Annotated in this window: 52 protein-coding genes and 1 riboswitch; of the genes, 38 read left to right on the plus strand and 14 right to left on the minus strand. The window is 70.0% G+C overall.

Features of this window, described 5'->3' with window-relative positions; genetic code table 11:
• The first annotated feature begins 204 nt into the window (after positions 1-204).
• Entirely contained in the window at positions 205-417 is a 213-nt protein-coding gene (locus tag HLK59_RS14500; protein ID WP_171141819.1) for a hypothetical protein, read from the plus strand.
• An 80-nt stretch (positions 418-497) separates the two neighbouring features.
• On the opposite strand, the gene HLK59_RS14505 is transcribed toward HLK59_RS14500, so the two are convergent.
• Both HLK59_RS14505 and HLK59_RS14510 read right to left on the minus strand, forming a co-directional pair.
• Positions 498-1,199 (minus strand): methyltransferase domain-containing protein, encoded by a 702-nt coding sequence (locus tag HLK59_RS14505; protein WP_171141820.1) that lies wholly within the window; start codon positions 1,197-1,199, stop codon positions 498-500.
• Positions 1,200-1,282: 83 nt separating this feature from the next.
• A complete protein-coding gene (locus HLK59_RS14510; RefSeq protein WP_171141821.1) occupies positions 1,283-1,960 on the minus strand; it encodes a DUF3043 domain-containing protein in 678 nt (225 codons plus the stop codon).
• A 232-nt stretch (positions 1,961-2,192) separates the two neighbouring features.
• Here HLK59_RS14510 and HLK59_RS14515 point away from each other — a divergent pair, with 232 nt between their 5' ends.
• The 6 genes from HLK59_RS14515 (at position 2,193) to HLK59_RS14540 (ending at position 10,985) form a co-directional block, all read left to right on the plus strand.
• A complete protein-coding gene (locus HLK59_RS14515) occupies positions 2,193-2,960 on the plus strand; it encodes a PspA/IM30 family protein (RefSeq protein WP_240982413.1) in 768 nt (255 codons plus the stop codon).
• A 22-nt stretch (positions 2,961-2,982) separates the two neighbouring features.
• Entirely contained in the window at positions 2,983-3,261 is a 279-nt protein-coding gene (locus HLK59_RS14520; protein ID WP_171141823.1) for a hypothetical protein, read from the plus strand.
• A gap of 98 nt (positions 3,262-3,359) precedes the next feature.
• The gene (locus HLK59_RS14525) at positions 3,360-4,580 is read left to right on the plus strand and encodes a sensor histidine kinase (protein WP_171141824.1); all 1,221 of its coding nucleotides are present in this window, start codon (positions 3,360-3,362) and stop codon (positions 4,578-4,580) included.
• Between the two features lie 112 nt (positions 4,581-4,692).
• The gene (locus tag HLK59_RS14530) at positions 4,693-5,376 is read left to right on the plus strand and encodes a response regulator transcription factor (RefSeq protein ID WP_171141825.1); all 684 of its coding nucleotides are present in this window, start codon (positions 4,693-4,695) and stop codon (positions 5,374-5,376) included.
• 134 nt (positions 5,377-5,510) lie between these two features.
• Positions 5,511-8,627, plus strand: a complete 3,117-nt coding sequence (locus HLK59_RS14535) for an efflux RND transporter permease subunit (protein ID WP_171141826.1) — start codon at positions 5,511-5,513, stop codon at positions 8,625-8,627.
• 111 nt (positions 8,628-8,738) lie between these two features.
• Positions 8,739-10,985 (plus strand): serine/threonine-protein kinase, encoded by a 2,247-nt coding sequence (locus tag HLK59_RS14540; RefSeq protein ID WP_171141827.1) that lies wholly within the window; start codon positions 8,739-8,741, stop codon positions 10,983-10,985.
• Positions 10,986-11,003: 18 nt separating this feature from the next.
• Here the strand turns inward: HLK59_RS14540 and nadA are convergent, their stop codons facing one another.
• Positions 11,004-12,188: a quinolinate synthase NadA gene (gene nadA, locus HLK59_RS14545; protein WP_171141828.1), complete on the minus strand. Its 1,185-nt coding sequence runs from the start codon at positions 12,186-12,188 to the stop codon at positions 11,004-11,006.
• A 267-nt stretch (positions 12,189-12,455) separates the two neighbouring features.
• Between nadA and HLK59_RS14550 the strand changes: the two genes are divergently transcribed.
• Positions 12,456-12,812, plus strand: coding sequence for an iron-sulfur cluster assembly accessory protein (locus tag HLK59_RS14550; RefSeq protein ID WP_019885637.1), 357 nt, complete (start codon positions 12,456-12,458; stop codon positions 12,810-12,812).
• A gap of 100 nt (positions 12,813-12,912) precedes the next feature.
• On the opposite strand, the gene HLK59_RS14555 is transcribed toward HLK59_RS14550, so the two are convergent.
• Positions 12,913-14,748, minus strand: coding sequence for a PT domain-containing protein (locus HLK59_RS14555; protein WP_171141829.1), 1,836 nt, complete (start codon positions 14,746-14,748; stop codon positions 12,913-12,915).
• Between the two features lie 151 nt (positions 14,749-14,899).
• Positions 14,900-15,109, minus strand: coding sequence for a hypothetical protein (locus tag HLK59_RS14560; protein ID WP_171141830.1), 210 nt, complete (start codon positions 15,107-15,109; stop codon positions 14,900-14,902).
• Between the two features lie 131 nt (positions 15,110-15,240).
• Here HLK59_RS14560 and HLK59_RS14565 point away from each other — a divergent pair, with 131 nt between their 5' ends.
• Positions 15,241-16,215, plus strand: a complete 975-nt coding sequence (locus tag HLK59_RS14565) for a carbohydrate kinase family protein (protein ID WP_171141831.1) — start codon at positions 15,241-15,243, stop codon at positions 16,213-16,215.
• A gap of 22 nt (positions 16,216-16,237) precedes the next feature.
• On the opposite strand, the gene HLK59_RS14570 is transcribed toward HLK59_RS14565, so the two are convergent.
• Positions 16,238-17,602, minus strand: coding sequence for a cysteine desulfurase/sulfurtransferase TusA family protein (locus HLK59_RS14570; protein ID WP_171141832.1), 1,365 nt, complete (start codon positions 17,600-17,602; stop codon positions 16,238-16,240).
• Between the two features lie 244 nt (positions 17,603-17,846).
• Here HLK59_RS14570 and coxB point away from each other — a divergent pair, with 244 nt between their 5' ends.
• From coxB to HLK59_RS14590, 4 genes are all read left to right on the plus strand, one after another.
• A complete protein-coding gene (gene coxB, locus HLK59_RS14575) occupies positions 17,847-18,806 on the plus strand; it encodes a cytochrome c oxidase subunit II (protein ID WP_171141833.1) in 960 nt (319 codons plus the stop codon).
• On the plus strand, positions 18,803-20,536 hold the full coding sequence (gene ctaD, locus HLK59_RS14580; RefSeq protein WP_171141834.1) for a cytochrome c oxidase subunit I: 1,734 nt from the start codon (positions 18,803-18,805) through the stop codon (positions 20,534-20,536). The genes coxB and ctaD overlap by 4 nt, the downstream gene beginning before the upstream one ends.
• Entirely contained in the window at positions 20,533-20,931 is a 399-nt protein-coding gene (locus tag HLK59_RS14585) for a cytochrome c oxidase subunit 4 (RefSeq protein WP_171141835.1), read from the plus strand. The genes ctaD and HLK59_RS14585 overlap by 4 nt, the downstream gene beginning before the upstream one ends.
• Before the next feature lie 131 nt (positions 20,932-21,062).
• A complete protein-coding gene (locus HLK59_RS14590; RefSeq protein WP_171141836.1) occupies positions 21,063-22,325 on the plus strand; it encodes an Ig-like domain-containing protein in 1,263 nt (420 codons plus the stop codon).
• Between the two features lie 9 nt (positions 22,326-22,334).
• Here the strand turns inward: HLK59_RS14590 and HLK59_RS14595 are convergent, their stop codons facing one another.
• Positions 22,335-22,736, minus strand: a complete 402-nt coding sequence (locus HLK59_RS14595) for a hypothetical protein (protein WP_171141837.1) — start codon at positions 22,734-22,736, stop codon at positions 22,335-22,337.
• Positions 22,737-22,925: 189 nt separating this feature from the next.
• Here HLK59_RS14595 and HLK59_RS14600 point away from each other — a divergent pair, with 189 nt between their 5' ends.
• From HLK59_RS14600 to HLK59_RS51955, 7 genes are all read left to right on the plus strand, one after another.
• The gene (locus tag HLK59_RS14600; RefSeq protein ID WP_171141838.1) at positions 22,926-23,546 is read left to right on the plus strand and encodes a heme-copper oxidase subunit III; all 621 of its coding nucleotides are present in this window, start codon (positions 22,926-22,928) and stop codon (positions 23,544-23,546) included.
• A gap of 63 nt (positions 23,547-23,609) precedes the next feature.
• The gene (locus HLK59_RS14605; protein ID WP_171141839.1) at positions 23,610-24,419 is read left to right on the plus strand and encodes a c-type cytochrome; all 810 of its coding nucleotides are present in this window, start codon (positions 23,610-23,612) and stop codon (positions 24,417-24,419) included.
• Positions 24,416-25,477 carry a Rieske 2Fe-2S domain-containing protein gene (locus HLK59_RS14610; protein WP_171141840.1) on the plus strand — a complete coding sequence of 354 codons (1,062 nt, stop codon included), beginning with the start codon at positions 24,416-24,418 and terminating at the stop codon, positions 25,475-25,477. Before HLK59_RS14605 ends, HLK59_RS14610 begins: the two co-directional genes overlap by 4 nt.
• On the plus strand, positions 25,474-27,114 hold the full coding sequence (locus HLK59_RS14615; protein WP_171141841.1) for a cytochrome bc complex cytochrome b subunit: 1,641 nt from the start codon (positions 25,474-25,476) through the stop codon (positions 27,112-27,114). Before HLK59_RS14610 ends, HLK59_RS14615 begins: the two co-directional genes overlap by 4 nt.
• Before the next feature lie 120 nt (positions 27,115-27,234).
• On the plus strand, positions 27,235-28,299 hold the full coding sequence (gene trpD / locus HLK59_RS14620) for an anthranilate phosphoribosyltransferase (RefSeq protein WP_171141842.1): 1,065 nt from the start codon (positions 27,235-27,237) through the stop codon (positions 28,297-28,299).
• 75 nt (positions 28,300-28,374) lie between these two features.
• Positions 28,375-28,491, plus strand: a riboswitch (SAM riboswitch).
• Positions 28,492-28,637: 146 nt separating this feature from the next.
• A complete protein-coding gene (locus tag HLK59_RS14625) occupies positions 28,638-29,999 on the plus strand; it encodes an aminotransferase class V-fold PLP-dependent enzyme (RefSeq protein ID WP_171141843.1) in 1,362 nt (453 codons plus the stop codon).
• A gap of 64 nt (positions 30,000-30,063) precedes the next feature.
• Complete coding sequence (locus tag HLK59_RS51955) at positions 30,064-32,265, plus strand: serine/threonine-protein kinase (RefSeq protein ID WP_171141844.1); 2,202 nt, start codon at positions 30,064-30,066, stop codon at positions 32,263-32,265.
• Here HLK59_RS51955 and HLK59_RS14635 read toward each other — a convergent pair.
• Both HLK59_RS14635 and HLK59_RS14640 read right to left on the minus strand, forming a co-directional pair.
• Positions 32,262-32,543 (minus strand): Lrp/AsnC ligand binding domain-containing protein, encoded by a 282-nt coding sequence (locus tag HLK59_RS14635; protein WP_171141845.1) that lies wholly within the window; start codon positions 32,541-32,543, stop codon positions 32,262-32,264. The two genes, HLK59_RS51955 and HLK59_RS14635, sit on opposite strands and share 4 nt — an antisense overlap.
• Complete coding sequence (locus tag HLK59_RS14640; protein WP_171141846.1) at positions 32,540-33,280, minus strand: rhomboid family intramembrane serine protease; 741 nt, start codon at positions 33,278-33,280, stop codon at positions 32,540-32,542. The genes HLK59_RS14635 and HLK59_RS14640 overlap by 4 nt, the downstream gene beginning before the upstream one ends.
• A gap of 163 nt (positions 33,281-33,443) precedes the next feature.
• Between HLK59_RS14640 and HLK59_RS14645 the strand changes: the two genes are divergently transcribed.
• From HLK59_RS14645 to HLK59_RS14665, 5 genes are all read left to right on the plus strand, one after another.
• The gene (locus HLK59_RS14645) at positions 33,444-33,683 is read left to right on the plus strand and encodes a hypothetical protein (protein WP_171141847.1); all 240 of its coding nucleotides are present in this window, start codon (positions 33,444-33,446) and stop codon (positions 33,681-33,683) included.
• Positions 33,684-33,720: 37 nt separating this feature from the next.
• Positions 33,721-35,064, plus strand: coding sequence for an NYN domain-containing protein (locus HLK59_RS14650; protein ID WP_171141848.1), 1,344 nt, complete (start codon positions 33,721-33,723; stop codon positions 35,062-35,064).
• Positions 35,065-35,274: 210 nt separating this feature from the next.
• Positions 35,275-36,309: an NlpC/P60 family protein gene (locus HLK59_RS14655; protein WP_171141867.1), complete on the plus strand. Its 1,035-nt coding sequence runs from the start codon at positions 35,275-35,277 to the stop codon at positions 36,307-36,309.
• 199 nt (positions 36,310-36,508) lie between these two features.
• Positions 36,509-37,522, plus strand: coding sequence for an NlpC/P60 family protein (locus HLK59_RS14660; RefSeq protein ID WP_171141849.1), 1,014 nt, complete (start codon positions 36,509-36,511; stop codon positions 37,520-37,522).
• Positions 37,523-37,554: 32 nt separating this feature from the next.
• Positions 37,555-38,745 (plus strand): hypothetical protein, encoded by a 1,191-nt coding sequence (locus HLK59_RS14665; protein WP_171141850.1) that lies wholly within the window; start codon positions 37,555-37,557, stop codon positions 38,743-38,745.
• Here HLK59_RS14665 and HLK59_RS14670 read toward each other — a convergent pair.
• Positions 38,702-39,259: a PadR family transcriptional regulator gene (locus tag HLK59_RS14670; RefSeq protein ID WP_171141851.1), complete on the minus strand. Its 558-nt coding sequence runs from the start codon at positions 39,257-39,259 to the stop codon at positions 38,702-38,704. The two genes, HLK59_RS14665 and HLK59_RS14670, sit on opposite strands and share 44 nt — an antisense overlap.
• A 106-nt stretch (positions 39,260-39,365) precedes the next feature.
• Here HLK59_RS14670 and HLK59_RS14675 point away from each other — a divergent pair, with 106 nt between their 5' ends.
• Positions 39,366-40,661, plus strand: coding sequence for an MATE family efflux transporter (locus HLK59_RS14675; protein ID WP_171141852.1), 1,296 nt, complete (start codon positions 39,366-39,368; stop codon positions 40,659-40,661).
• Between the two features lie 142 nt (positions 40,662-40,803).
• Here HLK59_RS14675 and HLK59_RS14680 read toward each other — a convergent pair whose 3' ends face one another.
• Positions 40,804-42,042 (minus strand): glycosyltransferase family 87 protein, encoded by a 1,239-nt coding sequence (locus HLK59_RS14680; protein WP_346779729.1) that lies wholly within the window; start codon positions 42,040-42,042, stop codon positions 40,804-40,806.
• A gap of 159 nt (positions 42,043-42,201) precedes the next feature.
• Between HLK59_RS14680 and HLK59_RS14685 the strand changes: the two genes are divergently transcribed.
• Positions 42,202-43,344 carry a glycosyltransferase family 4 protein gene (locus tag HLK59_RS14685; RefSeq protein WP_171141854.1) on the plus strand — a complete coding sequence of 381 codons (1,143 nt, stop codon included), beginning with the start codon at positions 42,202-42,204 and terminating at the stop codon, positions 43,342-43,344.
• A gap of 83 nt (positions 43,345-43,427) precedes the next feature.
• Positions 43,428-45,014 (plus strand): GMC oxidoreductase, encoded by a 1,587-nt coding sequence (locus HLK59_RS14690; RefSeq protein WP_171141868.1) that lies wholly within the window; start codon positions 43,428-43,430, stop codon positions 45,012-45,014.
• A gap of 19 nt (positions 45,015-45,033) precedes the next feature.
• On the opposite strand, the gene HLK59_RS14695 is transcribed toward HLK59_RS14690, so the two are convergent.
• Entirely contained in the window at positions 45,034-46,830 is a 1,797-nt protein-coding gene (locus HLK59_RS14695) for an AMP-dependent synthetase/ligase (RefSeq protein ID WP_171141855.1), read from the minus strand.
• A 310-nt stretch (positions 46,831-47,140) separates the two neighbouring features.
• On the opposite strand from HLK59_RS14695, the gene HLK59_RS14700 reads away from it, so the two are divergent.
• The 6 genes from HLK59_RS14700 to HLK59_RS14725 all read left to right on the plus strand — a co-directional run bounded on the left by HLK59_RS14700 (position 47,141) and on the right by HLK59_RS14725 (position 52,154).
• The gene (locus tag HLK59_RS14700; RefSeq protein ID WP_171141856.1) at positions 47,141-47,938 is read left to right on the plus strand and encodes a metallophosphoesterase; all 798 of its coding nucleotides are present in this window, start codon (positions 47,141-47,143) and stop codon (positions 47,936-47,938) included.
• Positions 47,939-48,054: 116 nt separating this feature from the next.
• Positions 48,055-48,498: an SRPBCC family protein gene (locus HLK59_RS14705; RefSeq protein WP_171141857.1), complete on the plus strand. Its 444-nt coding sequence runs from the start codon at positions 48,055-48,057 to the stop codon at positions 48,496-48,498.
• A gap of 20 nt (positions 48,499-48,518) precedes the next feature.
• Positions 48,519-49,697: an ArsA-related P-loop ATPase gene (locus tag HLK59_RS14710; RefSeq protein WP_171141858.1), complete on the plus strand. Its 1,179-nt coding sequence runs from the start codon at positions 48,519-48,521 to the stop codon at positions 49,695-49,697.
• A 57-nt stretch (positions 49,698-49,754) separates the two neighbouring features.
• Positions 49,755-50,240, plus strand: coding sequence for a DUF5304 domain-containing protein (locus HLK59_RS14715; protein ID WP_171141859.1), 486 nt, complete (start codon positions 49,755-49,757; stop codon positions 50,238-50,240).
• A gap of 133 nt (positions 50,241-50,373) precedes the next feature.
• Complete coding sequence (locus HLK59_RS14720; protein WP_171141860.1) at positions 50,374-51,327, plus strand: ROK family glucokinase; 954 nt, start codon at positions 50,374-50,376, stop codon at positions 51,325-51,327.
• 113 nt (positions 51,328-51,440) lie between these two features.
• Complete coding sequence (locus HLK59_RS14725) at positions 51,441-52,154, plus strand: endonuclease/exonuclease/phosphatase family protein (protein ID WP_171141861.1); 714 nt, start codon at positions 51,441-51,443, stop codon at positions 52,152-52,154.
• A gap of 3 nt (positions 52,155-52,157) precedes the next feature.
• Here the strand turns inward: HLK59_RS14725 and HLK59_RS14730 are convergent, their stop codons facing one another.
• Positions 52,158-52,724 (minus strand): hypothetical protein, encoded by a 567-nt coding sequence (locus tag HLK59_RS14730; protein WP_171141862.1) that lies wholly within the window; start codon positions 52,722-52,724, stop codon positions 52,158-52,160.
• Positions 52,717-53,496 (minus strand): alpha/beta fold hydrolase, encoded by a 780-nt coding sequence (locus HLK59_RS14735; protein ID WP_171141869.1) that lies wholly within the window; start codon positions 53,494-53,496, stop codon positions 52,717-52,719. Before HLK59_RS14735 ends, HLK59_RS14730 begins: the two co-directional genes overlap by 8 nt.
• 160 nt (positions 53,497-53,656) lie before the next feature.
• Between HLK59_RS14735 and HLK59_RS14740 the strand changes: the two genes are divergently transcribed.
• The 4 genes from HLK59_RS14740 (at position 53,657) to HLK59_RS14755 (ending at position 57,502) form a co-directional block, all read left to right on the plus strand.
• Positions 53,657-54,403: a lysophospholipid acyltransferase family protein gene (locus tag HLK59_RS14740; protein WP_171141870.1), complete on the plus strand. Its 747-nt coding sequence runs from the start codon at positions 53,657-53,659 to the stop codon at positions 54,401-54,403.
• A gap of 28 nt (positions 54,404-54,431) precedes the next feature.
• Positions 54,432-55,646, plus strand: coding sequence for a DUF5931 domain-containing protein (locus HLK59_RS14745; protein ID WP_171141863.1), 1,215 nt, complete (start codon positions 54,432-54,434; stop codon positions 55,644-55,646).
• On the plus strand, positions 55,643-56,317 hold the full coding sequence (locus tag HLK59_RS14750; RefSeq protein WP_171141864.1) for a response regulator transcription factor: 675 nt from the start codon (positions 55,643-55,645) through the stop codon (positions 56,315-56,317). Before HLK59_RS14745 ends, HLK59_RS14750 begins: the two co-directional genes overlap by 4 nt.
• Before the next feature lie 156 nt (positions 56,318-56,473).
• A complete protein-coding gene (locus HLK59_RS14755; protein ID WP_171141865.1) occupies positions 56,474-57,502 on the plus strand; it encodes a 6-phosphofructokinase in 1,029 nt (342 codons plus the stop codon).
• Positions 57,503-57,551 lie beyond the last annotated feature (49 nt).

Here is a 57,551-nt window from a genome sequence, read left to right on the forward strand (position 1 = left end):
GCGCACAGCTGCGAGGTTGTACGGCGACTGCGGGCGGGGGAGACCGGCGGGGGCGCCGGTGCCGAGAAGAGTCAGTTCCACGCCTAGATTTTCGCCGGTCACTCATGATCTTGCGCGCTCAACCCCCGCCCGCCCGCAGTCGCCGTACAACCTCCCAGCTGAGCGCATAGGCTCAGGTCACCGTGTTCACAGAGGGAGGCCTGTATGGCGGCATGGACGTGGCGATTCGAGAAGGCCGACGGGACGGAGGTTCAGCCCGCGGTGCAGCCCGAGGAGTTCACCACGCAAGGGGATGCCGAATCCTGGGTCGGTGAGTACTGGAAGGACCTCGCGGAGGGCGGCGCGGACCAGGTGCACCTGTTCGAGGACAGTACGAAGATCTACGGGCCGATGAGCCTGCACGCCGAAGGGGCGTAAGCCCGAGGAAAGGGGCGGCCGACTCCCGGCCGCCCCTTCTCACTGCTCACCCGAACGAGCGCACTCTCGGCCCGGCACTCTCAGCCCCGCACTCCGCACAGGTGCAGCAGCGCCGCGACCCGGCGGTACGGATCGGTCCGCCCGGCCCGCTCCTCGGCGGCCAGCAGCGTCGCCACGTCGTCGGGGATCTCCGCCCCGTCCGCGGCCGTGTCCGTGAACACCCGCACCCCGAACCAGGCGTGCAGCGGTGCCGCGATCCCGGCCAGCGTCGCGGTCAGCGTCTCCAGCCGGTCCGCCCGGACATCGAGCCCGAGCCGGTTGGTGTACGACACGGTGTCGAAGGCCCCGAGCGCGTCGGCCCAGTCGCCCGACAGCCCCGGCCGCATCGCCAGCGCGTCCGCGTTCCGCACGAGCAGCGACAGCAGCCCGCCCGGTGCGAGCATCCGCGCCAGCCCCGCCAGCAGCGGATCAGGCTCCTCGACGTACATGAGCACGCCGTGGCACAGCACGACGTCGAAACTGCCCGGCAGGAAGTGGACCCCGGTGTCCCGGCCGTCCCCCTCGATGATCCGCACCCGCTCCCGGATGCCCTCGGGCTCGGCGCACAGGGACTCCCGGGCCACCGCGACCATCGTGGCGTCCTGTTCGAGGCCGGTCACCTGATGCCCGGCCCGGGCCAGCCGCAGCGCCTGGGTGCCCTGGCCCATCCCGACGTCCAGCACGCGCAGCCGCTGCCCGACCGGGAAGCGCCCGGCTATCTGCTCGTCGAGCTGGCGGGCCACCAGCTCCTGTCGTACGACATCCCGCAGCCCGCCCAGCCTGCTCAGCCAGGCATCCGCCGCGCCCCCGGTGAACGGCGTAGCGCTCAGGGCCGCTCTCCGCGCTTGACCTGCGGCTTGGGCAGCCGGAGCCGGCGCATCTGGAGGGAACGCATGAGGGCGTAGGCGACCGCGCCCTTGCGGGACTGGTCCGGGAAGCGCTCGGCGAGCCGCTTCTTCAGACGGACGCCCGTGAGGATCGAGTCGAGCACGATCAGCACGATCACGACGAGCCACAGCAGCAGCGCGATGCTCTGGAGCGCGCCCACCTGCACCATGCTCAGCACGAGGATGATCACGGCCATCGGCAGGAAGAACTCCGCCACGTTGAACCGCGAGTCGATGAAGTCGCGCGCGAACTTGCGGACCGGGCCCTTGTCACGGGCCGGCAGGTACCGCTCGTCGCCGCCGGCCAGCGCCTGGCGCTGCCTCTCCAGCTGCGCACGACGCTCCTCGCGCTGCCGCTTGGAGGCGTCCTTGCGCGTCATCGACGTATTGGCCACGCTGCGACGCGTCGACTGGGCCTCGCTCCGCTTGGGAGTGGGGCGGCCCTTCTTCGCCTCGGGGTGGCGGATCTGACTGGAGTCGGTCACCTGCGCCTTGTCGGCGGGGGCGGCCTTCTCGTCCTTGGTGGAACGGCTACGGAACACAAAACCCAAGGGTAAGGGGTGCCCGGGGTTGGACCCCAGCCCGCTGGGGAACGATCCGGCAACACCAGACGTCATGGAGGGTGACAGAGGGGACACCCGGTGACCGACTGCTCACCCTGAAGGTCACCTACTCCCTACGCCGGAGCAAGGCCTTGGTCAGTCGTCCTTGGGGAGGAGCGCATCCGTCCCCGAACAGTGCGTCAATGGATGCAGGGCCCGTACTGTGGGTTCTGTCGCAGAGCTGAAGCTGGACTCGGTCAGAAGGGGGCGCGCGAAGCCCATGAGCGGTGTCATGAAGCGTATGGGGATGATCTTCCGCGCGAAGGCGAACAAGGCCCTTGACCGGGCCGAGGACCCTCGCGAGACCCTCGATTACTCGTACCAGAAGCAGCTGGAGCTGCTCCAGAAGGTGCGCCGAGGCGTGGCGGACGTCGCCACGTCCCGCAAGCGCCTGGAGCTTCAGCTCAACCAGCTGCAGTCGCAGTCGTCCAAGCTGGAGGACCAGGGCCGCAAGGCGCTCGCGCTGGGCCGTGAGGACCTGGCCCGCGAGGCGCTCTCCCGCCGTGCCGCCCTCCAGCAGCAGGTGACGGACCTGGAGACACAGCACGCGACGCTCCAGGGCGAGGAGGAGAAGCTCACCCTGGCGGCCCAGCGGCTCCAGGCCAAGGTCGACGCCTTCCGTACGAAGAAGGAGACGATCAAGGCGACGTACACCGCGGCCCAGGCGCAGACCCGCATCGGCGAGGCCTTCTCCGGTATCTCCGAGGAGATGGGCGACGTCGGCATGGCGATCCAGCGTGCCGAGGACAAGACGGCACAGCTCCAGGCGCGGGCCGGCGCGATCGACGAGCTCCTGGCCTCCGGCGCCCTCGACGACCAGTCCGGCATGCACAAGGACGACATCCAGGCCGAGCTGGACCGGCTCTCCGGTGGTACGGATGTAGAGCTGGAACTACAGCGGATGAAGGCCGAGCTCGCCGGAGGGTCGTCCTCCCAGCAGGCGATCGAGGGCGGCACCGGCCAGTCCCAGTCCCAGCAGCAGCCGCAGGACACCCCACGCTTCGACAAGCAGTAGGGCCCACGCCTAGGAGGGCGACATGATCGTCAGGATCATGGGGGAGGGGCAGGTGAGGCTGGCCGACAGCCACCTCACCGAGCTGAACAAACTGGACGACGAACTGCTGGCGGAGATGGAGACCGGCGACGGCCCCGGCTTCCGCCGCACCTTCGAAGCCCTGCTGTCCAAGGTCCGGGAACTGGGCGAGCCACTGCCGGACGACGCCCTGGAACCCTCGGACCTGATCCTCCCGTCCCCGGACGCGACCCTCCAGGAGGTCCGGGATCTGCTCAGCGACGACGGCCTGATCCCGGGCTGAGCCGGCGCCACCGCACCGGCGGCGCCCGGCAACCGCACAGGAAACCTACAGCTGACCCCCGTTCCAAGCCCCGCGGGGCACCCGTACCGTTGGCAGACGTGAGCACCCTCGAGCGCGTCCGGCACCAGCTGACGGCGCATCCCATGGCGCTGGACGCCGTACTCGCGGCCGGCGTCCTCGGCTGCATGGTCGCCGGCTCGTTCGTGGACCCGCACGGACCGGACGGCGTCACCTGGGGCTTCCGCACCCCGGACCCGCTCAGCCTGGTCCTCATCGGCCTCAGTGCCGCGGCCCTCGTCTTCCGCCGCCGCGCCCCGATGACGGTGCTGGCCCTCACCGGCGGCTTCTCGATCGTCGAGTGCGTCACCGGCGACCCCCGCGCCCCCGTCGCCATGTCCGCGGTGATCGCCCTGTTCACCGTCGCCTCCGCCACCGACCGCCCCACCACCTGGCGGGTCGGCCTGCTCACGATGACCGTCCTCACCGCCGCCGCCATGCTCGGCGGCCCCCTGCCGTGGTACGCCCAGGAGAACCTCGGCATCTTCGCCTGGACGGGCATCGGCGCCACCGCCGGCGACGCCGTCCGCAGCCGCCGCGCCTTCGTCCAGGCCATCCGGGACCGCGCCGAGAAGGCGGAACGCACCCGTGAGGAGGAGGCCCGCCGCCGCGTCGCCGAGGAACGCCTGCGGATCGCCCGCGACCTGCACGACGTCGTCGCCCACCACATCGCCCTGGTCAACGTGCAGGCGGGCGTCGCCGCGCACGTCATGGACAAGCGCCCCGACCAGGCCAAGGAAGCCCTGGCCCATGTACGCGAGGCCAGCCGCTCGGCGCTCAACGAACTCCGGGCCACCGTCGGCCTGCTCCGGCAGTCCGGCGACCCCGAGGCACCGACCGAGCCCGCCCCCGGCCTGGACCGCCTCGACGAACTCGTCGGCACCTTCCGCAGCGCCGGCCAGCATGTCGAGGTCGCCCGCGCCGACGGCGACACCAAACTCCCCGCGGCCGTCGACCTGGCCGCCTACCGGGTCATCCAGGAAGCCCTCACCAACGTCCAGAAGCACGCCGGCACGGAGGCGAAGGCCGAGGTCAGCGTCGTCCGGGTAGGGCCGAACATCGAGATCACCGTCCTCGACAACGGTGCCGGGGACGACGAGGACCCGGCCGACGGCGGCGGCCACGGACTCCTCGGCATGCGCGAGCGGGTCACCGCCCTGCGCGGCACCCTCACCACCGGTCCCCGCTACGGCGGCGGCTTCCGCGTCCATGCGATCCTGCCGGTCAAGACCCGCGGCCGCGCCGCCGACGACGCCGTATGACCGACTCGCGGAACTCAGGGGCACCCCGCGGAAGTTGTCGTAACGCCAAGGCTCGGCAACCAGCCGCGGCAACCGATCGTGGCACCGAGCCCCCAGCCGCAGAGGACCCCGAATGACCATCCGCGTCCTGCTCGCCGACGACCAGGCACTGCTGCGCAGCGCCTTCCGTGTGCTCGTCGACTCCGAGCCCGACATGGAGGTCGTCGGCGAGGCGTCCGACGGGGCGGAGGCGGTGCGCCTCGCCAGGGAGGAGCGGGCCGACGTCGTGCTGATGGACATCCGGATGCCCGGCACCGACGGCCTCGCCGCCACCCGCATGATCAGCGAGGACCCCTCCCTCGCCCAGGTCCGGGTGGTCATCCTGACGACCTTCGAGGTCGACGACTACGTCGTGCAGTCGCTGCGGGCCGGCGCCTCCGGGTTCCTCGGCAAGGGCAGCGAACCCGAGGAGCTGCTCAGTGCCATCCGGATCGCGGCGGGCGGCGAGGCCCTGCTCTCCCCGGCCGCCACCAAGGGCCTGATCGCCCGCTTCCTCGCCCAGGGCGACGCGGCGGACGACGCCTCCGACCCCGCCCGCGCGGCCCGCCTCGACGCGCTCACCGTCCGCGAGCGCGAGGTCCTCGTCCAGGTCGCCGGCGGCCACTCCAACGACGAGATCGCCGAGCGCCTCGAAGTCAGCCCGCTCACCGTGAAGACGCACGTCAACCGGGCCATGGCCAAGCTGGGCGCGCGGGACCGGGCACAGCTCGTGGTGATCGCGTACGAGTCCGGGCTGGTACGTCCGAGGGTGGAGTGACCGTCACCCGCCGTACTGCGGCCGGAGTATGCGCCGCATAAGGAAATGGACCTGGGAGCTACGAAACACCGGCCCCACAGGGCACAGGGTGTAGGGGCCACTTCTGCCGCTCACAGAATCGAGACCCCCGACCCATGTCCTGGCTGTCGAGATTCAGCCTCGCGCAACGTGCCCTCATAGGCCTGATGTCGATCATCGTGCTCGCCTTCGGGGCGATCGCGATACCCCAGCTCAAGCAGCAGCTGCTGCCCTCCATCGAACTGCCGATGGTGTCCGTGCTCGCCCCCTACCAGGGCGCCTCCCCGGACGTCGTCGAGAAGCAGGTCGTCGAACCCATCGAGAACAGCCTCGAAGCGGTCGACGGCATCGAGGGAGTCACCTCCACGGCCAGTGAGGGCAACGCCGTCATCATGGCGTCCTTCGACTACGGAAGCGGCACCAAGCAGCTCGTCGCCGACGTCCAGCAGGCCGTCAACCGGGCCCGTGCCCAGCTCCCGGACGACGTCGACCCGCAGGTCGTCGCCGGCTCCACGGACGACATGCCCACCGTCGTCCTCGCCGTCACCTCCGACAAGGACCAGCAGGCCCTCGCCGACCAGCTCGACCGGACCGTCGTGCCGGACCTGAAGTCCATCGACGGCGTCGGCCAGGTCACCGTCGACGGCGTCCGCGACCTCCAGGTCACCGTCACGCCGAACGACACCAAGCTCGCGAAGGCGGGCCTCACCTCGCTCTCCCTCGCCCAGGCCCTCCAGGCGGGCGGCGCGACCGTCCCGGCCAGCTCCTTCGACGAGGACGGCGCCAACCGCACCGTCCAGGTCGGCGGCGGCTTCACCTCGGTCGAGCAGATCGAGGAGCTGATGGTCACCGGCGCGGCCGGCAAGAAGCCCGTACGCATCGGTGACGTGGCCATCGTCGAGCAGGAGCAGGCCCCGGCCGACTCCCTCACCCGCACCGACGGCAGGCCCAGCCTCGCCGTCATGGTGACGATGGACCAGGACGGCAGCGCGGTCTCCATCTCCGACGCGGTCGAGGACAAGCTCGCCGACATGCGTAAGGACCTCGGCTCGGACGCGACGGTCACCGTCGTCAGCGACCAGGGCCCCGCGGTCGCGAAGGCCATCGACGGTCTGACCACCGAGGGCGCGCTCGGCCTGCTCTTCGCGGTCCTCGTCATCCTGGTCTTCCTGGCGTCGGTCCGCTCGACCCTGGTCACGGCGGTGTCCATCCCGCTGTCGGTGGTCCTGGCCCTGATCGTGCTCTGGACCCGCGACCTCTCGCTCAACATGCTGACGCTGGGCGCGCTGACCATCGCCATCGGCCGGGTCGTCGACGACTCGATCGTGGTCCTGGAGAACATCAAGCGCCACCTCGGCTACGGCGAGGAGCGCGAGCCGGCGATCCTGAACGCGGTGCGTGAGGTTGCCGGAGCGGTCACCTCCTCCACCCTCACGACGGTCGCCGTCTTCCTGCCGATCGGCCTGGTCGGCGGCATGGTGGGCGAACTGTTCGGCTCCTTCAGTCTGACGGTGACGGCGGCCCTGCTGGCGTCCCTGCTCGTGTCCCTGACGGTCGTCCCGGTCCTGTCGTACTGGTTCCTGCGCGCCCCCAAGGGCACCCCGGCCGACGCCGAGGAAGCCCGCCGGCTCGCGGAGGAGAAGGAGGCGAGGAGCAGGCTCCAGCGCCTCTACGTCCCCGTCCTGCGGTTCGCGACCCGGCGCCGTCTGACCAGCGTGCTCATCGCCGTGGTGATCCTCATCGGCACGTTCGGCATGTCCGGACTACTGAAGACCAACTTCTTCGACCAGGGCGAGCAGGAAGTCCTCACCGTCAAGCAGGAGTTGAAGCCCGGCACCAGCCTGGCGGCCACCGACGAGCAGGCCAAGAAGGTCGAGAAGCTGCTCGCCGGCACCAAGGGCGTCAAGGACTACCAGGTCACCATCGGCTCGTCCGGCTTCATGGCGGCCTTCGGCGGCGGCACCGACACCAACCAGGCCTCGTACCAGGTGATGCTGGACGACTCGGCCTCCCACGAGGATGTGCAGGACCGTATCGAGGCCGGTCTGAAGAAGCTCGACGGCATCGGTACGACGACCATCGCGGCCGGCGACGGCTTCGGCAGCCAGGACCTCAGCGTGGTCGTGAAGGCGGCCGACGCGGACGTCCTGCGCGAGGCGTCGGAGGAGGTCCGCAGGACGGTCGCGGACCTGGACGACGTCACCGACGTGACGAGCGACCTGGCGCAGAGCGTGCCGCGCATCTCGGTGAAGGCCAACGACAAGGCCGCCGTGGCGGGCTTCAACGACCAGACCCTGGGCGCGGCCGTCGCCGAGGCGGTCAAGGGCACCACGGCCGCCAAGGCGATCCTGGACGACACCGAGCGCGATGTCATCATCAGGTCGGCGAAGCCCGCGCAGACCCTGGAGGAGCTGAGGAACCTGAAGCTCGGCCCGGTGAAGCTGGGAGACATCGCCACGGTGACGCTGGCGGACGGCCCGGTCTCGATGACGAGGATCGACGGCCAGCGCGCGGCGACCATCACCGCCAAGCCGACGGGCGACAACACGGGCGCGGTGAGCCAGGACCTCACCTCGAAGCTCGACGCCCTGAAGCTCCCGGCGGGTGCCACGGCCTCGATCGGCGGCGTCACCTCGGACCAGGACAGCGCGTTCAAGAACCTCGGCCTGGCGATGCTCGCGGCGATCGCGATCGTCTTCATGCTGCTGGTGGCGACGTTCCGTTCGCTGGCCCAGCCGCTGATCCTGCTGGTCTCCATCCCGTTCGCCGCGACGGGTGCCATCGGCCTCCTGATCATCACGGACACTCCGATGGGCGTCCCCGCGATGATCGGCATGCTGATGCTCATCGGCATCGTGGTGACGAACGCGATCGTGCTGATCGACCTCATCAACCAGTACCGCAAGCAGGGTTACCCGACGGTGGACGCCGTCATCGAGGGCGGCCGCCACCGGCTCCGCCCGATCCTGATGACGGCCCTGGCGACGATCTTCGCCCTGCTCCCGATGGCCCTCGGGGTCACCGGCGAGGGCGGCTTCATCGCCCAGCCGCTGGCGGTGGTCGTGATCGGCGGCCTGATCACGTCGACGCTGCTGACGCTCCTCCTGGTCCCGACGCTCTACACGATGCTGGAGCTCCGCAAGGAGCGCCGGGCGAAGAAGCGGGCGGCCAAGAAGGCGAAGAAGGCCGAGAAGACGGAGGTGTCGGCCCAGCCGGAGCCCGCGGGCGTGTGACGGCTGTGACGGCCGGGTTCTGGACGACGACGGTCCGGAGCCCGGCCGTCGGCGTTTCGGCGTTCTGTATCTTGTGGCTCGAACTGCTTTACGGAGAAGGGGATCCCGGTCGTGCCACTGCACAAGGACGACCCGAAATCGGTCGGCGGGTACAAGCTGGTCGACCGGCTCGGCTCCGGAGGCATGGGTGTCGTCTACTGGGGCAGATCGCGCTCGGGCCGTGACGTCGCCGTCAAGGTGGTGCACGCCCAGTACGCGGAGGACAAGGTCTTCCGCGCCCGCTTCCGGCAGGAGATCGAGTCCGTCCGCAAGGTCAGCGGCGCCTTCACCGCGCCCGTGGTGGACGCCGACCCGGACGCGATACGGCCCTGGATGGCGACCCAGTACGTCCCCGGCAGCTCCCTCGCCGAACGGATCCGCGACCAGGGAGCCCTCCGGAGCACCGAACTGCGGCGGCTGGCCCTGGGGTTGGTGGAGGCGCTGGAGGACATCCACCGGGCCGGAGTGGTGCACCGGGACCTCAAGCCCGCCAACGTGCTGATGGCCGAGGACGGCCCCCGCGTCATCGACTTCGGCATCTCCCGCGCCGCCGAGAACCACCACACCCTCACCGAGACCGGCCAGATGATCGGCACCCCGCCCTTCATGTCACCGGAGCAGTTCACCGACGCCCGCACGGTCGGACCCGCCTCGGACGTCTTCTCGCTCGCCGCGCTCCTGGTCTTCTCGGCCACCGGACGCGGCCCCTTCGACGCCGACAGTCCGTACCTGACCGCCTTCCGGGTCGTCCACGAGGCGCCAGGACTGGACGGAGTGCCGCAGCCGTTGCGCGCGGTCCTGGAGCGCTGCCTGGTCAAGGAGGCCGCCGACCGGCCCCAACTGGACGTACTGGCCAAGGAGTTCGCCCAGGCCCTGCCCGAGCCCGACCCCATGGACCCGGACACCACGACCCTGCGGCTGGCCGACCTGAGGACCGTGGAGGAGACCTACGCCGGGACCGGCCACGCCCCGCCCGGAAGGGTCACCCGGCCCGGGGGCGCGGGGCGCCGCAGGGGCCGCCGCCCCTTGCTGGCGGTGGTCTGCACGCTGGGCGTCCTGGTGCTGGGGACGGGGTGGTACATGCGGTTCGGGCCGGGCTTCTCGGACGATGAACCGGCGGCGAGCTCCGCCACCCCCGGGGACTCCCGCTGGGCGGCCGTCCCCACCGGCTGGCAGGCCTGGCAGACGACGATGTTCGAGACCGCGCCGGCGGGCGAGATCAACCCGCTGGCGAAGGCCGGCGAGGACACGAGCGACGCCACCTGCCAGATGTACGAGAGCGCGGTCTACTGCGCGGGCAACACCGTCCTCCCGGTCCGCCTGGACGGCCGTACCGGCGCCACCGTCTGGCGCTCCGCCCTCGCGACCTCCGCCGAGGGCGCGGACTCCTCGGGGAACAACTTCGAGCTCCTCGGTGTGCGGGACGGCGCGATGATCCTTCAGCACGACGTCTACGCGGCCGACGGGAGCACCAGGTCGAGCATCGTCGCCCTCGACACCGGGACCGGCGACCAGCTGTGGACCCGTGACCGGGGAGGGCCGAGCGCCGACCAGCTCATGGTCGGGGACTTCGTCATGACCCCCGACGCCAGTGGCCGGCTGGTGACCGCCCGTTCCCCGCGCACCGGCACCGATCACTGGACCGCACAGCTGCCGGCCGGCGACTACTGCACCTTCGAGACGGCGGACTCCCGCCTGTACGCGCACTGCTTCCCGGACGACGAGTCCAAGGACGCCGTACTTCTGGAACTGGACAAGACCGACGGAACAGTGCGCCGACGTCTGAGCACCCCGAACGGGAGCGGCCTGCTCGGCACCGTCGACGGCCGCCTCGCCGTCGCCGTCGCGGTCGACGGCGGCTCCGGCCCGGCCCGCCTCCAGGACAACGCCTTCGACGAGATCCGGCTCCTCGACCCGGCCACCGGCGCCACCACCACGACCAGACTCACGCGGAGCCACACGAGCTCGATCCGCCTGGCCGCCGGCACCGTCTGGATCACCGGGGTCAACGGCCAGGTCACCGCGGTCTCCCCGCTGACCGGCAAACAGCTCTGGCAGACCCGGACCAGCGTCGAGGACTCGGGGCCGCCCACCTACGACCCCACCACCCACACGCTCTACCTGGCCAGCATCAGCGGCCGGGTCGCCGCCCTCGACTCCCGCAAGGGCACGCTGCTCTGGGAGACCGGCGCCCAGGCCGACCAGCTCGCCAGCGGCGACACGGTCAAGTCCAAGGTGTCGCTGGACGGCGGGGCGGTGGTCGTGAACACGCCGAACGGAACGGTCTTCAGCCTGGACCCCGCTCACCCCTCGGGGTGAGCGGGCGCCGCGGGAGTCCTACGGCAGCGCCAGCATCCGCTCCAGCGCCAGCTTCGCGAACGCCTCGGTCTCCTTGTCGACCTCGATGCGGTTGACGAGGTTGCCCTCGGCGAGGGACTCCAGGGTCCAGACGAGGTGCGGGAGGTCGATGCGGTTCATCGTCGAGCAGAAGCAGACCGTCCTGTCGAGGAAGACGATCTCCTTGCCCTCGGGCGCGAAACGGTTCGCGAGCCGTCGTACGAGATTCAGCTCGGTCCCGATGGCCCACTTGGAACCGGCGGGGGCGGCCTCCAGGGCCTTGATGATGTACTCGGTCGAGCCGACGTAGTCGGCCGCGGCCACGACCTCGTGCCTGCACTCGGGGTGCACCAGCACGTTGACGCCCGGGATCCGCTCCCGCACGTCCCGCACCGACTCCAGGCTGAAGCGGCCGTGCACCGAGCAGTGCCCGCGCCACAGGATCATCTTCGCGTCGCGCAGCTGCTCGGCGGTCAGCCCGCCGTTCGGCTTGTGCGGGTTGTAGAGGACGCAGTCCTCCAGCGTCATCCCCATGTCGCGGACCGCGGTGTTGCGCCCCAGGTGCTGGTCGGGCAGGAACAGCACCTTCTCACCCTGCTCGAAGGCCCACTCCAGCGCCCGCTGGGCATTGGAGGAGGTGCAGATCGTGCCGCCGTGCTTGCCCGTGAACGCCTTGATGTCCGCGGAGGAGTTCATGTACGAGACGGGCACGACCTGCTCGGCTATCCCGGCCTCGGTCAGCACGTCCCAGCACTCGGCGACCTGCTCGGCGGTGGCCATGTCGGCCATCGAGCATCCGGCGGCCAGGTCCGGCAGCACGACCTTCTGGTCGTCGCCGGTCAGGATGTCCGCGGACTCGGCCATGAAGTGCACACCGCAGAACACGATGTACTCGGCCTCCGGGCGCGCGGCCGCGTCCCGGGCCAGCTTGAAGGAGTCACCCGTGACATCGGCGAACTGGATGACCTCGTCGCGCTGGTAGTGGTGGCCGAGCACGAAGACCTTGTCCCCGAGCTTCTCCTTGGCCGCGCGGGCCCGCTCCACCAGGTCCGGGTCGGACGGCGAGGGCAGGTCACCGGGGCACTCCACACCCCGCTCGCTCTTCGGGTCGGCCTCACGGCCGAGGAGCAGCAGGGCGAGAGGGCTCGGCTGTACGTCGAGCTCCGTGGTCTGGGCGGTGGTCACGACACGCACCCTTTCTACTTTTCGTCGATCTGACGTTATCTATCATAACCCGGTTCACGTCACTTTGACGATGGTCATAACGTCGATGTGACATGAATCCCGGTGCCGTACCGGCGGGTGATCTTCGGGCCGCTGTTCGCTTCGTCGCGGGTGTGCGAGCATGAAAGGACAGGCGAAAAGACAAGTCGCTCGGCCCGGAATGAATCCGCGGCCCTGACGGTTGCAACCGTCGGCAAGCAGTCTCCGTACAACCCGGGAGAGATGTAGATGTCCGTATCGGACGAGAAGACCACTGTCAGCGACGGCATCCTCCTGTCCGACGCCGCCGCGGCGAAGGTCAAGGCCCTGCTCGACCAGGAAGGCCGTGACGACCTGGCCCTGCGCGTGGCCGTTCAGCCCGGTGGCTGCTCCGGCCTGCGCTACCAGCTCTTCTTCGACGAGCGCTCCCTCGACGGCGATGTCGTCAAGGACTTCGGCGGCGTCAAGGTCGTCACCGACCGTATGAGCGCCCCCTACCTGGGCGGCGCCTCGATCGACTTCGTCGACACGATCGAGAAGCAGGGCTTCACGATCGACAACCCGAACGCGACGGGCTCCTGCGCCTGCGGCGACTCGTTCAGCTAAATCCCGTAGGACACAGTCCGTTCGCAGGACACAGTCCCTACGTCCGTGAAGGCGGCGGCCCCCTCCGACAGGGCCGCCGCCTTCACGCGTTCCAGGGCGGTCAGCGCGCCCCGGACGTCTCCGGCAGCCGTGCCCCCGCCTTCTCCAGCGGGATCCCGGTGCCGTCCGTGCCCACGACCTTCCGGTCGCCCAGCGGTGCGTCCAGCCGCACGGTCTCGTGGTAGATCTTCGCGATCATGATGCAGATCTTGTCCGGCCAGGGCGTCTCGGTGACCTGGACGGTGACCGTGTCGAGACCCTCGACGACGGACGCCTTGTAGTCGGCGCAGACCCCACCGGTGTAGGTGACCGACAACTCGTCACCCTCGGCGGTGTAGCCCTCCACCGTCACGTCCCGCTCGGCCGGCGCCGCGGTCGGCTGGTCGGGGTCGGGACCCGTCGGCCGCGGGCTCGGCTGCCCCGTCGGCTCGTCGGTCGGCTCCGCGGACGGCGTGGCCGAGGCCAGGAACTTCGGGTCGATCGCGGGATACGTCACGGTGAAACCGTCCTGCCCGCCCGACGCCCGCACCTCGAACAGCCACGACGGCACCAGCGCCTGCCGGGCGTCCACGGAGTGCGAGGCCAGCCCGAACACTGCCTTCTCGACCGTGATCGTCTCCTGCTCCGGCGTGGTGGTCGTCCCCTCCGAGCCGCAGGGCGCCTCCAGGCGGTCCTTCAGCGGTACGGGGGTGGCGCAGCCGCCGATGCCCATGCGGTGGTCGGTCGCCGGTGCCGCGTTCAGCAGGTCCAGCGCCTCCCCGGCACTCACGACGGGGTAGGTGTCGCTCTTCGCCGGCGTCTTCAACTGGCCGTTGCCGCCGACCACTTCGCCCTGCGCGTTGACGGTGACCCCGGTCGTCCAGCCGTGCGTCGGCAGCCCGCCGACCACCGGATCGGCGTTCACCACCCGCTGGGCGCCCATGACCTGGCTCGCGTCGACCTTCGCGTCGTCCTGCCCCACGGCCTTGAGAACGGGCGCCGCCGCCTTCTTCGCGGCCTCCTCGCTCACCGGGTCGCCGGCCGGTGCGGCGGGGTCGCTCGCACACACGGTCTCGCTCTCGCAGGCGTCGGTGCCCGGCGCGTACCGGTGGAACGTCCACGCCCCCGGCGCCTGCTGGTTCACCTGGAGACTCGGCCCGGCCGCCTCCTGCCCGCCGACCTTCCAGGCCTTGCCCTCCAGGACCGGCGTCCCGTCCACCCCGAGCGCCTTCGCCAGCCGGGCCACGTCGTCCTTGGTGACCTCGCCGCTCGCCCGGTACACGGGGGCCTCACCGGGGCCGTCCGGCAGCGTGCCGGTGGCCTGGTAGGTGACGCCGTACGGGTTGGGCTCACCCGGCGCGATGCCGCTCGTGCCGCCCTCGCCCCCGGTGTACCCGTCGAGCCGGAGCAGCGGGGGAGTGTCGTCGCCGTTCGCCCCGGATGTCGTACCGCCATCGCCCGAGCCGCCGGAGGCCGAGGTGGCGAGATACGCCCCGCCGCCCCCGACGAGCAGCACGGCGGCCGCGACGGAGGCGACGAGCACGGGGGAGCGGCGCCGGGAGGAGCGCGGGACCTCGGGCTCACCGTCCCGGGGCACCTCGTGCTGCTCGTTGGAGAGCTCGGACGCGCCGGAGACCTCGGACGCGTGAGAGACCTCGGACGCGTCGGAAGCCTCGGAGGCGTCAGCAGCTTCGGCGGGTTCGGTGGGCTCGGAAGGCTCATCGGCCTCGGAAGCCGCAGTGGCTTCGACGGCCTCGGGAGTCTCGGTGTCCTCAGCACCCTCGGCCGCCTCCGGGGCCCCCTCCGTCGCCGTACCGCCCTCGTCGTCGGCGAGTTCGGTGGCCCCGGCACCCTCATCGGCGCTCGTGGCCTTGCCGACCTCGGCGTCGTCGTCGTTCTCGGGTCGCTCGGTGTTCACCGCATCGCTCCTTCGGCCGCGCGTCTGTCCCTATGACCCTGACCCGACCCTGTCAAAACGGTCGGCTGGAGGGTCGTATCCCACATCCCCTTTACGGGGGACAGCGATGGGACGCGGCGGGGGAGCGCATGGTTCCCCGAAAGGCGCTGTTTCAGTCGCCGTAGTCCGACATCGCGTCCAGCAGCCGGGCGGACTTCGTCGGAACGGTCACCCCGTGGATGAGTGAGGGGGAGACGGGAAGGGCAGTGACCCGGTCGGGAGCCACCCAGTGCGGGGCCATCCGGGCACAGTCGCCGAGCAGCGCCGCGAGATCGCCGTCCGGGTCGGCCGGAACGGGGGCGTGGACCTTGAGGTTCGTCATGACGGCACCGTATGCAGGTCGGAGCCCGCGAAGAAAGATCTACTATCGGGTAGTTTTGGCTGCTTCAGAGGCTCGTGCCGACCGGGTAGCGTGAACTGTCAATAAACCCTCCCCTCAGGAGAGTCCTCGCCGTGCGCATCGCAGTCACCGGCTCCATCGCCACCGACCACCTCATGACCTTCCCCGGCCGCTTCGCCGACCAGCTCGTCGCGGACCAGTTGCACACGGTCTCGCTCTCCTTCCTGGTCGACAACCTGGACGTACGCCGGGGCGGCGTCGGCGCGAACATCGCCTTCGGTATGGGCCAGCTCGGCACCGCGCCGATCCTGGTCGGCGCCGCGGGTTTCGACTTCGACGAGTACCGGGCCTGGCTGGACCGCCATGGCGTCGACACCGCGTCCGTCCGTATCTCCGAGACGCTGCACACCGCGCGCTTCGTCTGCACCACCGACGCCGACCACAACCAGATCGGCTCCTTCTACACCGGTGCGATGAGCGAGGCCCGCCTCATCGAGCTGAAGACCGTCGCCGACCGCGTCGACGGCCTCGACCTGGTCCTCATCGGCGCCGACGACCCCGAGGCGATGCTCCGGCACACGGAGGAGTGCCGCTCGCGCGGCATTCCGTTCGCCGCGGACTTCTCCCAGCAGATCGCCCGTATGAACGGCGACGAGATCCGGGTCCTGCTGGAGGGCGCGACGTACCTGTTCTCCAACGAGTACGAGAAGGGCCTCATCGAGTCGAAGACCGGCTGGACGGACGAGGAGATCCTCGCCAAGGTCGGCCACCGGGTCACGACGCTGGGCTCGCACGGTGTCCGTATCGAGCGGGTCGGCCAGGACCCGATCGAGGTCGGCTGCGCGGAGGAGGAGCGCAAGGCCGACCCCACGGGCGTGGGCGACGCGTTCCGCGCGGGGTTCCTGTCGGGTCTTGTCTGGGGCGTCTCCCTGGAGCGCGCGGCGCAGGTCGGGTGCATGCTGGCGACGCTGGTCATCGAGACGGTGGGTACGCAGGAGTACCAGTTGAAGCGGGCCCACTTCATGGATCGCTTCACCAAGGCGTACGGGCACGAGGCCGCGGGTGAGGTCAAGGGGTATCTGGGCTAGTCCGCCGTAGAAGACGGACAGATCAGCTCGACCGGCGGACCAGGAAAGCCGTTCCCTGTTCCGCCGGTTCCTCTCCTACGTACTCCTGCTCCCGCATCTCGCACCATGCCGGGATGTCCAGCTTCGCCGCCTCGTCGTCCGACAGGACCCGGATCAGGCCGCCCACCGGCACATCGCCGATGACCTTCGCCAGCTCGATGACGGGGATCGGGCAGCGCTTGCCGAGGGAGTCCACGACCAGGACGTCATCGCGTACGGCGGTCTCCATGACCGGCGCGCCCAGCGTCTCCCGTACCCCCGACACCGCCCCCGGCAGCACGGCGAGGAACCTCTCCACGTCCTCCGCGGCCGCCCCCCGCGGCAACGAGACCCGCACATTCCCCTCACTCAGCACCCCCATCGCCTTCAGCACATGGCTGGGCGTCAGCGTGCTGCTGGTGCAGGACGAGCCGGACGAAACGGAGAAACCCTCGCGGTCCAGCTCGTGCAGCAGTGTCTCCCCGTCGACATAGAGACAGGAGAAGGTGACGATCCCGGGCAGCCGCCGCTCCGGATCCCCCACCACCTCCACATCCGGCACCAGCCGCGGCACCCGCGTCCGGATCCGCTCCGTCAGCTCCCGCAGCCGCGGAGCCTCTTGGGCCGCCTCGGCCCGCACGGCCCGCAGCGAGGCCGCCGCCGCGACGATCGCCGGGAGGTTCTCGAAGCCGTACCCCCTTTCGTCCGTGGGTCCTTGAGCGGCGAACCGCACCCCCTTGCGGACGACGAGCAGCCCGACGCCCGCCGGGCCGCCCCATTTGTGCGCACTCCCGGTGAGCAGCGACCACTCACCCTCGACCGGCCCCCAGGCCAGCGATTGCGCCGCGTCCACCAGCAGCGGCACGTCGGCGGCCCGGCAGACCTCGGCGACCTCCGCGACCGGCTGCACGGTCCCCACCTCATGGTTGGCGGACTGGAGACAGGCCAGCGCGGTGTCCGGCCGAAGCGCGGAGGCGTACGCGGCGGGGTCCACCCGCCCCGTGCGGCCGACACTCACCCGAGTGACCGAACCGCCCTCCTTCTCCTGTGCTTCGGCCGAATGGAGCACGGAGGAATGTTCAACCGCTGACACGATCAGGTGACGTCCGACGCGCCGCCGCCCGCCCAACGCCCCAGCTGCACCGGCATGCACGGCAGCGGTCCCGGACGGCGTGAACCCGAGCTCGTCCGGCCGACACCCCACGGCTTCGGCAGCGGCTTCCCGCGCGGCATCGAGCAACATCCGAGCCCGCCGCCCTTCCCGGTACAGCCGTGCGGGGTCAGCCCACCCCTCGTCCAGCGAGGCCAACAGCGCCTGACGAGCGACGGGATGGAGGGGAACACTGGAAGCAGCGTCGAAATAGGACACACGGCAACGCTAACCCCCTAGGGGCGCGGGGAACTGCGCGACCAGCCCCAACGCACCCGCAGCCGCCAATCCAGCGAACCCCCGACTCGGTAGGCCCCCCTCCCCGCGAACCCTCGGAGAGCGTCGGCTAGGGTTTGGTCCGCATAAACATCCAAACCCCTGCCCGACGCAGGGCGGCGACCGACCACCGAGTAAGGCAGGCCGCAGCCAATACGCGCGGGCGAGACTCTCGGGAAGGCGCTACGTGAGTCCCAACGGCTCCGACCGCTCGCCGCGGCGCCCGATGCGGCGGAAGCTGCTGCAGGCAATGACCGCGGGCCTGGTCCTGGCGACCGCGACCGGTTGCACATACAAGGACTTCCCCCGCCTTGGTATGCCCACCCCCACCACCGAAGAGGCTCCGCGGATCCTCTCCCTGTGGCAGGGCTCGTGGGCGGCCGCGCTCGCCACCGGCGTGCTGGTCTGGGGCCTGATCCTGTGGAGCGCCATGTTCCACCGGCGCAGCCGCACCAAGGTCGAGGTTCCTCCGCAGACCCGGTACAACATGCCCATCGAGGCGCTGTACACGGTGGTCCCCCTCATCATCGTCTCGGTGCTCTTCTACTTCACGGCTCGTGACGAGTCGAAGCTCCTGAGCCTCGACAAGAAGCCCGATGTCACCGTCAACGTCGTCGGCTTCCAGTGGAGCTGGGGCTTCAACTACGTCGAGGACGTCGACGGTTCCACCGGTGACGCGAAGACCGACAAGAACCTGGACGCGATTCCGCAGCGCTTCAAGGACCAGTTCCCGGCGAACGCCGGCGGTGTCTACGACGTCGGTACGCCCGGCACGCGGAACCCGCAGACCAACAACCCGGGTCCGACCCTCTGGCTCCCCAAGGGCAAGACGGTCCGCTTCATCCTCACCTCGCGTGACGTCATCCACTCCTTCTGGGTGGTGCCGTTCCTGATGAAGCAGGACGTCATCCCGGGGCACACCAACTCCTTCCAGGTGACCCCCAACAAGGAGGGCACCTTCCTGGGCAAGTGTGCCGAGCTCTGCGGCGTCGACCACTCCCGAATGCTGTTCAACGTGAAGGTCGTCTCTCCCGAGCGCTACGAGCAGCACCTCAAGGAACTCGCCGAGAAGGGGCAGACCGGTTACGTTCCCGCGGGCATCGAGCAGACCGCCCACGAGAAGAACCGGGAGACGAACAACCTGTGAGCATCCTCAACGAACCCCAGGGTGCCGCGGCAGAGTCCCACTACGCGGACGAACTGCCGGTCCGGCGCAAGCAGCCCGGTAACGTCGTGATCAAGTGGCTCACCACCACTGACCACAAGACGATCGGCACGCTGTATCTGGTCACGTCGTTCGCGTTCTTCTGCATCGGTGGTCTGCTGGCGCTGTTCATGCGCGCCGAGCTGGCCCGGCCCGGTCTGCAGATCATGTCGAACGAGCAGTTCAACCAGGCGTTCACGATGCACGGCACGATCATGCTGCTGATGTTCGCGACGCCGCTGTTCGCCGGCTTCGCGAACTGGATCATGCCGCTCCAGATCGGCGCCCCCGACGTGGCGTTCCCGCGGCTGAACATGTTCGCCTACTGGCTGTACCTGTTCGGCTCGCTCATCGCGGTCGGTGGCTTCCTCACCCCGCAGGGCGCGGCCGACTTCGGCTGGTTCGCCTACAGCCCGCTGTCCGACGCGGTCCGCTCCCCGGGCATCGGCGCCGACCTGTGGATCATGGGCCTGGCCTTCTCCGGCTTCGGCACCATCCTCGGCTCGGTCAACTTCATCACCACCATCATCTGCATGCGCGCGCCCGGCATGACCATGTTCCGCATGCCGATCTTCGTGTGGAACGTGCTGCTGACCGCGGTGCTGGTCCTGCTGGCCTTCCCGGTCCTCGCGGCCGCGCTGTTCGCCCTGGAGGCGGACCGCAAGTTCGGCGCCCATGTCTTCGACTCCGCCAACGGCGGGGCCTTGCTATGGCAACACCTCTTCTGGTTCTTCGGCCATCCAGAGGTGTACATCATCGCCCTACCGTTCTTCGGCATCATCTCCGAAGTGATCCCGGTCTTCTCCCGTAAGCCGATGTTCGGCTACATGGGCCTGGTGGCCGCGACCATCTCCATCGCCGGTCTGTCCGTGACGGTGTGGGCGCACCACATGTACGTCACCGGCGGAGTGCTCCTGCCGTTCTTCTCCTTCATGACGTTCCTCATCGCCGTACCGACCGGCGTGAAGTTCTTCAACTGGATCGGAACGATGTGGAAGGGCTCGTTGTCCTTCGAGACACCGATGCTCTGGGCCACCGGCTTCCTGATCACCTTCACCTTCGGTGGTCTGACCGGTGTCATCCTGGCCTCGCCGCCGATGGACTTCCACGTCTCGGACTCCTACTTCGTGGTGGCGCACTTCCACTACGTGGTGTTCGGCACCGTGGTGTTCGCGATGTTCTCCGGCTTCCACTTCTGGTGGCCGAAGATGACCGGCAAGATGCTCGACGAGCGCCTCGGCAAGATCACCTTCTGGACGCTGTTCATCGGCTTCCACGGCACCTTCCTGGTCCAGCACTGGCTGGGTGCCGAGGGCATGCCCCGTCGTTACGCGGACTACCTCGCGGCCGACGGCTTCACCGCCCTGAACACGATCTCGACGATCAGCTCGTTCGTCCTCGGCGCGTCGATCCTGCCCTTCTTCTACAACGTGTGGAAGACGGCCAAGTACGGCAAGAAGGTCGAGGTCGACGACCCGTGGGGCTACGGCCGCTCGCTGGAGTGGGCGACGTCCTGCCCGCCCCCGCGGCACAACTTCCTCACCCTGCCGCGGATTCGCAGCGAATCCCCGGCGTTCGACCTGCATCACCCGGAGATCGCGGCTCTCGACCAGCTCGAGAACGCGCCTCACGGTGAGAAGGCCCTGGCTGGTGGCAAGGAGGCCGGCAAGTGAAGGTCCAAGGCTGGATGTTCATGTGGCTGAGCGTCTTCGTGCTCGCCATGGCGGTCGTCTACGGCGTGTGGTCGAAGGAGCCCGCCGGTACCACGGCGCTCTTCCTGGCCTTCGGCCTGTGCATCATGATCGGCTTCTACCTGGGCTTCACGGCCAAGCGGGTCGACGTCGGCGCACAGGACAACAAGGAAGCGGACGTCGCGGACGACGCCGGCGAGATCGGGTTCTTCAGCCCGCACAGCTGGCAGCCGCTGTCCCTCGCCATCGGCGGCGCCCTGGCGTTCCTGTCGATCGCGATCGGCTGGTGGCTGATGTACTTCTCGGCGCCGCTGATCCTGATCGGCCTGTGGGGCTGGGTCTTCGAGTACTACCGCGGTGAGAACCGCACCCAGTAGCACGAGCTGAGCGCGAAGAAGCCCGGACACTCCGTACGGAGTGTCCGGGCTTCCCGCTTTTGCAGCAGTGCCGTTCCCTCGTACGAGTCACCCACCGCGCCGCCGCCGACGAAGCTTCCTAGCGTGAAGTCATGAGCCAGACTCCGCGTACGCGCACCGTCATCTCCTGCACCCTGCTGGTGGTCGCCCTGACCGCGAGCGCCACCGCCTGTGGCGGCGACGGCAATCCGCTGTCGGCGGCGCCGTACGACGCGGCGGACCAGATCTCCTTCAACGGCCCCTCGGGCGACGGCAAGAAGGCCGACCCGGACAAGCCCCTCGAGGTCACCGCCGAGGACGACGACGGGCGCATCACGGACGTCACGGCCCTGGACGCGACAGGTCGCTATGTGGTGGGCGAACTCTCCGCCGACGGCACCCGCTGGCACAGCACCAGCCCGCTGGCCGCCAGCGCCCACTACACGGTGCGGGTGAGCACCGAGGACGAGGACGGGGCGCCCGGCCGCAAGGTCCTCGCCTTCGACACCGGCAAGCCCCTCACCAAGAAGCGCCTGAAGGTCACCTTCGGTCCCCGGGCGGGCAAGTACGGCGTCGGCCAGCCCATCACGGCCGAACTCAGCAAGCCCGTCAAGGACAAGGCACAACGAGCCATAGTCGAGCGCGCCCTCAAGGTCGACTCGATGCCGGCCGTGGAAGGCGCCTGGCACTGGGTGGACGACAAGGAACTCCACTACCGCCCCAAGGAGTACTGGCCCAGCAAGGCCACCATCCAGGTTCGAAGCAACCTGGACGGCGTCAAGATCAGCGACCGGCTGTGGGGCGGCAAGGTCAAGCCCCTCAAGCTGACCACGGGCGACCGGGTCATCGCCGTCACGGACGCGTCCTCGCACTCCATGACGGTCTACAGGAACGGCAAGGCGATCAACGAGATCCCGGTCACCACCGGGAAGCCCGGCTTCGAGACCCGCAATGGCGTCAAGGTCGTCCTCGGCAAGGAGTACTTCGTACGGATGCGCGGCACCAGCATCGGTATCTCCGAGGGCTCCTCGGAGTCGTACGACCTGCCCGTCTACTACGCCACCCGCGTCACCTGGAGCGGCGAGTACGTGCACGCCGCCCCCTGGTCGGTGGGGTCACAGGGCTACGCCAACGTCAGCCACGGCTGCACGGGCATGAGCACCGGCAACGCCGAGTGGTTCTTCGACAACGTCCGTGAGGGTGACGTCGTCAAGGTCGTGAACTCCTACGGCGACACCATGGAGGCCTTCGGCAACGGCTTCGGGGACTGGAACCTCGGCTGGAAGAAGTGGCGCAAGGGCAGCGCCCTGGTGGGCGGAAGCCCCGAGGGCCCCCGCCCGGAGGAGAAGGCGAGACTGCGTCCCGAATCGGTCTGAGCGGCCCTCTCAGGCGCTCAGGGCCCTCTTCTGACGCAGCAGGGACGCCAGCGCCGACGCGAACTCCACCGGGTCCACGGGATGCGTCACCGCGGCCTCGGCACGGCTCCAGGTGGCCAGCCAGGCGTCCTGGGGCCGCCCGATCAGCAGCAGCATCGGCGGGCAGTTGAAGATCTCGTCCTTGGCCTGCCGGCACAGCCCCATGCCGCCCATGGGCACGGCCTCGCCGTCCAGGACACAGACGTCGATCCCGCCCCGGTCCAGCTCCTTGATGACGGCGTCAGGCGTCGCGCACTCGACGAACTCGACCAGGGGGACGTCGGGAGCGGGCCTGCGTCCGGTGGCGAGCCGCACCTGCTCGCGGGTGTTGGAGTCGTCGCTGTAGACCAGCACCGTGGCGGTCGCCTGCATGGTTCCTCCGTGACATCAGTGTCGTACGGCCATGAACGGGCAGAGCCCGATGCGGCGGATGCTACTCCCTTGAACACCCCGTCAACACCCGCTTGAACACGCCTGCGATGGGCCATACGGGCAGTACACACGCTGCGGACACCCCGAACGGCACCCCCGGGAGTGAGGGCGGGATAAGCGACCGACATAATGTCGGTCGTGGCGACAGCAACGACAGTAGAAACCGGGCACGCGCACCCGTCGGTCAACCGGCCGAACCTCACCAGCGTCGGAACCATCATCTGGCTGAGTTCCGAGCTGATGTTCTTCGCGGCCCTCTTCGCGATGTACTTCACCCTCCGATCGGTGACCGGTCCCGAGTTCTGGAAGGAGAAGGCAGACTTCCTGAACCTCCCGTTCTCGGCGACGAACACCACGATCCTGGTGCTCTCCTCCCTCACCTGCCAGCTCGGCGTGTTCGCCGCCGAGCGCGGTGACGTGAAGAAGCTCCGGATGTGGTTCATCGTCACGTTCGTGATGGGTGCGATCTTCATCGGCGGCCAGGTGTACGAGTACACCGAGCTGGTCAAGCACGAGGGGCTCTCGCTCTCCTCGGACCCCTACGGCTCGGTCTTCTACCTGACCACCGGTTTCCACGGTCTGCACGTGACGGGTGGCCTCATCGCCTTCCTGTTCGTCCTCGGCCGCACCTACGCGGCCAAGAGGTTCACGCACGAGCAGGCGACCGCCGCCATCGTCGTGTCCTACTACTGGCACTTCGTCGATGTCGTCTGGATCGGCCTTTTCGCCACGATCTACCTGATCAAGTAGCCGGGCCCGCTCCCGCACATTCCAGAAGCATCGACGCAGAAGATCCTGACACCGGGGTAATCCGTGAAAAAGCTCTCCGCACGACGACGCCATCCGCTGGCGGCGCTCGTCGTCCTACTCCTCGCGCTGGCGTGCACGGGGGGGCTGTACGCCGCGTTCGCGCCCGCGGAAAAGGCGCAGGCTGACGAAACAGCCCAGTCCCTCACCATCGAGGAGGGCAAGAAGCTCTACGCCGTCGGCTGCGCAAGCTGCCACGGCACCGGTGGTCAGGGCACCACCGACGGCCCGAGCCTCGTGGGTGTGGGCGCCGCGGCCGTCGACTTCCAGGTCGGCACCGGCCGTATGCCGGCCCAGCAGCCGGGCGCACAGGTCCCGAAGAAGAAGGTCATCTACACGCAGGCCGAGATCGACCAGCTCGCCGCGTACATCTCCTCGCTGGGTGCCGGTCCGGCCATCCCGACGAAGAACGAGTACAGCCCGGACGGAGCGGACATCGCCAAGGGTGGCGAGCTGTTCCGCACCAACTGCGCGCAGTGCCACAACTTCACCGGCAAGGGTGGCGCCCTGACGCACGGCAAGTTCGCGCCGACCCTTGAGGGCGTCGACCCGAAGCACATCTACGAGGCCATGCAGACCGGCCCGCAGAACATGCCGTCGTTCCCCGACACCACCCTGTCGGAGCAGAACAAGAAGGACATCATCGCGTACCTCGACGCGGTCAATGGGGAAGACACCGAGAGCCCCGGCGGCCTCGAACTGGGCGGACTCGGTCCGGTCAGTGAGGGTCTGTTCGCGTGGGTGTTCGGACTCGGTGCGCTCATCGCGGTTGCCGTCTGGCTCGCCGCTCGGACCGCAAAGGCCAAGAAGTCATGAGTAGCCAAGACATTCCGGAAGAGAACGAGAACCTGCCCGCAGAGCGGGACGCACATGGTGCGGTAAGCGTCGCGGACGACAAGAACCCGTTCGCCGACCCCGGCCTGCCGCCCCATGAGCACCGCGTCCAGGACATCGACGAGGCGGCCGCCCGGCGGTCCGAGCGTGTGGTGGCGTTCCTGTTCACGCTGTCGATGCTGGCCACGGTCGCCTTCATCGCCTCGTACGTGGCGGTGCCGCACGACAAGTCGATCTTCGTCTTCCCGATCGGTCACATCAACGCGCTGAACTTCGCGCTCGGTCTGACCCTCGGTGTGGCGCTCTTCTCGATCGGCGCGGGCGCGGTCCACTGGGCCCGCACGCTGATGTCCGACGAGGAAGTGGTCGACGAGCGGCACCCGATCTCGGCCTCCCCCGAGGTCCGCGAGAAGGTCTTCGAGGACTTCAAGACGGGCACCAAGGAGTCCGCGATCGGCCGTCGCAAGCTGATCCGCAACACGATGCTCGGTGCGCTCACCCTGGTGCCGCTGTCCGGAGTCGTGCTGCTGCGCGACCTCGGCCCGCTGCCCGGGACCAAGCTCCGCCACACCATGTGGAAGAAGGGGCTGCTGCTCGTCAACATGAACACGAACGAGCCGCTGCGCCCCTCGGACGTCGTCGTCGGTTCGCTCACCTTCGCCAAGCCCGAGGGCCTGGAGGAGGACGACCACGAGTTCCAGACGGAGATCGCCAAGGCGGCCCTGATGATCGTCCGGCTCCAGCCCGACGACATCAAGGACAAGCGCGAGCTCGAGTGGTCGCACGAGGGCATCGTCGCGTACTCGAAGATCTGCACCCACGTCGGTTGCCCGATCTCCCTGTACGAGCAGCAGACGCACCACGTGCTCTGCCCCTGCCACCAGTCCACCTTCGACCTCTCCGACGGTGCCCGAGTGATCTTCGGCCCTGCCGGTCACGCCCTGCCGCAGCTGCGCATCGCCGTGAACGACGAGGGCTATCTCGAGGCGCAGGGCGACTTCGAAGAGCCTGTCGGTCCTGCCTTCTGGGAGCGCGGATGAGCACCAACGAGAACAACGAGTCCGCCCGCGACCGCGGGAAGGCACCGGCCGGCGAGAAGATCGCCGACTGGGCCGACGGCCGGCTGGGGATCTACTCCCTGGCCAAGGCCAACATGCGCAAGATCTTCCCCGACCACTGGTCGTTCATGCTGGGCGAGATCTGCATGTACAGCTTCATCATCATCATCCTCACGGGTGTGTATCTGACGCTGTTCTTCCACCCGTCGATGAACGAGGTGGAGTACCACGGCAGCTACGTCCCGCTGCAGGGACAGCTGATGTCCGAGGCGTTCAACTCGACCATGCACATCTCCTTCGATGTGCGCGGTGGTCTGCTGATCCGGCAGATCCACCACTGGGCGGCGCTGATCTTCCTCGCGGCCATGTTCGTGCACATGATGCGGGTGTTCTTCACGGGCGCGTTCCGCAAGCCGCGTGAGGTCAACTGGCTGTTCGGCTTCCTGCTGTTCGTCCTGGGCATGTTCACCGGCTTCACCGGCTACTCGCTCCCGGACGACCTGCTCTCCGGTACCGGTGTGCGCTTCATGGAGGGCGCGGTCCTGTCCGTGCCGATCGTCGGCACGTACCTGTCGTTCTTCCTCTTCGGCGGCGAGTTCCCGGGCGGCGACTTCGTGGCCCGTTTCTACTCGGTCCACATCCTGCTGCTGCCGGGCATCATGCTCGGCCTGATGGTGGCGCACCTGATCCTGGTGTTCGTCCACAAGCACACGCAGTACGCGGGCCCGGGCAAGACCAACAAGAACGTGGTCGGCATGCCGCTGTTCCCGGTCTACACGGCCAAGGCCGGAGGCTTCTTCTTCCTGGTCTTCGGTGTCATCGCGGTCATCTCGGCCATCGCCTCGATCAACCCGATCTGGTCCATGGGCCCCTACCGTCCGGACCAGGTGTCCACGGGCGCCCAGCCCGACTGGTACATGGGCTTCTCCGAGGGCCTGATCCGTGTCATGCCGGGCTGGGAGATCAACTTCTGGGGTCACACGCTCGTCCTGGGTGTGTTCATCCCGCTGGTGATCTTCCCGCTGGTCCTGGTCGCGATCGCGGTCTACCCGTTCATCGAGTCCTGGGTCACCGGCGACAAGCGCGAGCACCACATCCTGGACCGCCCGCGCAACGCTCCGACGCGCACGGCGTTCGGTGTCGCCTGGCTCACGGTGTACTTCGTGCTGCTGATCGGTGGCGGCAACGACCTGTGGGCCACGCACTTCCACCTGTCGATCAACTCGATCACCTGGTTCGTCCGGATCGCGTTCTTCGTCGCGCCGGTGCTCGCGTTCATCGCCACCAAGCGGATCTGCCTCGGCCTCCAGCGCCGCGACAAGGACAAGGTGCTGCACGGCCGCGAGTCGGGCATCATCAAGCGCCTGCCGCACGGTGAGTTCATCGAGGTGCACGAGCCGCTCAGCCAGGACGCGCTGCACACGCTCACCGCGCACGAGCAGTACGTGCCGGCCGAGATCGGCGCGACGGTCGACGAGAACGGCGTCGAGCGCAAGGTGAAGGGCTCCGAGAAGCTGCGGGTCAAGCTGAGCAAGGCCTACTTCGGCGAGGAGTCCCAGATCCCCAAGCCGACCGCGGAGGAGTACAAGGAGATCACGAGCGGCCACGGCCACCACTGATCGCTGCGCTCGCCACGCGCACCGAAGGGCCCCGTCCGAACACCGGACGGGGCCCTTTGCCGTGCCCCGCGGCTGGATAGGGTGGGGGCACACTCTTCTACGACATCCTGGAGCGGCTTTATGAGCGCTGTGACCCCCGCTGGAGGCGACATCGCGGCGGGCCGTTCCTGGCCCGAGGTACTGAGCGCCCTGCTCGGTGGGCAGGACCTGAGCTCCGCCGACACGGCGTGGGCCATGGACCGCTTCATGAGCGGCGAGGCGACGGACGCCCAGATCGCGGGCTTCATGGTGGCGCTGCGGGCCAAGGGGGAGACGGTCGAGGAGATCACCGGTCTCGTCGAGGCGATGTACAAGCACGCGCAGCCGCTGGACATCCCCGGGCCGGCCGTCGACATCGTCGGTACCGGCGGCGACCGGGCGAAGACGGTCAACATCTCGACGATGTCCGCCATCGTGATCGCGGGCACCGGGGCGAAGGTCGTCAAGCACGGCAACCGGGCCTCCTCCTCGGCGAGCGGTTCCTCCGACGTGCTGGAGAAGCTCGGCATCAATCTGGACCTGTCGCCCGCGCGGGTGGCCCAGGTGGTGGACGAGGCCGGCATCACCTTCTGTTTCGCGGCCAAGTTCCACCCGTCGATGCGCTTCGTCGGTGGGGTCCGCCGGGACCTCGGGATCCCGACCTCGTTCAACCTGCTCGGCCCGCTGACCAACCCCGCCCGGGTCACCTCCTCGGCGATCGGCTGCTTCGACACCCGGATGGCGGGGCTCATCGCCGGAGTGCTGGCCGAGCGCGGCTCCTCCGCGCTGGTCTTCCGCGGTGACGACGGTCTCGACGAGCTGACGACCACGGCCACCTCACGGGTGTGGACGGTCCGCGACGGCAAGGTGCGCGAGGAGGCCTTCGACCCGCGGGACGTCGGTCTCGAACTGGTGCCGGTGGAGGCGCTGCGGGGCGCGGACGCCTCGTTCAACGCCGAGGTCGCGCGCCGTCTCCTGGACGGCGAGCGAGGAGCGGTGCGGGACGCGGTACTGCTCAACTCGGCCGCCGCGCTGGTGGCGTTGGAGCCGGTGGAGGCGCCGCTCGTGGAGCAGATCCGGGCCGGCATGGCGAAGGCGGCCGAGTCGATCGACTCCGGCGCGGCCAAGCGGACGCTGGAGCGCTGGGTGGCGGCCAGCAACAGCTGACGTGCCCCGGGTGTCGTCCCGCGATCCGGACACGGGTTGCGGGACGACGATCACATCGCGTACGTTCCTGTACCAGGTCATGAGTGACAGTCATGAGGCCCCGGCCGACTGTCCGGCAACCCTCCGTCCGTGGCGGGGTGCCCCGGGTGAAGACCAGGCCGTAGGCAGCGAGGTCTACGGCAAGCGCGGGCCCCTCTCGAAAACCAGGGGTCCTGGTCGTTCGAGGGAGTCTTCCGTGAGCAAGCGAATGCGATAGGGCTGCCGAGCCCCGCCTCCGCGCACCCTTTTCCTCACCTCCGCATGGCCGTCTTCGGCATGCTCTCTCACGGGAGTTCCCCATGTCTGTCTCCACCGCTGCCGCCGCCCAGACCATTTGTGCCCAGCTGCCCGTTCTGGGACGGGATGTCACCGTCCCGCTCGTCACGGGTGGCGAAGTCACCTACGCGGCCCTCGACTACGCGGCCAGCGCCCCCGCCCTCCAGCGCGTGTGGGACGACGTGGCCGCCTACGCCCCGTACTACGGCAGCGTCCACCGCGGTGCCGGCTACCTCTCGCAGCTGTCGACCGACCTCTTCGAGAACGCCCGCAGGACCGTCACCGAGTTCCTCGACTGCCGCGCCGACGACCAGCTGGTCTTCACCCGCTCGACCACGGACTCCCTGAACCTCCTCGCCCGGGCCCTCCCCGCCGACTGCCAGGTCTTCGTCTTCGAGACCGAGCACCACGCCAGCCTGCTGCCCTGGAAGGACGCCTGGGTCACCTACCTCAACGCCCCGCGCACCCCGGCCCAGGCCGTCGAGACCCTGGAGCAGGCGCTCGCCGCCCGTGACCCGTACGGCCCCGCCCTGGTCTGCGTGACCGGCGCCTCCAACGTCACCGGCGAGCTGTGGCCGGTGCGTGAGCTGGCCGCCGCCGCCCACGCGCACGGCGCCCGGATCGTCCTGGACGCCGCCCAGCTGGCCCCGCACCACCCGGTGTCCGTACGGGACCTGGACGTCGACTGGATCGCCTTCTCCGGCCACAAGCTGTACGCCCCCTTCGGCTCCGGTGTCCTCGCGGGCCGCGCCGACTGGCTCCGGGCCGCCGACCCCTACCTCGCGGGCGGCGGCGCCAGCCGCAAGGTCACCCGTCGTGAGGACGGCGGCGTGGACGTCGAGTGGCACGAGAGCGCGGCCCGCCACGAGGCCGGGTCCCCGAACGTGATCGGCGCCTACTCCATCGCGTCGGCCTGCAAGGCGCTCACCGAGGCCGGCTTCGACACCCTCGTCGCCCGTGAGCAGTACCTGATCGAGAAGGTGAAGGCCGGCCTTGCCGAGGTCCCGGAGGTCCGGATCCTCTCCCTCTTCGGCGACGACGCCCCGCGCGTCGGCGTGATCTCCTTCGTCGTCGAGGGCTGGAACAGCTCCCACTTCGCCGCCGCCCTCTCCGCCGAGCACGGCATCGGCGTCCGCGACGGCCTCTTCTGCGCCCACCCCCTCGTCCGCACCCTCCTCGGCAGCGACCCCCAGACCCAGGGCGAGTGCGGAGCCCCGGAGGCCGCGCCCGGGGAGAAGTCCCTCAACGCGATCCGGGTGAGCTTCGGCGCGGGGACGCCGGACGAGCACGTCGAGCGCTTCGTGACCGCCGTCAGGGAACTCGTCCAGGACGGTGCGAAGTGGAAGTACCGCACGGAGGACGGCCGTTGCGTCCCGGCGGTCTGACCTGCTGACAGGCCTGCTATACCCTGCCTCCTCGACAGGTTCACGCCGGACGGGGGAGCAGGAAGTGCAGGCGCTGCGCGCGACGGACCCACGCAGGATCGGCCCGTACGAGGTACGGGGCCGGCTCGGCTCGGGCGGCATGGGCGAGGTCTATCTCGCCGAGTCACGCGCGGGGCTGCGCCTCGCGGTGAAGGTCGTGCGGTCCGAGTACGCCCAGGACCGCACCTTCCGCGCCCGGTTCCGGCAGGAGGTGCGGGCCGCGCAGACGGTCGGCGGGACGGGGACGTACACCGCGCGCGTGGTCGACGCCGACCCCGAGGGCGAGCACCCGTGGATGGCGACGGAGTTCGTGGAGGGCCCGAACCTCAGGGACGCGGTGCTGGACGGCGGGGCACTGCCGGAGGCTGCGGTACGGGTGCTGGCGGCGGCGCTGGGTGAGGCGCTGGGCGCGATCCATGCCAAGGGCATGGTCCACCGGGACCTCAAGCCCTCCAACATCCTGCTCGCGCCGGACGGCCCCCGGGTCATCGACTTCGGGATCGTCCGCGCGCTGGAGGCCACGGCGATGACCCGCACCGGCGCGATCGTCGGCTCGGTCGGCTATGTCTCACCCGAGCAGATCCGCAACGGCGGCCAGGTCGGCCCGCCGAGCGACGTCTTCTCCCTGGGCGCGGTGCTGGCGTACGCGGCGAGCGGCCGCGAGCCCTTCGGCGAGGGCCAGGACTCGGTGGTCCTGCTGCGGGTGCTGACCCGGGACTTCGATCTGATGGGCGTCCCGGACGGGCTGCTGCCGCTGGTGGAGTCCTGTCTGCGGGACGAGCCGGGGGAGCGTCCGACCCCGGAGGCGGTGGTCGAGGCCGTGGGGCATACGGCGGGGTCGCTGCGGGAGAGCGTGCGGGCGGGCTGGTTCAGGTCCGCCTCGGCGGAGTCGGTGGCCGCCAGGGGCGACGAACGGTGGCTTCCGCAGGGGGAGTCCGGGGACCGGGAGAGCCGGGTCGAGTACGTGGCGCCGGTGACGGTGGCGGACACGCCGGTGCCGGAGGCCTCGGCGGCGGCCGTCGTCCCCGATTCCGCGCCTTCGCCTTCGCGGCGTGGGCTGCTGAAGGCCCTCACCGGCGGGGCCGTGGTGGCTGCCGGTGGCGGGGTCGGCGGGTGGCTGTGGCTGCGGGACTCGGGGGACAACGGGCGCGCGACGGGGGGCGGGGCGAGCGCGCAGGCGTCGACTCCGGCTTCCCGCAAGCCGGGGGCGAAGGTCCGGTGGCGGTACGCGGCCGCCAAGCCGAGCGCGTGGCAAGGCCCCCTGGGGACGGTGTCGCCCGACGGGCAGGTGCTCTACGTCCCGATGGCGGACGGGACCCTGCGGGCGATCGGGGCGGACGGCGAGGAGCTCTGGAAGCGCGACTTCGGCAACATCGCCACCCTCACCGTGTCGAACCCGGTGGTGACCTCGGACGGTCTCTACACCGTCGTCAGCGATGTCGAAGCGGGTGCCCCCGTCTCCTCGCTGCTCGCGCTGAGCGCGGGTGGGAAGGAGCGGTGGAGCCGTGTCATACCCAGCGGGGGTTATGTCACCGATACTGTGCTGGTCGGGGACCTGGTCGCCGTCGGCTACGCCGTGGCCGATCTCGAAGGCGCCGGTGAGATCCGCGCCTACGACGCGGCCGGCAAGAGCCGCTGGAACACCGGACTCCAGGGCTCCCCGCACGCCGAGCTCCTGGTGGCGGACGACATCGTCTACGCGCCGAGCTTCGACAACCATCTGCACGCGCTCGCCGGTGCCGACGGCGCGGAGCTGTGGAAGGCCAAGGTGAACGGTGACGTCGACCGGCCGGCGGCGACCGGGGACGTGGTGACCGTCGGTACGGGCGACGAGGCCGGCACCCTGTTCGGGATCGGTACCGACGGCCGGCAGCTCTGGAAGCAGGAGGGGCTCGGAAGCGCCTTCGTCACGGCCGGAGGCTCGGACGACGTGGCCTTCCTCGGCATCGAGCGGGAGGGACAGGCTCTCCTGGCGGTGGACAGGAACGGAAAGCGGCTCTGGGACTACGTCCCAGGAGACGTCTCCTTCTCGCAGCCGGTGCCGGCCGGGGACCTGATCTACCTGCTGACGAGCACACAGGTCCACGTTCTCACCCGGGCCGGAAAGCTCAGCTGGAAGGCGGAGGTCGGGGTCCTACAGAGCGGGACGGCGGCCCCCGTGCTGCACGGGAACCGCCTCTACACCGCCTCCAGCGAGGGCGTCATGGCCCTCGACGTGACCGTCTAGCTGTCCAGCCCGATCGCGAACGCCGCCTCCAGGTCGTGCTGGGAGTACGTGCGGAAGGCGACGTGGGTGTCCGTGCCCTCGACGCCCGGGATCTTGCTGATGCTGCCGGGGATGACCTCGGCGAGGTCCTCGTGCCGCTTGACCCGGACCATGGCGATCAGGTCGTAGGTGCCCGTGACGGAGAAGACCTCGCTGACGGATTCCAGGGCCGCGATCGACTCGGCGATCTCGGGGATCCGGTCCACGCTGGTCTTGATGAGGACGATCGCGGTGATCACGGCTGGTTCTCTCCCTCGGGGGCCGGAGCTGGGGCGGCCTTCACTCTAGTCGCAGGGGGGAACCGCACCCATGCGTAGGTGAAGCCCAGCCCGAAGCCGACCAGGTGCGCCAGATACGCCACCCCGGGGCCGCGCGAGGCCTGCCCCGCCGCCAGCCATTGCAGGGCCGCCCAGAAGGGCAGCACCACCCAGGCCGGGAAGCGCAGGGGGAGGAAGAAGAGGAACGGGAGCAGGCTTGTCACCCGGGCCCCGGGGAACAGGTAGAGAGACGCTCCGAGGACCGCGGAGATCGCCCCCGAGGCGCCGACCAGGGACTGCTCGGAGTCGGCGTTGGCGGCCGCGTAGCCCAGCAGCGCGAGATAGCCGCAGCCCAGGTAGAAGAGGGTGAACTGGACGCGGCCCATCCGTTCCTCGGTCAGTACGCCGAAGACGTAGAGGAAGAGCATGTTGCCGAGGAGGTGGACCCAGCTGCCGTGGACGAAGAGTGCCGTCGCCGGGGTGAGCGCCGCTCTGGCCGAACCCTCGAACAGTTCTGCGGGGACCACGCCCCAGCGGTGGAAGTAGGCGCGCTGGGCGGCCAGGAGCGCGTCGCCGGAGCCGTACGCCGGATTGAGGCCCGCCGCCGGGCCGATCACGAAGAGCGCGCAGCACAGGGCGATGAGGCCGTAGGTCATCGGCGCCGACCGCCACAGCGATCTGCTCGCCCGGCCGGCCGCCACGCTCCAGTTGCTGATCATGAACACAGAGCATGACGTAACGGGACGCAAGCCGACAGAGCGCCTCGCCGCCGTGGACGGACCAGCGGCGAGTCCCCGCCAGGCCGTAGGGTTACGGCCACACGCGCCGGGAGACCGGCGCGTCACGGACAATAGAGACCTAGAAGGAATGAGCACAGTCACGATGACGGTTCCCCTGCCGACTGATTCGACGCGGTGGCGCTGCGCCCTCTGTGGCAACCTCACGCGCTTCGACGTGACCCGCTCGTCGAAGGTCGTCGAGTACGTCCACCTCGACCTCGCCGGTGAGCCGAAGGTCGAGGAGCGCGAGGTGGTCAGTGAGACCATCGAGTCGGTGCGCTGCCGCTGGTGCAACGCCGTGGATCAGGTGGAACTCGTGGACAGGCCGGGCGCCGGCTCCTGAGGGAGCAGGCCCCGCGGAACGGTTGGGGTGTTGACGGATGGTGGAGAGCGCAGGCGGGGGGCCGGGCGACGGCGCCGCTGAGGTGCTCGACCGTCCGCTGCCCGACGGCGTGCGCCGCCGGGTCGTGCAGATCGTGTCCGACGGTTTCGGCGGGCTGACCGTCGGCGAACTGCCCGCACAGCTCAGACAGTACGCGCGGTTCGCGCCCAACCGGCGGGCCAAGTTCGCCGGCAACGCGATGGCCGCGGCACTGGAGACCGATCCGCTGTTCCGGCAGCGGATCGGGGAGAAGTTCAGAGAGGCCCAGCCGGAGCTCGCCGGCGCTCTCGACTCCGGCTCGCCGCCCCCGGCCGCGGATCCGCTCGACGTGGCGGCCGCGGCCTATGTGCTGCGCCCCACCGGCTGGGTGAAGCTCGTGACGGCGGCCGGCGAGGAGGCCCAGCGGGCCGATGCCGAGCGCGCCGACGAGGAGAGCCGGGCCGAGCTGGAGCGGCTGCGCGAGGAGCTCACGCACGCGCGCGAGCACACCCGCACCGAGACCGAGCGGCTGCGCACCGAGCTGGAGTCGGCGAAGAAGGAAGCCGAATCGCTTCACCGCAAGCTGCGCGCCGCCCTCAGTGACGTCAAGCGAGGCGAGGCCGCCCTGCGCAAGATCCAGGGCGAGATGGACACCGTACGCGCCGAGGGGCAGTCCCAGGTGTCCACCGCCGAGGTCGAGACCCGGCGGCTCAAGGCCCGCCTGGGCGAGGTCGAAGCCTCCCTGGAGGCGACCCGCAGGGCGGCCCGCGAGGGGCGCAGCGTCGAGGACATGCGCGTCCGTCTGCTTCTGGACACCGTTCTGGACGCGGCCCAAGGGCTGCGCCGGGAGCTGGCGTTGCCGCCGGTGTCGGTACGGCCGGCCGAGACCGTCGACGCGGTCGAACCGGGACGAATGACCCCGAAGGACATCGCGGCGCGGGCCCTGTCCGAGAACGACCCCGCGATCCTGGACCAGCTTCTCGCCCTGCCGCAGGCCCACTTGGTGGTCGACGGCTACAACGTGACGAAGACCGGCTATCCCCAGATGCCGCTGGAGAAGCAGCGGCTCAGGCTGCTCGGTCAGCTCTCGCAGCTGGCCGCGCAGACCGGGGCGGAGGTGACCTGTGTCTTCGACGGGGCCGAGCTGGCCGCGCCGGTGCTGCTCGCGCCGCCGCGCGGGGTGCGTGTGCTGTTCTCCAAGCCCGGTGTCACCGCTGACGAGTTGATCCGCCAGCTGGTGCGTGCCGAGCCGCCGGGGCGGCCGGTGATCGTGGCCTCCACCGACCGTGAGGTGGCCGACGGGGTGGCCAAGGCGGGGGCGCGTCCGGTCGCTTCGGCGATGCTTTTGAAACGCCTGTCCTGATCGTTTAACTTCCAGGTTTAATGCCCGAATTGGCGGAATCGTCACGCAACGTAGCGTCAATCGAGCATTACCGCACGTTAGTTGTGTGTAAAGAATGCAGTCTGTGACGGGTTTTTTCGCGTGAGGATTTGAACTGATCACAAGAAGGTCACTAGGGTCTGGGCTCGAACCTCCGAACGGGTGATCACTCACAAGAAGGAGCTCACCTCCGTGGCGTCCCACCGTCGACCCAAGCAGCCGAGCCGCACGCGCGTGACCGTGCTGACCACAGCTGCTGCCGCTGCTGTCGCTCTGAGTGCCAACGCCGCCAACGCGGCGCCGAGCGAGAAGCCCAGCAAGGACGAGGTCAAGTCCAAGGTCGACAAGCTCTACGAGGAGGCCGAGCAGGCCACCGAGAAGCTCAACGGCGCCAAGGAGAAGCAGGAGAAGCTCCAGAAGGAGATCTCCACCATCCAGGACAACGTCGCCCGCGGCCAGGAGGAGCTCAACGACCTCCGGGACTCCATGGGCCTGGCGGCCGCCGCCCAGTACCGCACGGGCAGCATCGACTCCTCCCTCCAGCTCTTCCTGTCGTCGAACCCGGACGACTATCTGGACAAGGCCTCCACGGCCGACCAGCTCAGCGCCCAGCAGGTCGACGCGCTGAAGAAGATCCAGGAGAAGCAGCGCGAGCTCGCCCAGGAGCGCTCCGAGGCCTCCGAGAAGCTCAAGGACCTCTCCAGCACCCGCACCGAGCTGGCCAAGAAGAAGAAGGAAGTCCAGGGCAAGCTCGCCGAGGCGCAGAAGCTCCTCAACACGCTGACGGCCGCCGAGAAGGCCGCCATCGCCGCCGAGGACGCCCGCGCCAGCCGTTCCGCGAGCGACCGCGTCGACCTCGGCAGCACCGCTCCCGCCTCCGGCCGCGCCCTCGCCGCCTTCCAGGCCGCCCAGAGCAAGATCGGCTCGCCGTACGTCTACGGCGCCTCCGGCCCCTCCTCCTTCGACTGCTCGGGCCTGACCTCCTGGGCCTTCGCCCAGGCCGGCGTCGGCATACCCCGCACCTCGCAGGCCCAGGCCAACTACGGCACGAAGATCTACAGCCAGTCCGACCTCAAGGTCGGCGACCTGGTCATCTTCTACGGCGACCAGCACCACGTCGGCTTCTACGCCGGCAACGGCCAGGTCCTGCACGCCCCGCGCACCGGCACGGTCGTCCGCTACGAGTCGATCAACAACATGCCGTTCCAGTTCGGCGTCCGGATCTGATCACCCTCAAGATCGCGACACCGCACCGCCCGAACGGGCGAATTGCGGGAACATGAACTGACCCCACGCCCCGCCCATGACCTGCGTCATAGGCGGGGCGTCACTGTGTGTGCCCACGGAGGTCGTTGGTCGTCACCCGGTCACGGAGCTACTGTCTGCCGCGTTTCCTCGTCCGCCAGCGGAAGGAGTGCGGCTTCCCGTGGGGTCCCATCGCCGCCTTGCACCGTCCGGGTTCGACCGGGGCGCGTCCGCCGCGCTCTGCGTCCTGTCAGCCACCGCCGCGGCCCTCGGAGCCGTACCGGCGTCGGCCGCGCCGCACGACGACACCCGTGCCGAGGTGGACCGTCTCTACGAGGAGGCCGAGAAGGCCACCGAGGCCTACAACAAGGCCGACGACCGCGCCGACACCCTCCGCAAGCAGGTCTCCACCGCCCAGGACCGGATCGCCCGGCAGCAGGAGCGCATCAACTCCATGCGGGAGGCCCTCGGTTCGCTGGCCGGCGCCCAGTACCGCGCCGGTGGCCTCGATCCCTCCCTCGCCCTGCTCTTCTCCGACGACCCGGACGACTACCTCGACAAGGCCGCCGCCCTGGACCGGATCAGCGCCCACCAGGCCGGTGAGCTCAAGGACCTCCAGGAGGCGATGCGCGAGCTCACCCAGGAGCGCGCGGAGGCGGCCGGGCAGCTCTCCGAACTGGAGAAGAGCCGCAAGGCCGTGGCGACCCACAAACGGACGGTCGAGAAGAAGCTCGCCAAGGCCCGCGAACTCCTCAACTCCCTGCCGTCCGCGGAGCGCGCCGCCTTCGACCGGGCCTCCCGGTCGGGCCGTGTGGACATGCCCGACCTCGGCAGCGCTGTCCCGCCCAACGCCCGGGCCGGTGCCGCGGTCGCCGCCGCCCGCGCCGCGCTCGGCAAGCCGTACGTCTGGGGCTCCACCGGACCCTCCGGTTTCGACTGCTCGGGCCTGATGGTGTGGTCCTACCGCCAGGCCGGTGTCGCCCTGCCGCGCACCTCGCAGGCCCAGCGCCACGCCGGCCGGCAGGTTCCGCTCTCCCAGGCCCAGCCCGGAGATCTGGTCACCTATCGGTCGGACGCCAGCCATGTCGGGATGTACGTGGGCAACGGTCAGGTCATCCACGCGCCCTACCCCGGCGCGCCCGTGCGCTACGACCCGGTGGGCATGATGCCGGGGGCGACGGTCACCAGGGTCTGACCAACGCCTCGCCCCCGCCGTACGATCGGGAAATGGCTGGTCGAAGGCGGGCGTCGAAGCACGGTGTGGTGGTGCTGTGCCTGCTGCTGGTCTCCTTGGTGGGATGCGGCGGCGGGCCCGCCTCCGACACCGCCAGGGCCGATGTCCAGCGGCTCCTGGACCGGCGGTCGGCCGCCGTCCTCGACCGGGACCGGGCGGCCTTCCGCAAGACGGGCGACCTGGACTGGTTCGAGAACGCCCGTGGGGTGCCGTTCGCGGCCTGGGCCTACCGGCTGACCGCCCTGCACCGCGAGGGGGCCACGGCCACCGCCGAGGTCGAACTGAGCTACCGGATACAGGGCTACGACAACGCGCCGGTCAGGGCCGACCGCACCCTCACGCTGAGCCTGGACGCGAGCGGCCAGTGGTACGTGGACACGGAGAAGCCCGCCGAGGAGGCCGCGGAGCAGCTCTGGGACCAGGGCGAGGTGGCCGTCGTACGCGGCGAGCACAGTCTCGTCCTGGGCGCCGAGCAGTCGACCGAGGTCCTGCACTCCTACGCCGATCTGGCCGACCACGCCGTTCCGGCCGTCTCGGCGGCCTGGGGCACCGACTGGTCCCGGCATGTCGTCGTCCTCGTGCCGAACTCCCTGGACGGGATGGCGGGACTGCTCGGCTCGCCCGCCTCCTCGTACCGCGGGATCGCGGCCGTCACCACGGGTGAGACGGGCGCCCCGGCGAGCGCGCCCGCGGACCGGATCATCGTCAACCCGGACGCGTACGGCGTCCTCGGCGAGGTCGGCAAGCAGGTCGTGCTCACCCACGAGACCACCCATGTCGCCACCCGCGCCCACACCAGCGCCGCCACGCCCCTGTGGCTGTCCGAGGGGTACGCCGACTTCGTCGGCTACCTCGGCTCCGGTCGCTCGCCCGTGCAGGCCGCTCCCGAGCTCTGGCGGGCCGTGACCGACGGGCGGACGCCGGCGGAGCTTCCCGAGGACGCGGACTTCGGCTTCAGCGGTGACGCGACCGAACTCGCGCAGGCCTACGAGAGCGGCTGGATGGCCTGCCGGATGGTCGCGGACCGGTGGGGCGAGCCGAAGCTGCGGGAGTTCTACCAGGCCGTGGGCGCCCACAAGCAGCGGGCCGGGGCGGTGGAGGGCGCGCTGGAGCGGGTGCTCGGCACGAACCTGGAGGACTTCACGGCCCGGTGGCGGGACTATCTCCGGGCTCAGCTCGGCTGAGCCGCTCGACGGCCTCTTCGAGCCAGGTGCGTTCCGCCGCCCCGGTCGCCCGGGCGACCCGCAGCATGCCCTCCCGGAACAGATCGCCGCTCTCCTCCGCGCGGACGGGCTCGCCGCCGTCGTAGAAGAAACTCGTCGGGGTGTCGAGGAAGGCCAGGCGGCGGCGGAGCACCTCGGCCTGTTCGCGGCGGTCCGGCAGGTGTCGCAGGAACGACAGGACCGTGTTGAAGCGGACCTGGTCGGTGATCTCGGCCTGCTTGGGCCGGCGCAGGCGCTCCAGCAGGTCCTCTCGGCCCTCGTCGGTGAGGGAGAGGATGCGGCGCGGGGCCGCGCTCGCGCCCGGCTCCTCGTGCTGGTCGAGCTTGCCGGCCTTGATCAGACGGGTGATCGCCGGATAGAGGGCGCCGTCGCTGACCGGGCGGACATGGCCGCTGAGCGCCTTGATGCGCTCCTTCAACTCGTAGCCGTGCAGGGGCTCTTCGGCGAGGAAGCCCAGGATCGACAGCTCCAGCACTCCGATTCCTCCTTGTGGTTGTCGTAGCGCCATGGTACCTCTTATCGAGCTATCTCGTTTCGAGGTAGCTCGGATCGAAGTAGCTCGGATCGAGGGGGTTCTGTTCGTGGACAGTCATCGTCGGCAGCTCGTCGCCCTGGCCCACCCCGTCTACTTCTCGCTCCTCGCCTCCGTCGCCGCCGGGATCATCAACACCGTCTGGGTCTCCCGGCTCGGCGGCCCGGCCGTGGCCGCCGTCGCGGTGGCGACCAACACGGAGAACGTGCTGCTCGGCGTCGCCCTGGTCTTCGGCTCCGGTACGACCGTGCTGGTCGCGCACGCCCGGGGCGCCCGGGATCCGGGGGCCGTGCGGGCGGCCGTGCGCGGGGGCTGGGCGGTGTTCGGGGTGATCACGCCGCTGGTGGCGGCGGGCGGGTTCCTGCTGCGGGAGCCGCTCGCCCGCCTGGTCCTGGGCGGGGGCGAGGCGCTGCCCCTGGCGGTCGGGTACTTCGCGATATCCATGCCGGGCATCGCCGTCTTCTTCGCCCAGCAGCTCGTCGACGGCATCCTCAAGGGCGCGGGGGACACGAGGACACCGATGCGGCTGGCGCTGCTCGCCAACGGGCTGATCCTGCTCTGCGACCCGTTCCTCATCCACCTCCACGGCGTCCGGGGCGCCGCCGCCTCGACGGTGCTGTGCCGGGTCGTGGCGTTGGGCGTGGGGCTGGTGGCGCTGCGGCGGAACGCGCTGCTGAGAACCGCCACCGGGTCCGGGACGGCCTTCTGGAGGACGTTGCGCACCGGGCTGCCCATGGCCGCCGACTTCACCGTGCGGCAGGGCGGGGCGCTGGTGCTGGTCGCGATCGTGGCGCGGCTGGGGGTGACGGCGGTGGCCGGGTACGCGATCGCGTACAAGGTCATGTACGTGGCCACCATGGGCTTCTACGCGGTACGCCAGGCCGCCTCCATCCACACCGCGCATCTGCTGGGCGCGGGGCGGGACGCGCGGCGGGCGATCGGGAAGCAGGCCGTGCTGGTCTCCGGAGGGTTCGCGCTGGGGGCCGCGCTGCTGCTGGCCCTGACCGCCCCCTGGATCATGGCCGCCTTCGGCGCCGGACCCGGTGTCGCCCACGACGGAGTGCTCTTCCTGCGCTGTGTCGGGCCCTATCTGCTGCTGATGGCCTGCTTCATCGCGCTCGGCGGGGTCTTCGAGGGCAGCGGAGGGGCGCCGGTGCTGCTGCGGGTGACGCTGCTCGGTACCGCGGTCCAACTGCCGCTGGCGTACGCGCTGTCGGGGCTGGGGCTGCCCGGTGTGTGCCTGGCGCTCGCGCTGTCCATGGCGCTCCAGTGCGCGGCGGTCGCCCTGGTCGCGGCCCGGCGTCAGGAGGAGACCGAGGTCTTGGTGGCGCGGGCTTCGGTCTGAGGGGCGGCGATGTCCCGTGCCGGGGCGGTGGCGTCGAACGCCATGACTACGGGGCATCGCGGAGCGCGGTGGCGATCGACGAACCATCGCGTCCGAGCGGGGGCGTGCCGGGTGCGGGAGCCCCGCTCCGAAGCGGTCGGCGTCAGGAGGAGACCGAGGTCTCCTCGGTGGTGAGCGTGGGCTGAGTGGGCACCGGTGTCTCGGCGTCGGGCGGCACCGTCGAGCGCCACAGCTCCACGGCCGCGAGGACGGTCGCCGCGACCAGCAGGCCGTTGCGGAGGAACAGCAGGGTGACGCCGAGGCCGTCGCTGGCGACGACGTTCCCGAAGTAGATCGGGAACTCCAGCACCGTCACGAAGGAGGCCACCAGCACGATCACGGCGGGCACCCCCATCCGGCTCGCCCGGAAGCACAGGCAGACGGCCGCGAGACCGATCAGCCACACCATGTACTGCGGGCTGATCACCCGGCTGGTCGTGGTGAACAGCAGCACCGCCACGAAGGCCGCGTCGGCCGCGGTGTGTGCCTCGAAGCGCGTCGCCCTCAGCCGCCACAGCAGCAGCCAGCCGAAGGCGAGACCGGTCAGGGCGAGCGCGGCCGTGCTGACGACGTCGACCCAGGGGCCGAGGAACTCGACCGAACCGTAGTTGAGCAGCACCTGCCCGTCCCAGCCGTACTGCCGGGCCACATGGAAGACGAGCGAGCCCAGCGACTCCACCTCGGTGCCCCGGTCCGCCTGGAAGGTCAGGAAGGCGAAGGCGCCGGGCATGGCGACGGAGAACAGGGCCGCGAGACCGGCCGCGGTGACCGCCGTCGCCATCCAGGTGCTCCGCCTGCGGACGGCGACCAGCAGCAGCGCCGGCCACACCTTGAGCATCGCCCCGAAGCCGATCAGGGCGCCCATCACACGGGGGTGCCGGGCGCCCGCGAGCAGCGCGGCCACCACGACGGCGGTGACCATCACGTCGTAGCGGGCGTAGACGGTCGGCCCGAGCAGCGGGACGCCCACCACCCACACCCAGGCACCGCGCAGCGAACGGCCGGTGCGCAGGCCCGCGTACAGCAGCAGGGAGAAGGCGACCAGGTCGGCGAGGAAGGCGAGGACGAAGAACGCCGTCGCGTACGGGAGGAAGGGCAGCAGGGCGGGGGAGAGGATCGCGAGCGCGGCGGCCGGCGGGTACTGCCAGGTGACGTCGTCCAGCGGGAACGTTCCGGTGCGCAGGACCTCGTACCAGCCCTGGTAGATCACGGAGACATCGCTCGTGACGTCCGGGCCGGGGAAGACGAGGACCTTGAGCACGAACAGGAGCAGCAGCAGCCGTGTCAGCCCCCAGGTCACCAGCAGTCCGGCCGGAGACCGCCTCGCACCCGCAATGTCCACCGGAGCCCCTGTTCGCGCGATTGTCACTCGTGAGGTTGTCACTCTTGAGATGGCCATGATGTCCCGGCCGGCTGTGTGCTTGCCATAAACGCGGCCGTGCCGAGCTGTGGGCGGGCCTTCGGACAGGGTAGGCGGACCTTTTGGATAGGGTCGGCGGCGATGCACAAGACCCTGATCGTGACGAACGACTTCCCGCCCAGGCCGGGCGGTATCCAGGCCTTCCTGCACAACATGGCGCTGCGGCTCGACCCGGAGCGGCTCGTCGTCTACGCGTCCACCTGGAAGCGCGGCCGCGAGGGCGGGGAGGCTACGGCCGCCTTCGACGCCGAGCAGCCCTTCACCGTCGTACGCGACCGTACGACGATGCTCCTGCCGACGCCCGCGGCCACGCGTACGGCCGTCGGACTGCTGCGGGAGCACGGCTGTACGGCGGTGTGGTTCGGGGCGGCCGCGCCGCTCGGGCTGATGGCGCCCGCGCTCCGGAGGGCCGGGGCCGAGCGGCTGGTGGCCACGACCCACGGGCACGAGGCGGGGTGGGCCCAGCTGCCCGCCGCGCGGCAGCTGCTGCGCCGGATCGGTGAGGGCACGGACACGATCACCTACCTCGGCGAGTACACGCGGTCGCGGATCGCCGGTGCGCTGACGCCCGCGGCGGCCTCGCGGATGGCGCAGCTGCCGCCGGGGGTGGACGAGAAGACCTTCCATCCGGGGTCGGGGGGCGATGCCGTGCGGGCCCGGCTCGGGCTGACCGACCGGCCGGTGGTGGTGTGCGTCTCGCGGCTCGTGCCGCGCAAGGGGCAGGACACGCTGATCCTGGCGATGCCGCGGATCCTGGCCGCCGAGCCGGACGCGATGCTGCTGATCGTCGGCGGGGGGCCGTACGAGAAGGAGCTGCGCAGGCTCGCCGCCCAGACCCGGGTCGCGGACTCGGTCCGCTTCACGGGTGCGGTGCCCTGGTCCGAGCTGCCCGCGCACTACGGCGCCGGGGACGTCTTCGCCATGCCCTGCCGGACCCGGCGGGGCGGGCTCGATGTCGAGGGGCTCGGGATCGTGTACCTGGAGGCGTCGGCGACGGGGCTGCCGGTGGTGGCGGGGGACTCGGGCGGTGCCCCGGACGCCGTGGTGGACGGTGAGACCGGCTGGGTGGTGCGGGGCGGTTCGGTGGAGGAGGCGGCCGAGCGCATCGTCGTGCTCCTCGGGGATCCGGAACTGCGGAGCCGGATGGGGGAGCGGGGACGGGAGTGGGTCGAGGAGAAGTGGCGGTGGGACCTGTTGGCGGAAAAGTTGAAGACGTTGCTATAGCCAGATGCGGATAATCCGCCGATGCTGCGCGCATGACAGCAAAACTGATGCAGCGTCAGCTGACGAGACGTCACATACTGGGCATGGCCGCCCTCCAGACGGCCGCCGCCGCAGGTCTCACCCGCATCGGTCTCCAGTCGGCACAGGCCGTAGAACCGGCCGCCGTCGACAACGCCCCTGCCATCGTGGTCGGTTCGGGCTACGGCGCCGCCGTGGCCGCCCTCCGCCTCGGTCAGGCAGGCATCCGTACGATCATGATCGAGATGGGCCGGCTCTGGAACACCCCCGGCTCCGACGGCAAGATCTTCTGTTCCACCGCCAACCCGGACCAGCGCTCCATGTGGTTCCGCACCCGCACCGAGGCGCCGCTGGCCACCTTCCTGTGGCTGGACGTCGTCAACAAGGACATCAGCCTGTACCCGGGCGTCCTGGACCGGGTGCGCTTCGCCAACATGTCCGTGTTCGTGGGGCGGGGCGTCGGCGGCGGCTCCCTGGTGAACGGCTGCATGGCCGTGACCCCGCTGAAGTCGTACTTCGCCGAGCAGTTCCCCACCGTCGACGCCGACGAGATGTACGGCACCTACTTCCCGCGCGCCAACTCCATGCTCGGCGTCAACACCGTCGACCCCACCTGGTTCGAGTCGACGGAGTGGTACCGGTTCTCGCGCATCTCCCGCAAACACGCCCAGAACACCGGCCTGAAGACCACGTTCGTGCCCAGCACCTACGACTTCGCCTATATGCAGAAGGAGGCCGCGGGCACCGCGACCAAGTCGGCTCTCGCGCAGGAGGTCATCTACGGCAACAACCACGGCAAGAAGAGCCTCGACAAGACGTACCTCGCCGCCGCCCTCGGCACCGGCAACGTCACCATCAACACCATGGAGCGGGTCAGAGCCATCAGCCGGGCGAGCGACGGCACCTACGTGCTGACCGCCGACCGCGTCGACGACACCGGCACCGTCGTCGAGACCAAGCAGTACAGCTGCACCTACCTGTTCCTCGGCGGCGGCAGCCTCGGCACCACCGAACTCCTCGTCCGGGCCCGGGACACGGGCACCCTGCCCGCCCTGGACGCGAGCGTCGGCGCCGGGTGGGGGCCCAACGGCAACACGATGCTCGGCCGGGCCAACCACCTGTGGGACACCGTCGGGGCGAACCAGTCGACCATGCCGGTCATGGGCATCGACGACTGGGCGAACACGGCCAACCCCGTCTTCGCGGAGATCGCTCCTTTACCCACGGGCCTTGAGCACTGGGTCAGCCTCTACCTGGCGATCACCAAGAACCCGCAGCGCGCGACGTTCACGTACAACAGCGCCACGGGCGGCGTGAACCTCGGCTGGACCGCCGCGCAGAGCGCCGTGTCGTCGGGCATGGCCAAGAAGCTGTTCGACCGGATCAACTCGGCGAACTCCACCATCTACCGGTACGACCTGTTCGGAACGTCCAACAAGGTCTTCGCGGACGACTTCACCTACCACCCGCTGGGCGGCTGTGTGCTGGGGAAGGCGACCGACAACTACGGGAGGGTGAAGGGGTATTCGAAGCTGTACGTCACCGACGGCTCGCTGGTGCCCGGATCGATCGGGGTGAACCCGTTCGTGACGATCACGGCGCTCGCCGAACGGACGATGGCGCGGGTCCTCGTGGAGGACACCGCGCCATGACGCTCTTTCAGAGGGCCTGCTACTTCTGGTAGATCGCCTCGACCTCGTCCGCGTAGTCCTTCGCCACCACGTTGCGCTTGAGCTTCAGGGACGGCGTCAGGTGGCCCGAGTCCTCCGTGAACTGGGAGGAGAGAATGCGGAACTTCCGCACCGATTCCGCCTTCGACACCGCGGCGTTGCCGTCGTCGATCGCGGCCTGGATCGCCGCGTTCAGATCCGGGTCGTCGACCAGCGACGCCGCGGTGACACCCACCGGCTTGCCGTGCTCGGCCGCCCAGCGGCCGAGGAACTCCTCGTCGATGGTGACCAGCGCGCCCACGAACGGCCGCCCGTCGCCCACCACCATGCACTCCGCGACCAGCGCGTGGGCGCGGATGCGGTCCTCGATCACGGCCGGGGCGACGTTCTTGCCGCCCGCGGTGACGATGATCTCCTTCTTGCGGCCGGTGATCCTGAGGTAGCCGTCCTCGTCGAGGGTGCCGATGTCACCGGTGTGGAACCAGCCGTCGGCCAGCGCCTCCTCGGTCGCGCCCGGGTTGTTCCAGTAGCCCGTGAACAGGTGCTCGCCGTGCAGCAGCACCTCGCCGTCGTCGGCGATCCGGATCACCGAGCCCGGCAGCGGCTGGCCGACCGTGCCGATCTTCTGCCGGTCCCAGGGGTTGAAGGCGGTGGCCGCGCAGGACTCGGTCAGGCCGTAGCCCTCCAGGACCGTGAAGCCGATGCCGCGGAAGAAGTGACCGAGGCGCTCGCCGAGCGGGGCGCCGCCGGAGATGGCGTACTCGCCCTTGCCGCCGAGGACCGCGCGCAGCTTGCTGTAGACCAGCTTGTCGAAGGTCTTGTGTTTGATCTTCAGACCGAGGGACGGGCCCGACGGGGTGTCCAGCGCCTTGCTGTACGCGATCGCGGTGTCGGCGGCCTTGTCGAAGATCTTGCCCTTGCCGTCCGCCTGCGCCTTGGCACGCGCCGAGTTGTAGACCTTCTCGAAGACGCGCGGGACGCCCAGGATCAGGGTCGGCCGGAAGGACGCCAGTTCGTTGGTGAGGTCCTTGATGTCCGGGACGGTGCCCAGCTTGATGGGCGCCATCATCGGGGCGATCTGCACGAGCCGGCCGAAGACGTGCGCGAGCGGGAGGAAGAGCAGGACGGAACACTCGCCGGTGCGGAAGAGCGGGCGCAGGCGCTCCACGATGTTCCCGCACTCCGCGAAGAAGCTGCGGTGGGTCAGCACACAGCCCTTGGGGCGGCCGGTGGTGCCGGACGTGTAGACGATGGTCGCCGGGTCGTCGGCCTTGGCGAGCGAGCTGCGCTCCTCGACGGCGGCGTCGCTGATGTCCTTGCCGAGCCGGCCCAGCTCCTCCACGCCCCCGGCCTCGATCTGCCAGATGTGCTTCAGGGCGGGCAGCCCGTCGCGCACCGACTCGACGGCGGCCACGTGGTTGTCCAGCTCGACGACGATGGCGGTGGCGCCCGAGTCGGAGAGGATCCACTGGACCTGCTCCGCCGAGCTGGTCTCGTACACCGGCACGGTGATCGCGCCCGCGCACCAGATCGCGAAGTCGAGCAGCGTCCACTCGTAGCGGGTGCGCGACATCAGGCCGACGCGGTCGCCGGGCTGGACACCGGAGGCGATGAGCCCCTTGGCGGCGGCGTGGACCTCGGCCAGGAAGGTCGTGGCGGTCACGTCCTGCCAGACACCGCCCACCTTGCGGGCGATCACGGCGACGTCGGGATGCTGCGCGGCGTTTCTACGGACGATGTCCGTGAGGTTGCCGTCCGCAGGGACCTCGTACAAAGCCGGAAGGCTGAACTCGCGCAAGACTGCTGCTCCTCATAGGGCGCCGGCGCCACGACGTTGTGCGATGCGACGGTGCGGTCCAAGGCTCGGGCAGGTGCTCGGGACCCTCAGCGGCTGCGCCACTTGTTGAAATCCTGAGCACGACTGGACTGCCCGGACGTTACCCGCCGGTATGGCGTCTCCGACAGGGGGGTCCGGCGAGATGTTCGCTGCGTCACACAGATTGGTGCTTCTCTCGCGCACAGTAGTCCACCCATTTGATGACTAGCCAGTAGCCGCAGGCCCCATCGCCACTGTTCACGTATGCCGCACACGCCTACCCTTGATCGCCATGGCACTCACACCGGCCGGTAACCGGAGGACACGCGTACATGTGGTCAGCGACGTGCACGGCAACGCCCGTGACCTGGCCAGAGCCGGCGAGGGCGCGGACGCCCTGATCTGTCTGGGTGACCTGGTCCTCTTCCTCGACTACGCCGACCACTCGCGCGGCATCTTCCCCGACCTGTTCGGAGCGGAGAACGCCGACCGGATCGTCGAACTGCGCACCGCCCGCCGCTTCGAGGAGGCCCGCGAGTTCGGCGCCCGGCTGTGGGCCGGCATCGGCACCGACCGGGCGGCCGCGATCGAGAAGGCGGTGCGCAAGCAGTACGCCGAGATGTTCGCGGCCTTCCCGACACCGACGTACGCCACCTACGGCAATGTCGACATGCCACCGCTGTGGCCCGAGTACGCCGGACCGGGCACCACCGTCCTTGACGGCGAACGGGTGGAGATCGGCGGGTGGGTGTTCGGGTTCGTGGGCGGCGGGCTCAGGACCCCGATGCGCACGCCGTACGAGATCAGCGACGAGGAGTACGCGGCGAAGATCGAGGCGGTCGGCGAGGTCGACGTGCTGTGCACCCACATCCCGCCGGAGGTACCGGAGCTGGTCTACGACACCGTCGCGCGCCGCTTCGAGCGGGGAAGCCGGGCGCTGCTGGACGCGATCCGGCGCACCCGGCCCCGGTACGCCCTGTTCGGACACGTCCACCAGCCGCTGGTGCGGCGGATGCGGATCGGGGCGACCGAGTGCGTCAACGTGGGGCACTTCGCGGGGAGCGGCAGGCCCTGGGCCCTGGAATGGTGAGCGGGCGGTGAAGTCGGGCGTCCACGTGCGCGGTAGCCTTCACGCTGCACACACGTGCGCAGGACCACCTTGTGAGCAGACTGCCCTACCGGCCCGCATCTGGAGGAGCCACAGCGATGGCGGAACACACCAGCTCGAGCATCACGATCGAGGCGGCACCGGCCGATGTCATGGGGGTGATCGCCGACTTCGCCCGCTACCCGGACTGGACCGGCGAGGTGAAGGAGGCGGAGGTCCTCGCGACCGACGCCCAGGGCCGCGCCGAGCAGGTGCGGCTCGTCATGGACGCGGGGGCCATCAAGGACGACCAGGTCCTCGGATACACCTGGACCGGTGAGAACGAGGTCTCCTGGACCCTCGTCAAGTCCCAGATGCTGCGGTCGCTGGACGGGTCGTACATCCTCAAGGCGACGGGCACCGGCTCGACCGAGGTCACGTATCTGCTGACGGTCGACGTCAAGATCCCGATGCTGGGGATGATCAAGCGGAAGGCCGAGAAGGTCATCATCGACCGGGCGCTGGCCGGCCTGAAGAAGCGGGTGGAGTCGGGGACGAAGTAGGGGGACTACCGTTCAGTCCCATGCGCACCCTTCTGATCACCGGGCCCGGTGGTAGCGGTCGTACGACCGTTGCGGCCGCCACCGCTCTCGCCGCCGCCCGGGAAGGCGTCCGCACGCTCGTGCTGAGCGCCGACCGCACCGACACCCTCGGTTCGGTACTCGGGGTCACCACGGGGCCCGAGCCGGTGGAGGCCGCCGAAGGGCTCACCGCCTGGCGGCCCGACGCCACCGCCGGGTTCCGGGACGACCTCGGGGCCTTCCAGGAGCGCGCCGCCAACGTCCTCGACCTTCTCGGCGCCTCCCGGCTCGACGCCGAGGAGGTCACGCCCCTCCCCGGCGCGGAGGAACTGACCCTGCTCCGCGCCCTGCGTGACGCGGCCCTCTCCGAGCGGCACGAACTGCTCGTCGTGGACCTTCCTCCCACGCCGCAGGCGCTCGCGCTGCTCGCCCTGCCCGAGGAACTCCGCCGCTATCTGCGCCGCCTCCTCCCGCCCGAGCGACAGGCGGCCCGCGCGCTGCGGCCCATGCTCGGACGGCTGGCCGGAGTGCCGATGCCCTCGGAGTGGCTGTACGAGACCGCCGCGCGCTGGGACATGGAACTGGCCGCCGTCCAGGCGGTCGTCGCGGACCGGAACACCGTCGTACGGCTGGTCGCCGAACCCGGCCCGGCCGGCGCCGACGCCGTGCGCTCCGCCGCCCTCGCCCTCGCCCTGCGCGGCCTGCGCCCCGACGTCCTGGTCGCCAACCGGGTCCTGCCCGAGCAGGCGCAGGACACCTGGCTCGCCGGTCCCGCCGCCCAGCAGCGCAAAGCACTGGAGGAGTGGCAGGAGACGTACGACGTACGCCCGGTCCGCCACCTCGGTCACGACCCACGCGGCACCGACGACCTCGCCGCCCTCACGGTCCCCGGCGTCGACGACACCGGCTCCGCCGTCGAGTGGTCCGTCGCCGACACCCTCGCCGACGACGGCGTCAGCCGGGTCTTCGTCTGGCACATCCCGCTCCCCGGCGCGATACGCGACGAGCTCGACCTCATCCGGCGCGGCGACGAACTCGTGGTCGCCGCCGGGCAGTTCCGCCGTATCGTGCCCCTTCCCTCCGTCCTGCGCCGCTGCACCGTCGCAGGCGCCGCCCTGCGCGACGGAGAGCTCCGCATCCGGTTCGCGCCGGACCCGGACCTCTGGCCGGAGACACGGTGAACGTGGTACGCCCATTCGGGTAACGTCGTAAGGACGAACCGCAGTCAGGAGTCCGTCATGAGCGAAGAGCTCCCCCCGTCAGACGCCGCCGGTCGTGAGGCTGTCGACGAGGTGCGGGCGACCGACGCCGACGCCTGGGCGACGGCGTGCGCCGAGGACCTCGCGGCGGAGAAGTCCCGCCGTCGCGCCGAGTACGGCCCGCCGCCCGGCTCGGCCGCCGAGGAACTGCGCAAGCTCGTCGACGCCGTCACCGACAAGCTGTCCTCGATCCAGTCGCCGCTCCTCGGGGCGGTCGCCGGACCCGCCGCCCAGCAGGTGGTGCACCAGGTCGTCCAGCAGGCCAAGGCCGCCGTCGAGCCCGTCATCGAGCGCAACCCGGACGTCTTCGACCACCTGGCCGCGGCGGGCAGCGAACTGCTCGCCGCGTACCGCTCCGCGGTCCAGGCGCAGGAGCAGCGATGGACGGCACGGGACGACGCGTCACGCGACCTCAAGGACCGGGGCGAGGACCCCGGACCGGGGGAGCGGATCGACCTCGACTAGAGGCCCCCGAGGGCCTGCCGCCGGACTCCCGCCTGTCCGCAAGGGCCTGCCCTGCGGGCGGACGACGGGAGTCCGGCGGCAGGCCCTCGGGTACGGTGGGCCGTAGCGGGGCTCGACCGAAACTGAGGGATTCATGGGACTCACCATCGGCGTCGACATCGGCGGCACGAAGATCGCGGCCGGCGTGGTCGATGAGGAAGGCAACATCCTCTCGACCCACAAGGTGCCGACCCCGGGCACGCCCGAGGGCATCGTGGACGCCATCGCCTCCGCGGTGGACGGCGCGCGCGCCGGGCACGAGATCGTGGGCGTGGGTATCGGCGCGGCCGGTTACGTCAACCGGCAGCGCTCGGAGGTCTACTTCGCCCCCAACATCGACTGGCGCAACGAGCCGTTGAAGGAGAAGGTCGAGGCCCGCGTGGGCCTGCCCGTCGTCGTCGAGAACGACGCCAACGCGGCCGCGTGGGGCGAGTACAAGTTCGGCGCCGGCAAGGGCCACCGCAACGTCATCTGCATCACGCTCGGCACCGGCCTCGGTGGCGGCATCATCATCGGCAACAAGCTGCGCCGCGGCCACTTCGGTGTCGCCGCCGAGTTCGGCCACATCCGGATGGTCCCGGACGGCCTGCTGTGCGGCTGCGGTTCGCAGGGCTGCTGGGAGCAGTACGCGTCGGGGCGCGCGCTGGTGAGGTACGCCAAGCAGCGCGCCAACGCCACTCCGGAGAACGCCGAGATCCTCCTCGGCCTCGGTGACGGCAGCCCCGAGGGCATCGAGGGCAAGCACATCTCCATGGCCGCCCGTCAGGGCGACCCGGTCGCCGTGGACTCCTACCGTGAGCTCGCCCGCTGGGCCGGCGCCGGCCTCGCCGACCTCGCCTCCCTCTTCGACCCGTCCGCCTTCATCGTCGGCGGCGGCCTCTCGGACGAGGGCGAACTGGTCCTCGACCCGATCCGCAAGTCCTACAAGCGCTGGCTCGTCGGCGGCAACTGGCGCCCGGTGGCGGATGTGATCGCCGCTCAGCTGGGTAACAAGGCGGGCCTGGTGGGCGCGGCCGACCTGGCAAGAGAGCCCGACCCGATCATGTAAGCGGGGAGTGGGGCGACCCACCCAGGGGCGCGGGGAACTGCGCGACAAGCCACGACGAACCGGCAGTCGCACATCTACCTCGCGCCCCGAGTCATTGGGCGTAAATTACCCGCATGGCACCCGACGATTCCGCCCTCGTCCGAGTCCTGAGCTACAACATCCGTTCCATGCGAGACGACACCGATGCGCTGGCCAGGATCATCCGCGCCTGCGCCCCGGATCTCGTACTGATCCAAGAGGCCCCCCGCTTCTTCCGCTGGCGCAAGAAACTCGCCCGCCTGGCCCGCGCGGCGGACCTCGTCGTCCTCACCGGGGGCGCCACCGCCGCGGGACCGGCGATCCTGTGCGACCTGCGCACCACGGTCGAGCGCACCGAGGACATCCTTCTCCCGCTCACGCCGGGACAGCACCGGCGAGGTTTCGCCACCGCCGTCGTCCGCATCGGCGGCGCCCGCCTCGGCGTCCTCAGCTGCCACCTCTCCCTGCGCAAGGACGAGCGCTACGAGCAGGGCGGCATGCTCCTCGACCGGCTGGCCGGCATGGGAGTCGAGCACGCCGTCGCGGGGGGTGACCTCAACGAGGGTCCCGACGGCCGCACCTTCCGCCGCCTCTCCGACAACCTCCAGGACTGCTGGGCGGCGGCTCCCTGGGGAGGGGAGCACACCTGGACGCACACCGAACCCCCTCGCCGTATCGACGCGATCTTCGCGACGAAGGGCGTCGAGGTACTGCGCTGCGGTGTCCCGCAGGACGTCCCCGGGACGGAGCTGAGGGCGGCCACCGACCATCTGCCGGTGCTGGCCGCCCTCAGAATTCCCGCGAGCTGAGACTCAGACGACCGCCCCGCGCCCCGGGTCGTCCTCGTCCTCGTCGTCCGACCGCATCCGCATGACCAGCGTGGCGAACCCGCCGAGGAAACCGCCGATGCCGATGGTGGCGAGCCACCAGGTCATGTCCCAGCCGAGCAGTATCGCCAGCAGGAGCAGCAGCGGCCCGCCCAGGACGGCCAGCCACGCGAACTTCGCGGTGGTGTCCGCGGCCGGCAGCGGCGGTGGCTCCGGCGGGACGAAGTGGCCCTCGTCGTCCTCGTCGAAGTCCTCCTCCGCCGGCTCGGGCGCCGTGTAGTCACGAGGGCCGACACCGGGCGCGAAGGCGACGGAGCTGCCCAGCGGCCTGGCCGAGGCGGGCTTCTCGTCCTCCTCCTTCGGCTTCTCGTCGTTGGTCTCCGGCTCCAGCAGGGCCAGGTCCTCCACCGACTTGAACGGCTTGGAGCCCGGCGGGTCCTTCGGCTCCTCGCCGTACCCGGCGACGATCGCCTCCCAGGCGGCCGCCTCGTCGAAGGGCACGCCCTGCTCTTCCGGCTCGCGGTCCTCGCGGTCGGAGTCGTGCTCAGCCACGTGCGGCCGTCCCTTCCTTGCCGATACCGGTCGCGAGCCGGCCGATGAAGGCGAAGCTCTCCTCGAAGATCCGCTCCGCGTCATGGTCCAACGTCGCCACGTGGTAGCTCTGTTCCAGCACGATCTCCGATACGTCCGTGGAGGACACCCGGCTCAGCACGCGCGCGGAGTCGGCCGACGGCACCACATGGTCCACGGCACTGCGCAGGAGCAGCAGCGGCTGGGTGACCTGCGGGAGCTCACCGTCGACCAGCCGGAAGAACTGCCGCAGGGAGTGCGCGGAGTGCAGCGGCACCCGGGTGTACCCCAGCTCGTGGGCGCCCTCCTTGGCGATGTCGTCGGCGATCCCCGGCGTCGACCGCACCAGGTGACGGGCCACCGGAAGGGCGTACGGGGCGAGGCCGTGCATACGGTTCGCCGGGTTGACGACCACCACGCCGCTGACCGCGTCGCCGTGCCTGGCGGCCAGCCGCAGGGCGAGGGCGCCGCCCATGGACAGGCCCGCCACGAACACCTGGGCGCAGCGCTCGCGCAGGGCCCGCAGCTCGCGCTCCACCTCGGCGTACCAGTCCTGCCAGCCGGTGAGTGCCATGTCCTCCCAGCGGGTGCCATGCCCCGGAAGGAGGGGCAGCGACACGGTCAGACCGCGCTCGGCGAGGTACTCCGCCCAGGGGCGGAGCGACTGCGGGGAACCGGTGAAGCCGTGGCAGAGGAGGACGCCTGTCTCCCCGCCCTCGTGGCGGAACGGCTCGGCTCCAGGGAGGACCGGCACCTTCGGTCTCCTGTTCATGAGAAGGGTGTGAACGAGTCCAGGTGTGGTTCACCGTACGCGACCGCACTGACACCGACCAGGGTCGTCGGGCCCTTTGGCAGTGCTCCGGGTTAAGGTCTCATCGACACACACAGGAGGCACGGGGTTGTTGTACGGAACGATGAAGGTCGCCATCGGCGGGCCGCTGAAGGTCGCCTTCAGGCCCTGGGTGGAAGGCCTCGAGAACATCCCTGCCGAGGGCCCCGCGATCCTGGCGAGCAACCACCTGTCCTTCTCGGACTCCTTCTTCCTGCCCGCGGTCCTGGACCGCAAGGTCACCTTCATCGCCAAGGCGGAGTACTTCACCACGCCGGGTCTGAAGGGCCGGCTCACGGCCGCGTTCTTCAAGGGCGCCGGGCAGCTCCCCGTGGACCGCTCCGGTGCGCGCGGAGCGGGCGAGGCGGCGATCAAGGCCGGCATAGAGGTGCTGGAGCGCGGTGAGCTGTTCGGGATCTACCCGGAGGGCACGCGCTCGCCCGACGGGCGCCTGTACCGGGGCAAGCCGGGCGGCCTCGCGCGCGTGGCGCTCGCCACCGGCGCCCCCGTCATCCCGGTCGCCATGATCGACACCGAGAAGATCCAGCCGCCCGGGCAGGTGATGCCCAAGCTGATGAGGCCGGGCATCCGCATCGGCGAGCCCCTGGACTTCACCCGGTACCAGGGCATGGAGCACGACCGTTTCGTGCTGCGCGCCGTGACCGACGAGGTCATGTACGAAATCATGAAGCTCTCCGGCCAGGAGTACGTCGACATGTACGCGACCGCCGCCAAGCGGCAGATCACGGACGCGGCGAAGGCGGAGAAGGAAGCGGAGAAGGCGGCGAAGGCCGCCCTCGCGAAGGCGGAGAAGGAACACTCCGAGTCCTAGACGGGGCTTCGGGGTCGGGGGTGGGGACATGGCCAGGCGTGAGCGTGTGATGAGGATGTCGGTGGAGCTGCCGCTGTGGCGCGCGCTCACCGGCTACCGGGTGCTGACCATGCTGTACGCGGTCGGGCTGTTCGCCACCAACTACGAGAACTTCGACCGTCCCGGCATCGCCATCACCTACTACGTCGTGCTGTGCGGCTGGACGCTCGCCACCCTGCCCCGGGTCCAGAACGCGGCCGCCTGCACCAAGCGCTTCCTCGCCGTGGACCTCGCCGTCGCGATCACCGGCATCCTCCTGACCCCGCTGGCCGTCAGCGACCACCACATCGACACCGGGGGTCCCACCCTGCCGTCGATATGGACCGCCGGCTCGGTCCTCGCGTACGCCATCAAGGGCGGCTGGCGCTGGGCCGCGTTCGCCTCCACCCCGGTCGCCGCCGCCAACCTGATCGAGCGCGGCCAGCCGGCCCGGGACACCGTCCACAACGTCATCCTCGTCTGGGTCGCCTCCATCGCCATCGGCTACGTCGTCGAGGTCGCCCGCGCCTCCGAGCGCACCCTCGCCCGCGCCCTGGAGATCGAGGCCGCGACCAGGGAGCGGGAGCGGCTCGCGCGGGACATCCACGACAGCGTGCTCCAGGTGCTCGCCATGGTGCAGCGGCGCGGTGCCGTCATCGGCGGCGAGGCGGCCGAGCTGGGCCGGATGGCCGGGGAGCAGGAGGTGGCGCTGCGCACCCTGGTCTCCGGCGGGCTCAGGCCCGTCTCGTGGGCGTCGGAGGACACGGCCCAGGGGGCGGTCGTACGGGCCGTCGACGAGCCGGATCCCGAGGGTCCCGTCGATCTCCGCGCGCTGCTCGCCCCGTTCGCCGCCGCCAAGGTCGGCTTCGCCGAGCCCGGCGCCCCGGTGGAGCTGCCACCGGCCGCCGCGAAGGAGATGGCCGCCGCGGTGGGGGCCGCGCTGGACAACGTACGCAAGCACGCCGGTGCGGACGCGCGGGCGTGGATCCTCGTCGAGGACGAGCCCGACGAGGTCGTGGTGACCGTGCGGGACGACGGGCCCGGCATCCCCGAGGGGCGGCTCGCGCAGGCCGAGGGGGAGGGGCGGATGGGGGTGGCCCTGTCGATCCGGGGGCGGCTGCGCGAACTCGGCGGCAGCGCCGAACTGATCTCGGTGCCCGGGCAGGGCACGGAGGTCGAGCTGAAGGTACCGAAGGTCTCACGGGGGAAGGCAGGACAGCGATGAGCGACCAGGGTCCGATCAAGGTGATGGTGGTCGACGACCACCCGATGTGGCGCGACGCGGTCGCCCGTGACCTGGACGCGTCCGGCTTCGACGTGGTGGCCACCGCGGGCGACGGCGACCAGGCCGTCCGCCGCGCCAAGGCCGCCGGTCCCGATGTGCTCGTGCTCGACCTGAACCTGCCGCTCAAGCCCGGCGTCCAGGTGTGCAAGGAACTCGTCGGGCACAACCCGGCGCTGCGGGTCCTGGTGCTGTCGGCCAGCGGCGAGCACGCGGACGTCCTGGAGGCCGTGAAGTCGGGCGCGACCGGCTATCTGCTGAAGTCCGCGTCCACCGAGGAGCTGCTGGACGCGGTGCGTCGTACGGCGGTGGGGGACCCGGTGTTCACGCCCGGGCTCGCGGGGCTCGTCCTCGGCGAGTACCGGCGCCTGGCCTCCGACCCCACGCCCGCCTCCGACCCCGACCAGCCCAAGGCCCCGCAGCTGACCGAGCGGGAGACCGAGGTGCTGCGGCTGGTCGCCAAGGGCCTGAGCTACAAGCAGATCGCCGAGCGTCTGGTCATCTCGCACCGGACGGTCCAGAACCACGTCCAGAACACCCTGGGCAAGCTGCAACTTCACAACCGGGTCGAACTCGTCCGGTACGCCATAGAGCGCGGGCTCGACGACGAGTAGAAGCGCGGGCCCGACGACGGATGGAAGCGCGGGCTTGACGCCGCGTAAACCAACGAGCCGCTGATTCACCGGAATTGCCCTTCCCGCCCATCGCTGTGTGACCTGGATCACCATTAGCGTGACCCTCACAGGCAACCGCGGCGAAGGGACATTTCCATGCGGGTCGGAGTACTGACCGGAGGCGGCGACTGCCCCGGGCTCAACGCCGTCATCCGGGGCGTCGTCCGCAAGGGCGTACAGGAGTACGGCTATGACTTCGTCGGCTTCCGGGACGGCTGGCGAGGACCACTGGAGAACGACACCGTCCGCCTCGACATCCCCGCCGTGCGCGGCATCCTGCCCCGCGGCGGCACCATCCTCGGCTCCTCGCGGACCAACCCCCTGAAGGTCGAGGGCGGTATCCGCCGCATCAAGGAGAACCTCGCCAAGCAGGAGGTCGAGGCGCTCATCGCCATCGGCGGCGAGGACACCCTGGGCGTGGCCGCCCGCCTCAACGACGAGTACGGCGTCCCCGTCGTCGCCGTACCGAAGACCATCGACAACGACCTGTCCGCCACCGACTACACCTTCGGCTTCGACACCGCGGTCGGCATCGCCACGGAGGCGATCGACCGGCTGCACACCACCGCCGAGTCGCACATGCGCGTCCTGGTCTGCGAGGTCATGGGCCGGCACGCGGGCTGGATCGCCATCCACTCCGGGCTGGCCGGTGGCGCCAACGTCATCCTCATCCCCGAGCAGCGCTTCGACGTCGACAAGGTGTGCGCCTGGGTGACCTCCCGCTTCAAGGCCTCCTACGCCCCGATCGTGGTCGTCGCCGAGGGCGCCATGCCGAAGGACGGTGACGTGGTCCTCAAGGACCAGTCGCTGGACTCCTTCGGACACGTCCGGCTGTCCGGGGTCGGCGAGTGGCTGGCCAAAGAGATCGAGAAGCGCACCGGCAAGGAGGCCCGCACGACCGTCCTCGGGCACATCCAGCGCGGCGGCACCCCCAGCGCCTTCGACCGCTGGCTCGCCACCCGCTTCGGCCTGCACGCCATCGAGGCCGTCCGGGACCGTGACTTCGGCAAGATGGTCGCGCTGCGGGGCACGGACATCGTGCGGGTGCCGATCGCGGAGGCCACGGCGAAGCTGAAGACCGTGGACCCGAAGCTGTACGAAGAGGTCGGGGTGTTCTTCGGCTGAGGCCGGCCAACTGCCCTGTCAGTGCCATGACTTGTCACAACACCTGGGC

It is taken from the genome of Streptomyces sp. S3(2020), from assembly GCF_013044505.1.
Lineage (GTDB): Bacteria > Actinomycetota > Actinomycetes > Streptomycetales > Streptomycetaceae > Streptomyces.

Bases quoted from the DNA above. Each gene is read 5' to 3' on its own strand.
- HLK59_RS14750 (WP_171141864.1), top strand. From the start codon at position 55,643: ATGAGCGACCAGGGTCCGATCAAGGTGATGGTGGTCGACGACCACCCG.
- HLK59_RS14745 (WP_171141863.1), top strand. From the start codon at position 54,432: ATGGCCAGGCGTGAGCGTGTGATGAGGATGTCGGTGGAGCTGCCGCTG.
- HLK59_RS14530 (WP_171141825.1), top strand. From the start codon at position 4,693: ATGACCATCCGCGTCCTGCTCGCCGACGACCAGGCACTGCTGCGCAGC.
- HLK59_RS14690 (WP_171141868.1), top strand. From the start codon at position 43,428: ATGGCCGCCCTCCAGACGGCCGCCGCCGCAGGTCTCACCCGCATCGGT.
- HLK59_RS14720 (WP_171141860.1), top strand. From the start codon at position 50,374: ATGGGACTCACCATCGGCGTCGACATCGGCGGCACGAAGATCGCGGCC.
- HLK59_RS14550 (WP_019885637.1), top strand. From the start codon at position 12,456: ATGTCCGTATCGGACGAGAAGACCACTGTCAGCGACGGCATCCTCCTG.
- HLK59_RS14535 (WP_171141826.1), top strand. From the start codon at position 5,511: ATGTCCTGGCTGTCGAGATTCAGCCTCGCGCAACGTGCCCTCATAGGC.
- HLK59_RS14705 (WP_171141857.1), top strand. From the start codon at position 48,055: ATGGCGGAACACACCAGCTCGAGCATCACGATCGAGGCGGCACCGGCC.
- HLK59_RS14710 (WP_171141858.1), top strand. From the start codon at position 48,519: ATGCGCACCCTTCTGATCACCGGGCCCGGTGGTAGCGGTCGTACGACC.
- HLK59_RS14645 (WP_171141847.1), top strand. From the start codon at position 33,444: ATGACGGTTCCCCTGCCGACTGATTCGACGCGGTGGCGCTGCGCCCTC.
- HLK59_RS14595 (WP_171141837.1), bottom strand. From the start codon at position 22,736: ATGCAGGCGACCGCCACGGTGCTGGTCTACAGCGACGACTCCAACACC.
- HLK59_RS14520 (WP_171141823.1), top strand. From the start codon at position 2,983: ATGATCGTCAGGATCATGGGGGAGGGGCAGGTGAGGCTGGCCGACAGC.
- HLK59_RS14740 (WP_171141870.1), top strand. From the start codon at position 53,657: ATGAAGGTCGCCATCGGCGGGCCGCTGAAGGTCGCCTTCAGGCCCTGG.
- HLK59_RS14725 (WP_171141861.1), top strand. From the start codon at position 51,441: ATGGCACCCGACGATTCCGCCCTCGTCCGAGTCCTGAGCTACAACATC.
- HLK59_RS14610 (WP_171141840.1), top strand. From the start codon at position 24,416: ATGAGTAGCCAAGACATTCCGGAAGAGAACGAGAACCTGCCCGCAGAG.
- trpD (WP_171141842.1), top strand. From the start codon at position 27,235: ATGAGCGCTGTGACCCCCGCTGGAGGCGACATCGCGGCGGGCCGTTCC.
- HLK59_RS14665 (WP_171141850.1), top strand. From the start codon at position 37,555: ATGGCTGGTCGAAGGCGGGCGTCGAAGCACGGTGTGGTGGTGCTGTGC.
- HLK59_RS14715 (WP_171141859.1), top strand. From the start codon at position 49,755: ATGAGCGAAGAGCTCCCCCCGTCAGACGCCGCCGGTCGTGAGGCTGTC.
- HLK59_RS14640 (WP_171141846.1), bottom strand. From the start codon at position 33,280: ATGATCAGCAACTGGAGCGTGGCGGCCGGCCGGGCGAGCAGATCGCTG.
- HLK59_RS14615 (WP_171141841.1), top strand. From the start codon at position 25,474: ATGAGCACCAACGAGAACAACGAGTCCGCCCGCGACCGCGGGAAGGCA.
- HLK59_RS14515 (WP_240982413.1), top strand. From the start codon at position 2,193: ATGATCTTCCGCGCGAAGGCGAACAAGGCCCTTGACCGGGCCGAGGAC.
- HLK59_RS14625 (WP_171141843.1), top strand. From the start codon at position 28,638: ATGTCTGTCTCCACCGCTGCCGCCGCCCAGACCATTTGTGCCCAGCTG.
- HLK59_RS14700 (WP_171141856.1), top strand. From the start codon at position 47,141: ATGGCACTCACACCGGCCGGTAACCGGAGGACACGCGTACATGTGGTC.
- HLK59_RS14650 (WP_171141848.1), top strand. From the start codon at position 33,721: ATGGTGGAGAGCGCAGGCGGGGGGCCGGGCGACGGCGCCGCTGAGGTG.
- HLK59_RS14755 (WP_171141865.1), top strand. From the start codon at position 56,474: ATGCGGGTCGGAGTACTGACCGGAGGCGGCGACTGCCCCGGGCTCAAC.
- HLK59_RS14500 (WP_171141819.1), top strand. From the start codon at position 205: ATGGCGGCATGGACGTGGCGATTCGAGAAGGCCGACGGGACGGAGGTT.
- HLK59_RS14590 (WP_171141836.1), top strand. From the start codon at position 21,063: ATGAGCCAGACTCCGCGTACGCGCACCGTCATCTCCTGCACCCTGCTG.
- HLK59_RS14510 (WP_171141821.1), bottom strand. From the start codon at position 1,960: ATGACGTCTGGTGTTGCCGGATCGTTCCCCAGCGGGCTGGGGTCCAAC.
- HLK59_RS14685 (WP_171141854.1), top strand. From the start codon at position 42,202: ATGCACAAGACCCTGATCGTGACGAACGACTTCCCGCCCAGGCCGGGC.
- HLK59_RS14600 (WP_171141838.1), top strand. From the start codon at position 22,926: ATGTCGGTCGTGGCGACAGCAACGACAGTAGAAACCGGGCACGCGCAC.
- HLK59_RS14560 (WP_171141830.1), bottom strand. From the start codon at position 15,109: ATGACGAACCTCAAGGTCCACGCCCCCGTTCCGGCCGACCCGGACGGC.